The organism is Pseudomonas sp. FR229a (assembly GCF_030209115.1).
Lineage (GTDB): Bacteria > Pseudomonadota > Gammaproteobacteria > Pseudomonadales > Pseudomonadaceae > Aquipseudomonas > Aquipseudomonas moraviensis_A.
This window is the reverse complement of the sequence record NZ_JARVSP010000005.1, coordinates 1-57,671: the sequence shown is the minus strand read 5'-3', so window position 1 is coordinate 57,671 and position 57,671 is coordinate 1. Positions and strand designations below refer to the sequence as shown.

The window sequence follows — 57,671 nt, the reverse complement described above, 5'->3', positions numbered from 1 at the left end:
AAAACGATGCCGACTTCGCCTATCACAACGGCAACACCGACCCGCGCGGCTTCGGCCACATCTGCATTTCGGTGCCGGATATCGTCGCGGCATGTGCACGTTTTGAAGAACTGGGTTGCGATTTCCAGAAGCGCTTGACCGATGGCCGCATGAAGAGCCTGGCGTTCATCAAGGATCCGGATGGTTACTGGGTTGAAATCATTCAGCCTGCGCCGCTGTAAAAGCTGAAAGCCCCTCACCCTATCGCTCTCCCAGAGGGAGAGGGGACAGATTGGGGGATGCTGGAGAATTACACCGACCTGAACGATTGGCGGTGAACCCATAATCGACTGGATCTTTCCGGTTGACAGAAAACGCCAGACCGCTCGGTCGGCTCCCTCTCCCTCGGGAGAGGGCTGGGGTGAGGGGCAGCTTTACGCGCGCATAAAAAAACCCATGATCACTCATGGGTTTTTTCGTTTTCGAGGTGGCAATTACGCCGGTGCCGAAGTCCGGATCAAGTGATCGAACGCACTCAGCGAAGCCTTGGCGCCCTCGCCTACCGCAATCACGATCTGTTTGTAAGGCACAGTCGTCACATCACCGGCTGCAAAGATTCCCGGGATTGAAGTCTCGCCACGGTTATCGACAATAATCTCGCCACGCGGCGACAGCTCAATGGTGCCCTTCAGCCAATCGGTGTTGGGCAGCAGACCGATCTGCACGAAGATGCCTTCCAGTTCGACCGTGCGCAGCTCATCAGTGCTGCGATCCTTGTAGCGCAGGCCGTTGACCTTCTCGCCGTTGCCAGTAACTTCAGTGGTTTGCGCACTGGTGATCACGGTGACGTTCGGCAGGCTGTGCAGTTTGCGTTGCAATACGGCGTCGGCGCGCAGTTGCACGTCGAACTCCAGCAGCGTGACGTGCGAGACGATACCGGCCAGATCGATGGCTGCTTCAACGCCGGAGTTACCGCCGCCGATCACCGCCACACGCTTGCCCTTGAACAGCGGGCCGTCGCAGTGCGGGCAGTACGCCACACCTTTGTTGCGGTATTCCTGCTCGCCCGGGACGTTCATTTCGCGCCAGCGTGCGCCGGTCGCGAGGATTACGCTCTTGGCTTTGAGGGTGGCACCGCTGGCGAAGCGGACTTCGTGCAGCTCGCCATTCTTGCCCGGGATCAGCTTGTCGGCACGTTGCAGGTTCATGATGTCGACGTCGTACTGCTTGACGTGTTCTTCCAGCGCCGTGGCCAGTTTCGGGCCTTCGGTTTCCTGTACGGAAATGAAGTTTTCGATGGCCATGGTGTCCAGCACCTGACCGCCGAAGCGCTCAGCGGCGACACCGGTGCGGATGCCTTTGCGTGCGGCATAGATCGCGGCCGAAGCGCCGGCCGGGCCACCGCCGACGACCAGTACGTCAAACGCTTCCTTAGCGCTGATCTTCTCGGCTTGACGGACAATGGCGCCGGTGTCGAGTTTGGCGAGGATTTCTTCCAGACCCATGCGGCCCTGGCCGAAGTTTTCGCCGTTCAGGTAGATGCTCGGCACAGCCATGATCTTGCGATCGTTGACTTCGTCCTGGAACAACGCGCCGTCGATGGCGACGTGGCGGATGTTCGGGTTGAGCACGGCCATCAGGTTCAACGCCTGGACGACGTCCGGGCAATTCTGGCAAGACAGCGAGAAATACGTCTCGAAGCTGAACTCGCCTTTGAGCGAGCGGATCTGCTCGATCACTTCAACGCTGGCCTTCGACGGGTGGCCGCCGACTTGCAGCAGGGCCAACACCAGGGAAGTGAATTCGTGGCCCATCGGGATACCGGCAAAACGCAGGCTGATGTCGGCTCCCGGGCGGTTGATCGAAAACGATGGCTTGCGCGCGTCGTCACCGCTGTCGATCAAGGTAATCTGGCTCGAAAGACTGGCAACGTCTTTCAGCAGGTCAAGCATTTCACGGGATTTCGCACCGTCGTCGAGGGATGCAACGATCTCGATCGGTTGGGTGACCCGTTCCAGGTACGATTTCAACTGGGCTTTAAGATTGGCGTCCAACATACGGGCGATTTCCTTTATTTGAGGCAAAAAAAAGCCCGAGCGAATCTCGCCCGGGCATTTTTATTGGGCGGTGCAGCTAACTTAAGAAGGTGCGGCGTACCGCCCTGCGTTGCATGTCACAGACTCAGATCTTGCCAACCAGGTCCAGGGACGGAGCCAGAGTGGCCTCGCCTTCTTTCCACTTGGCCGGGCAAACTTCGCCTGGGTGTGCAGCGACGTACTGAGCAGCCTTGATCTTGCGCAGCAGCTCGGAAGCGTCACGGCCAACGCCGCCATCGTTCAGTTCGACGATTTTGATCTGGCCTTCAGGGTTGATCACGAAGGTGCCACGGTCAGCCAGGCCAGCTTCTTCGATCAGCACGTCGAAGTTGCGGGAGATGACGTGGGTCGGGTCGCCGATCATGGTGTATTCGATTTTGCCGATGGCTGGCGAAGTGTTGTGCCAGGCAGCGTGAGCAAAGTGGGTGTCGGTCGAAACGCTGTAGATTTCCACGCCCAGCTTCTTGAACTCAGCGTAGTTGTCGGCCAGGTCTTCCAGCTCGGTCGGGCACACGAAGGTGAAGTCGGCTGGGTAGAAGAACACTACGGACCACTTGCCTTTCAAGTCAGCATCCGAGACTTGAACGAAGTCGCCGTTTTTGAACGCGGTAGCTTTGAACGGTTTTACTTGGCTGTTGATGATAGGCATCGATGACTCTCCGTCAGGGGTTATGAAGTTGATGGGTGAATCCTACCCACTCACTCGACGGAAGGCTCATTGGCAAACCTGATACTGCTGATTTGTTTTCGCTATTAGCTGACTGTATTAATAGAAGAAAACGATCTCTACGGTTGATCCGGCTTATCCATAATCCGAGCCATTCCCTGGAATGGGCTGACCTCAACATAGCGCATGGCGGATTTCATGTCCTTCCAGCCAACGTAACTCATCAGCGATTTCAGATCCCAACCGCTTTGATGCGCCCAAGTTGCAAAGCCGCGTCGCAACGAATGACTGGTATAACCGGCGGCGGCAATCCCGGCGCGCTGCAAGGCCTGACGCAGCAGAGGAATGATGCTGTTGGCGTGCAGGCCCTCTTCGCTCAGATTGCCCCAGCGATCAATACTGCGGAATACCGCGCCGCGCACCAGTGCTGCCTCTGTGATCCAGTCGATATAGGCCTGCACCGGGCACAGCTTCAACAACGCCGGGGCCTGATAGGTCTGTCCGAGATTTTCCCGATCACCCTTACTGCGCGGCAGATACAACGTGATTCCCTTGCCGGCACTCGCCTGCACATGCTCGACCTGCAAGCGGCACAACTCGTCGCTGCGGAAGCCCCGCCAGAAACCCAGCAGAATCAGCGCACGATCACGATGGGCCTTGAGCAATGTCGGGCGGTCCTGCTCTTGCCGGGCGGTCTGCGCTTCGTGCTCCAGCCAATCGATCACTCGCTGCAGATCCTGCAGCTGCAACGGCTCGGCCTGTTTTTCCTGCGCTGGATGCAAGGCGCGAATCCCCTTGAACACCTTGCGCACCACTGGCGCCTTGGTCGGGTCGGCAAAACCCTGACTGCTGTGCCACTGCGCCAGCGCCGACAGACGCAGTTTCAGCGTATTGATCGACAACACGCCGGCGTGCTCCACCAGATAACGCGCAACGCTGTCGGCGGTGGCCGGCAGGAAACCGCCCCACGACACCTCGAAATGCTCGATGGCCATGCGATAGCTGCGGCGGGTGTTGTCTCGGGTGGCGGCTTGCAGATAGCGATCGATGTCACTCATGGGCAGTTTTCTCGCTGGCGTACTGGATCAGGTATGCAGATGCGCATTTTGCCGTCTGACATTGGGTAATACCAGTATATCCCGCCTGTTTTATTTCAATTATTTACCTACATTTTTAGCGTGGTACACTGCATACTTTAGTGGCATGTACCACAGTACGTAACCGTAGGAGTTCACATGGCCCGTGGCGGCATTACTAAAGCATTGGTGCAAATCGCTCGCACAGCGATCCTGGCTCGCGGCGAACACCCGAGCATCGATGCAGTACGCATCGAAATGGGCAACACCGGCTCGAAAACCACGATCCATCGCTATCTGAAAGAATTGGACGATGGTGCCCAGCCCACAGAAGCCTCGGCAGAACCGATAGATGATGAGTTGACCGCCCTCGTCTCGCGCCTTGCCCAACGCCTGAAAGAACAGGCGCAGGAGCCCATCGAGCAAGCCCGCGAGCAGTTCGAAGAGCAACGCGAAGCACTGGGAGCCGAGCTGAAACAGGCTCGCCAGGCGCTGGAAAAACTCGAACACGACCACGATATTCAGGGCGCCGCGCTGCAACGCGAATCCGAAGCGCTGAGCAACACCCGCTCGATGCTGCAAACCGAACAGACGCGCAACGCCGGCCTGAATCAGGCATTGGCCGACTTTGAATTGCGCTTGCAGGACAAGGACGAGCAGATTCGCTCACTGGAAGAAAAGCACCTGCACGCCCGCGATGCGCTGGAGCATTACCGCAATGCGACCAAGGAACAGCGCGAGCAGGAACAAGCCCGCCATGAAGGGCAAATCCAGCAGATCCAGGCCGAACTGCGCCAGGCTCAGCAGAGCGCGCTGGTGCGTCAGGATGAGATCACTCAGCTGCACCGCGATAACGAACGCCTGCTCACCGAGAACCGTGGCACCCAGCGTGAGCTGAACCTGCTGCAGGACCAGCTCAAGCAGAGCAATCAGCGTCAGGATCAATTGCTCGAGCAGGCCACGCGCATGGAAAGCGAGCGCACCCTGCTCCAGGAACGTCTACGCGTGGCGACACTGGAAAGCCAGGCGCTCAAACAGAGCGTCGACGAGCAGACGCAGCTCAATCAGGCACTGGAAAAGGAATTGCTCAAGGCTCAGGCAAGCCTGGAAGACAGCCAGCGTCTGGCGGCTGCCGTTGCAGCAGCGCCAGATTCGGCCAAAGCGAAGGATGTTTAAGCGCTGACCGGTGTGCGCATGGTGACGAACTCTTCGGCGGCCGTCGGGTGCACCCCGATGGTGTCGTCGAAGTCGCGCTTGGTCGCGCCGGCCTTCAAGGCAATCGCCAGGCCCTGCACGATCTCGCCAGCGTCCGGGCCGACCATATGGCAGCCAAGCACCTTGTCAGTCCTGGCGTCGACCACCAGTTTCATCAGGGTTTTCTCCTGACAGTCAGTCAGGGTCAGCTTCATCGGCCGGAAGCGGCTTTCGAAAATCACCACCTCATGGCCGCATTCGCGCGCTTCCTCTTCGCTCAGACCGACCGTGCCGATGTTCGGCAGGCTGAACACCGCCGTCGGGATCATCTTGTAATCCACCGGGCGATATTGCTCTGGCTTGAACAAGCGTCGAGCCACGGCCATGCCTTCAGCCAGTGCGACCGGGGTCAATTGCACGCGACCGATGACATCGCCCAGCGCGAGAATTGACGGCTCGGTGGTTTGATACTCGTCGTCGACTTTGATGAAGCCCTTGTCGTCGAGCTGCACATCGGTGTTTTCCAGGCCAAGGTTGTCCAGCATCGGACGTCGGCCGGTGGCGTAGAACACGCAATCGGCTTCGAGTACACGACCATCCTTGAGCGTTGCTTTCAAGCTACCGTCGGCCTGCTTGTCAATGCGTGCGATGTCGGCATTGAATTGCAGATCGAGACCGCGCTTGGTCAACTCTTCCTGCAGATGCTTGCGTACCGAGCCGTCGAAACCACGCAGGAACAGATCGCCGCGATACAGCAGCGTCGTGTTGGCACCGAGGCCGTGGAAGATCCCGGCGAACTCGACGGCGATATAACCGCCACCCACCACCAGCACCCGCTTGGGCAGCTCTTTGAGGAAGAACGCCTCGTTCGAACCGATCGCATGTTCATGCCCCGGGATCTCAGGGATCTGCGGCCAGCCGCCGGTGGCGATCAGAATGTTTTTCGCGGTGAAGCGCTCACCATTGACCTCGACCTCGTGCGGCCCGACGATTTTGGCGTGCGCTTCGTGCAGGGTCACGCCACTGTTGACCAGAAGATTGCGGTAAATGCCGTTGAGGCGATTGATCTCGCGATCCTTGTTGGCGATCAGCGTGGCCCAGTCGAAGTTCGCTTCGCCCAGGCTCCAGCCAAAACCGGACGCCTGCTCGAAGTCCTCGGCAAAGTGCGCGCCGTAGACCAGGAGTTTTTTCGGCACGCAGCCGACGTTGACACAGGTCCCGCCCAGATAACGACTCTCGGCCACCGCCACTTTCGCCCCGAAACCGGCGGCAAACCGCGCAGCCCGCACACCGCCGGAACCGGCACCAATCACATAAAGGTCAAAATCGTAGGCCATTTCTATCTCCTCGGCAGGCCATCAGCATACCCGCAGTCATCCATTGGGCAAGCACTGCCGTTTATATAAGGACGGAAAATGAAAAAGCCACCCGAAGGTGGCTTTATCTTGCAGACGGGGCAAATGCTCTTAGTAAGCCTTGCCAGTCTTGTAGAAGTTTTCGAAGCAGAAGTTGGTCGCGTCGATGTAGCCTTCAGCGCCACCGCAGTCGAAACGCTTGCCCTTGAACTTGTAGGCCATGACGCAGCCGTTCTGGGCCTGTTTCATCAGGGCATCGGTGATCTGGATTTCACCGCCCTTGCCTGGCTCGGTCTGTTCGATCAAGTCGAAGATGTCCGGGGTCAGGATGTAACGACCGATGATCGCCAGGTTCGACGGCGCGTCTTCCGGCTTCGGCTTCTCGACCATGCTGTGCACGCGATAGATGTCATCGCGGATCATTTCGCCAGCAATCACACCGTACTTGTTGGTTTCTTGCGGATCGACTTCCTGGATGGCGACGATCGAGCAGCGGAACTGTTTGTACAGCTTGACCATCTGGGTCAGCACGCCGTCGCCGTCGATGTTGACGCACAGGTCGTCCGCCAGTACCACGGCGAACGGTTCGTCACCGATCAGCGGGCGGCCAGTCAGGATCGCGTGGCCCAAACCCTTCATTTCGGTCTGACGGGTGTAGGAGAACGAGCACTCGTCCAGCAGCTTGCGGATGCCGACCAGGTATTTTTCCTTGTCGGTGCCCTTGATCTGGTTTTCCAGCTCGTAGCTGATGTCGAAGTGGTCTTCCAGAGCACGCTTGCCACGACCGGTGACGATGGAGATTTCAGTCAGGCCCGCGTCCAGTGCTTCTTCAACGCCGTACTGGATCAGTGGCTTGTTTACCACCGGCAGCATTTCTTTAGGCATGGCTTTGGTCGCTGGGAGGAAGCGAGTGCCGTAACCGGCTGCTGGAAACAAGCATTTCTTGATCATATAAGTCCTTGAAAAGGCTGTGTGTACGAGTTTCGAGGCAGTCTAATCAGGCGGCGTGCGCCTTACAATGCCCCGCGCTGGCTAACCGATGCCAACATAGAGAAATATTCGCGCGGATAGTTCCGTCGAGGTTTTTCAGCGGCGAATTCAGCGTAGCCCAGGATCGTGAGCATCGGGGTCACCATACGCTTATCAGCTCCCAATGCGAGCATTTGCCGCTATCATGGCGCCTTTGAACCAGCGAATGAGACAGACTAGATGGCCGCGGTAAAAATCATCAACGGGTATGTGATCGACAAGAAAGACGGCAAGTGGACGCTGACCACCACCAATGGCGAACACATCGCCGGGCCTTTCGACAGTGAACAGATGGCGACGGATGTGGCCTCGGTATTCACCGATACGCCTGCATCATCCAAGCGTCGTGGCAAAGATCAGGACTGATCCCGTTGCCGCACGTCCCAGGCCCTGCCAGCACGCAGGGCTTTTTTGTGCCTTGTTGGCAAACAAGTGGCCAATCGCTATAACCTTTTCATCGCGGCGCTGTCAGAGCCTCCAGTCCCCCACTTGAAGACCACGCAACCATGAACCTGAACAAACTGCAGCCGCTCTTCGCGGCATTAGTACTGAGCGGCTGTGCCACCTCGCAGCCGACCTATCTGAACAATGGCGAACAGGGCCTGAGCATCGATTGCTCCGGCGAAGCCAACTCCTGGGCAATGTGCTACGAGAAAGCCGACGCTTCTTGCGCAGGCACCGGCTATCGCATCGTCGGCACCGACGGCACACCGGCGCCAAAGGAAGATGATAAAACCCTCGGCGTCGACGTCGGCAATTACAAGACCCGCAACGTCGTGGTCGTGTGCAAATAGTCGCTACATGTGGATTTCGGCGAACTTGATCCCGAGGCCACGGACGACCTCGATCAACTCGTCGAGCCGACTGAAAGACTCGACTTCATCATTGTCGTCCACCAGGAAGTAGCTGCGCCCTGCACTCTTCTTGAAAAACACGATCCATTCACCGGGATTCGCCGGGTTCTGGATGATATGGGTGGCAGAGACAAGGCCCTCTGCATGACGCTCGCGCACGTGCTCTCGCTTCATCGCAACTCCAAAAATGACAATGCCGTCACAGCAGGACTGTGACGGCATCGGATGCTGATGTTCAGTAGTCTATCAGCCGGAAATACAGGCGTTCGCGGCTTTCTGCACATCGTGGGGGCGAACCGGCACATTGGACATTCGCTCATGCAGTTTGATGCTGCTGCCGCCAGCACGATCTTCGATATCAAACACCGCTGCCGGGCCTGAAGACAGTTTGCCCGGGACGATCACCCGAACCCCATCCTTCTGCGGCTGGACCTGCAGCGCACCACGGCTGTCAGCAAGCTTGTCGGTCAGGCACTGCGCGTACTCCTGAGGCTTTTTGCCGGAGATCACGCTCATGGTTGGCAGCGTTTCATTGATTTCGGAAACATTTGCACAACCGGCCATCGCCAGAATCAACGGCACACACGCCACACCCCACTTCATATAAATCCTCCGTTAAAGACCGTCCGACAGCATGAAAGCCGCTTTTCTCCGGGGCCTTGCGCATTTAACCCGCATGCCATTGCGAATATCTGTTCAAAATTTGTCAAAGCATCGCCCGACGGCCAGATAATAACCCGTGCGGGCTGATAAACTGCGTCCATCGACAAGCTATCGTTTTGATTTAGTAGAAAAAGCCCTTCTGGAGGCGCCCATGAAATTCATTCACCAGCGCGAGCACCTCAACGAAGACGACATCGTCGTCATTCAATGCTCGCAGATGTGCAACATCCGTTTGATGAACGACGCCAACTTCCGCAGCTTCAAAAACGGCGGCCGTCATACCTATCACGGCGGCGCGTTCGACACCTTCCCGGCGCGCATAACCGCGCCGAGCACCGGCTTCTGGAACATCACTATCGACACCGTCAATCGCCGCGCAATCAGCGTGACGCGCAAGCCGACGCTGACCCATTCGATCAAGATCATCCGTCGCTCCAGCACCAAACTGAGCTGAGACGCGCAGCCTATTCTGAAAGGAAACCACCACCGTGGCGCAAACAACCAAATATGTGATCAAGTACAAACTGGACGGCGAGCAGCGTTTCGACTTCGCAGAACTCGAAAACGGCACTGACGAGGAAGCGAAAGCGGCGCTGAAAAAAATGCACACTGATGAAGAGCTCAGTGACATCAAGGTCAGCAAGGCGCTGTAACAAACACCATGCAACCGACCACCTTTGACCTGTTCGCCGACAACGAACCCGTACAGGAACCGCGCGCCGAGCAGATCGGCGAGCAATCGTGGGTGCTGCGCGGGTTCGCCTTGCCTCGGGTCGAGCAACTGCTGACGGCGCTCAAGGCCATTCTTGCTGCCGCCCCGCTCCGCCACATGGTGACGCCGGGTGGGTTCAGCATGTCGGTCGGCACCAGCAGTTGCGGGCAACTGGGCTGGATCACCGATCGCAGCGGTTACCGCTATTCCAGCGTCGATCCACTCAGCGGCTTGCCCTGGCCGTCGATGCCGGCGGTGTTTGCCAATCTGGCGCACGAGGCGGCAGCGCAAGCCGGCTTCAAGGATTTCCATGCCGACTCCTGCCTAATCAACCAGTATGTGCCCGGCGCCAAGATGTCATTGCATCAGGACAAAGACGAAAAGGGCTTTGCTGCGCCCATCGTTTCATTGTCGCTGGGTCTGCCGGCGATGTTTTTGTTTGGCGGCTTCGAGCGCAGCGATAAAAGCCAGCGTATCCCGCTGTTGCATGGCGACATGGTGGTCTGGGGCGGCGCGGATCGCCTGCGCTATCACGGGGTGCTGCCGGTCAAACCCGGCCATCACCCGCGCTTGGGCGAACGACGTATCAACATCACCTTCCGCGTCGCCGGGGATCAGTAAAAGTTTGACCGCAAGGCGCGGAGTGTTGCGAGCTACGATGCTGGTTAACCTGAGCCAAACAGGTCAACGGATTACTCGTCATGGAAACGCTTTCGAACACCATCAACATTGAAGACGATCCACGCTGGGCCGCCGTGGTTGCCCGCGACCCGAGTGCTGACGGGCAATTTGTCTACGCGGTAAAGACCACCGGCGTCTATTGCCGTCCGAGCAGCCTTGCGCGCTTGCCCAAACCGCAGAACGTCGAGTTTTTCGATACCCCTGAACTGGCCGAAGCTGCCGGGTATCGTCCAAGCAAACGCGCCAGCAAGGTCCAGAATGACGCGCAGCAAGCAGCGATCATTGCTGCGGCCTGTCGGCAGATCGAGGCGTCCGAGACGTTGCCGGCGCTCGACGACCTAGCGGCCAGCGCCGGGCTCAGCCCTTTTCATTTCCATCGAGTGTTCAAAGCTGCGACAGGCCTGACGCCCAAGGCTTACGCCACGGCGCAACGCTCGCGCAAGCTGCGTGCACGACTGGCGGACGGCGGTTCGGTGACCGATGCGCTGTATGACGCGGGCTTCAATTCCAACAGCCGTTTCTACGCAGCAGCCGATCAACTGCTGGGCATGAAGCCGACTGACTACCGCGCCGCCGGACAGAACAACGACATTCGCTTTGCCGTCGGCCAATGTTCGCTTGGGGCGATTCTGGTGGCGCAGAGTGAACGGGGGATTTGCGCGATTCTGCTGGGCGACGATCCACATCAGTTGGTCTGCGACCTGCAGGATCAATTTCGCAACGCCAACCTGATCGGTGCCGACCGTGATTTCGAACAGTTGATCGCCAGCGTCGTCGGCTTTGTCGAAGCACCGGCGACGGGCCTGACCTTGCCGCTGGATATACGCGGCACCGCGTTTCAGGAGCGCGTCTGGCAGGCACTGCGCGAGATCCCCGCAGGCAGCACCGCCAGTTACGCCCAGATCGCGCAACGCATCGGCGCACCGACGTCGATGCGCGCCGTGGCCCAGGCTTGCGGGGCCAACCGCTTGGCGGTGGCGATTCCCTGCCATCGCGTGGTGCGCAGCGACGGCAATCTTTCCGGCTACCGCTGGGGCGTCGAGCGCAAGCGTCAGTTACTGGCGCGCGAACTCAACGATTGACGTCGACCACCACCCTGCCCCGCAGCTGCCCGGCAAGCAGTCTGGGCGCGGCCTCAAGTGCCTCGCGCAAACTGATTTCGTGACTGATCAGCTTTAGCAAGGAGAAATCCAGATCCCTGGCCAGTCGATCCCAGGCCTCGATACGGCGCGCCTTGGGCTGAGTCACGCTGTTGATCCCCGCCAGCGTCACACCGCGCAGAATGAACGGCGCTACCGAGGCCGGAAAATCCATGCCCTGAGCCAGTCCGCACGCCGCGACCACACCTTCCGAGCGTGTGCTGGCGCAAGCATTCGCCAGCGTGTGACTACCGACCGAATCGACCACCGCCGCCCAGCGCTCCTTGGCCAACGGCTTGCCCGGCTCGGACAAGGTGGCCCGATCGATGATGTCTGCAGCGCCCAGTTGCTGCAGATATTCATGCTCGGACACCCGCCCTGTAGAGGCCACCACCCGGTATCCCAACGTGCTGAGCAAGGCAATGGCAAAGCTGCCGACCCCGCCATTGGCGCCAGTGACCAGCACTTCGCCTTGATCCGGTTTTACCCCATGACGCTCCAGCGCCAGAATGCACAGCATCGCCGTATAACCTGCCGTGCCAACGGCCATCGCTTGCGCCGGCGTAAAGGCCTTGGGCAGCGGAATAAGCCAGTCGCCATTGAGGCGGGCTTTCTGCGCCAGCCCGCCCCAGTGGTTTTCACCGACGCCCCAACCGTTGAGCAGCACCTGATCGCCGGCCTTGAAATCCGGGTGCGAACTGGACTCGACCGTTCCTGCCAGATCGATCCCCGGCACCATGGGAAACTTGCGCACCACCGGACTGCTGCCGGTGATCGCCAGCCCATCCTTGAAATTCAGGGTGCTGTACGCCACGTTCACGCTGACGTTGCCTTCGGGTAACTGTTGCTCATCGATTTGCTGCAGGTTGGCGCGATAACCGTTGTCGTCTTTGTCGATCAGAATGGCGTTGAACATGACGGCCTCTCGAAGATGATTTGAAAGAAAGCATGCCTTGAAATAGCACATCGCAACACATTGCCACACTCGACTTTGCGCTAACCGCTCAATCAGCCGGGTGAATCCATGGCGGGCGGCTATGCTTTTTCGACGGTTGTGTTTTTCCGGTTTCGCCTTGCAAACCGGCCTGTCGATGGAGCTGACGATGCTTTTCCTGCGCGCTTTACCCACGTTGCTGATGTTGTGTCTGCTGACGCTTGGCAATGCCTGGGCAGCCGCCCCGGCAGCAAAGCCGGATGCGGCGCCAAGCGAGCCGACCTGGCCGCAAGTGATCACCAGCGGCAAGAGCAAGCTGACGGTGTATCAGCCGCAGCTCGACAACTGGGACGGCTACACACTCAATGCCCGCGCGGCCGTCGAAGCCACGGCCGCCGACGGCAAATCCACCTATGGCATCGTCGAGTTCAGCGCTCACACTCTCGTAGACAAGGCCACCCGCTGGGTCGCGCTCGATCAGTACCAGATCCTCAAAGCCGAGTTTCCCGCCGATGCCAAACAGGCCGACACATGGCTCGCCATCCTGAAAAAAGATGCCGAGAGCCGCAAGAAAACCATCTCCCTCGATCAACTGGAAGCGGCAGTCGGCGTGCTGAACGCCGAACGGAAAGCCGACGGCGCACCACTGGAAAACACTCCGCCGACCATCGTCAGCTCCGACAGCCCGGCAATCCTCGTGTATATCGACGGTGAGTCGGCTTATCGGCCAGTGGAAGGTACCGAGCTGCAACGGGTGATCAACACGCGTCCATTGCTGCTCAAGGATGCGCAAGGCAAACACTACCTGCATGTATTCGACGGCTGGATGGTTGCAGATAAATTGAACTGCGATTACACGCGCCTTGCTGCGCCGCCGGCCAATCTGGAAAAAGCCAGACAGGCGGCGATCAACAGTCGCCAGGTGGACCTGCTCACCGGGCAAAGCGATCCGAAGGACAAGGTCCCCAGCCTTGCCAAGCCGCCACAGCCGAAAATCTTCATCGCCACTACGCCAACGGAACTGCTGGTCACCGACGGCGCCGCGCAATGGCAACCGATTCAAGGCACCAGCCTGTTGTACGTGAGCAACACCACCGGGCACATCTTCAAGGAAATCGGCGATCAGAACAGTTACGTGCTGATTTCCGGGCGCTGGTTTCGCGCCAGCGACATGAACGGACCATGGACCTTTGTCCCGGCAGACAAACTGCCGGCCGACTTTGCCAATATTCCTGACGACAGCGCGAAAGAGAACGTCAAGGCTTCGGTCGCCGGTACGCCACAGGCTCAGGAGGCTGCGATTGCCGCCACCATCCCGCAGACCTCGGCGATCAGGAAAAGCGCGGTGAAGATGACCACACCGCAATTTGACGGCGAGCCGCAGCTCAAAGCGATCAGCAATACGCCACTGCAATACGTGATCAACAGCGCCACGCCGATTATTCGTGTCGACAACGACAGTTGGTGGGCCGTGGAGAATGGCATCTGGTTCAGCGCCGCCTCAGTGAACGGCCCCTGGAGCGTGGCCACTTCAGTCCCAGCGGTGATTTATTCGATCCCGCCCGGTTCACCGATGCATTACCTCACCTACGTGAAGGTTTACGAGTCCAGTGGCGATACCGTGGTGGTCGGCTACACCCCAGGTTATCAAGGCTCGACGCTGGACCCGGCGACCGGCGTCGTGGTGTATGGCACCGGTTATCCGTACACGCCGTGGGTCGGCAGTGTCTGGTACGGGCCACCGGTGACCTATGGTTTCGGCGTCGCGATCCGCTACACGCCGTGGACCGGCTGGACCTTCGGCTTCGGTTTCGGCTGGAGCTGGGGCGGCAGCACGAACGCGATGGGCTGGGGTTGGGGCGCGTATCCGTGGTGGGGAAATTACGGCTGGGGTTACGCATGGGGTCCGCGTCTGTACCCGGCGCCGCTGGCCTGGGGCGGCGCGGCCTACGGTTATCGCGGCGGTGCCGTGGCATGGGGCCCGGGTGGCTGGGCCGGGACCACCGGCAATCTTTATCATCAGTGGGGCGACCGCGCGACCGTCAGCCGTCACGGCGCCGGCTACAACGCCTGGACCGGCAATCGCTGGGCCGGTGAGGTCGGTGCCTCGTACAACTCGCGCACCGGTATTGCCGCCGCTGGCCAGCGTGGCGCGGTGCACAACGCCTATACCGGGAATTACGCCGGCGGACGCAGCGGCGTAGCGGCTGGACCGAACGGCGGCGCGATCGTTGGCGAACGGGTGACGGCCGGCAACGTCCGCACCGGAACTAAAGTCAGCGCCAATCGCGGCGCGGTCTACAACCCCAATACTGGCAACACCACGCAATACGGCGGCATTCACGGCCGCAACGGCGGCGCCGCCCGGGTCGGTGACAACGTTTATGCCGGGCGCGACGGCAACGTTTACAAGAAAACCGACAATGGCTGGCAGTCCGTGGCCGGCGGCGGTGCCAACCGAACCCAACCCGCGAACAACAATGCGCAGCTACAAAATCTCAATCGCGAATCCGCCGCGCGCAATCTCGGCAACCAGCGCACGCACAACTACAACCGGTCCTCGCAAATGATGAACCGTTCGTTTGGCGGCGCTGGAGGTGGCGGACTGCATCGACGCTGAAAAACTGCACGTGATGTTCAGAATTTCAGACTGGCCCCGCAGCCGGTTTTGCTGCTAAAACCGGTTGCCGTCCCTGCCCGTTTCATCGTTCGGAGAATTGCTATATGAGTCAGTGGCCAGACACCCGCATCCTTGATCTTGTCGGTATCGAACTGCCGATCATCCAGGGCCCGATGGCCGGCGCGACCAACTCTTCGATGGTGATTGCCGTGTGCAACGCTGGCGGCCTCGGTTCAATGCCGGCGGCGATGCTGAGCATCGAGCAACTGCGCGAAGAACTGAAAACCATCCGCCAGCACACCAGCAAGCCGTTCAACGTCAATTTCTTCTGCCATCAACCACCGACGCCCGATGACCAGCGAGCGCGTGACTGGAAAAACCTCCTCGAACCCTACTACCGCGAACTGGGCGCCGATTTCGAGGCCCCGACGCCGGTGTCCAACCGTGCACCTTTCGATGACGCCGCGTGCGCTGTGCTCGAAGAATTCCGGCCCGAGGTGGTGAGTTTTCATTTCGGTCTGCCGGAGAAAAACCTGCTCGATCGGGTCAAGGCCACCGGGGCGAAGATCCTCTCGTCTGCCACCACGGTCGAAGAAGCAATCTGGCTGGAGCAGCACGGCTGCGACGCGATCATCGCCATGGGTTATGAGGCGGGTGGGCATCGGGGGATGTTCCTCAGCGATGATCTGAGCACGCAGGTCGGCACTTTTGCGCTGGTGCCGCAGGTGGTCGACGCGGTGAAAGTGCCGGTGATAGCGGCTGGCGCAATCAGCGATGCCCGGGGCGTTGCAGCAGCGTTCATGCTCGGCGCCTCGGCAGTGCAAGTCGGCACGGCGTACCTGTTTACCCCGGAAGCGAAAGTCAGCGCCTCGCATCACAAGGCTCTGCGGACTGCAAAAGAAAGCGAGACCGCCATCACCAATATTTTCACCGGGCGTCCGGCACGGGGCATTGTCAATCGAGCGATGCGCGAACTCGGCCCGATGTCCGCGCAGGCGCCAGCCTTTCCGTTGGCCGGCGGTGCACTCATGCCACTGCGAGCCAAGGATGACGCGGACTTCGCCAATCTTTGGGCCGGTCAGGCGCTCACGCTGGGCAAGGACATCGGCAGCGCTGAATTGACCCGGCAACTCGCCGAAGGCGCATTGGCGAAACTCAACCGTCAATGAATTCATGCGGCAAGCGGACTTAATCCCTCGCCACCTGGCGGCGTCTCGCTATATATTTCTTTATATAGCGATAGCGCCCGTGTATCGGCGCCATCACAAACAGAGCACTAATCGCCGATCACGGAGCTTTCTACATGACCCTGGCTGCCACACGCGTTGCCCCTGCCTGCCTCGCTTCACTCCTCGCACTCTTCAGCATCGGCGCCGTGCAGGCTGACGAAGTGCAAGTGGCAGTTGCCGCCAATTTCACCGCGCCTATCCAGGCCATTGCTGCCGACTTCGAAAAAGGCACTGGCCACAAACTGGTTGCTGCTTATGGCGCGACCGGGCAGTTCTACACCCAGATCAAGAACGGCGCGCCCTTCCAGGTGTTCCTCGCCGCTGACGACACGACTCCGGCAAAACTTGAACAGGAAGGCGAAACCGTCAAAGGTTCACGCTTCACCTACGCCATCGGCACGCTGGCGCTGTGGTCGGCGAAGGAAGGTTATGTGGACTCGAAAGGCGAGGTGCTGAAAACCAGCCAATACCAGCACCTGTCCATCGCCAATCCGAAAGCCGCGCCTTACGGCCTGGCCGCCACACAGGTGCTGGAGAAACTCAAACTGACCGACGCTACCAAAGCAAAAATCGTCGAAGGTCAGAACATCACTCAGGCGTATCAGTTCGTCTCCACCGGCAACGCCGAACTGGGCTTTGTCGCCCTGTCGCAAATCTACAAGGACGGCAAAGTCAGCAGCGGTTCGGCGTGGATAGTCCCGGCCGCCCTGCATGATCCGATCAAACAGGACGCGGTGATCTTGAACAAAGGCAAGGACAGCGTCGCCGCCAAGGCCCTGGTGGATTATCTCAAGGGCCCGAAAGCCGCTGCGGTGATCAAGTCCTACGGATATCAACTGTAAATGTCATTGACCAGTGCCGATTTCGCCGCCATCTGGCTGACCCTGAAACTGGCGTCGCTGACCACCGTGATCCTGCTGGTAATTGGCACGCCGATCGCCTTATGGCTGTCGCGCACATCGTCATGGTTGCGCGGCCCGATTGGCGCCATCGTCGCCCTGCCGCTGGTGCTGCCGCCGACGGTGATCGGCTTTTATCTGTTGCTGGCGCTGGGGCCACACGGTTTTCTCGGTCAGTTCACCCAATGGCTGGGGCTGGGTACGCTGACGTTCAGTTTCACCGGGCTGGTAATCGGCTCGGTGATGTACTCCCTGCCGTTCGTGGTGCAGCCGTTGCAGAATGCCTTTTCGGCGATCGGCACTCGCCCGCTGGAAGTGGCCGCAACGTTGCGCGCCAATCCTTGGGACACGTTCTTCAGCGTGATCCTGCCACTGGCGCGTCCCGGCTTCATCACCGCAGCGATTCTCGGCTTCGCCCACACCGTCGGTGAATTCGGTGTGGTGCTGATGATCGGCGGCAACATTCCCGACAAGACCCGCGTGGTCTCGGTGCAGATCTACGACCACGTTGAAGCGCTGGAATATGCTCAGGCGCACTGGCTGTCCGGGGCGATGCTGGTGTTCTCGTTCCTGGTGTTGCTGGCGCTGTATTCCAGCCGCAAGACCCGCGCAGGCTGGAGCTGATCGATGATTGACGTACGTCTGAAACGCGCTTATTCCGGCTTCGAGCTGGATGTCGATCTGCAGGTGCCGGGCCGCGGTGTCACCGCGCTGTTTGGTGATTCCGGCTCCGGCAAAACCACTTGCCTGCGCTGCATTGCCGGGCTGGAACGCGCAGAACAGGGCTTCGTGCAGATCAACGGCGAGGTCTGGCAGGACAGCGCCAAGGGCATTTTCGTAGCGCCGCATAAACGGGCGCTCGGCTACGTGTTTCAGGAAGCCAGCCTGTTTCCGCACTTGTCGGTACTGGCCAATCTGGAGTTTGGCCGCAAACGCATTGCCAGGTCGCAACGCCGGGTCGACATGAACCAGGCCACCGAACTGCTCGGCATCGGCCATTTGCTCGAGCGTCATCCGCAGCATCTGTCCGGTGGCGAGCGGCAACGCGTCGGCATCGCCCGCGCTCTGCTGACCAGCCCGAAACTGCTGTTGATGGACGAACCACTGGCGGCTCTCGACAGCCGGCGCAAAAGCGAAATCCTGCCGTACCTGCAACGCCTGCATGACGAACTGGATATTCCGCTGCTGTACGTCAGCCATGCGCAGGATGAAGTCGCGCGGCTGGCCGATCATCTGGTGTTGCTCAGCGATGGCAAAGCCCTCGCCAGCGGCCCGATCGGCGAAACCCTCGCGCGTCTGGACCTGCCCTTGGCGATGGGCGATGACGCCGGGGTCATCATCGAAGGCCAGGTCAGCGCCTACGATGCCACCTATCAATTGCTCAGCCTGCAATTGCCGGCCACGGAAATGAACATTCGCGTCACCCATGCGCCGATGGCCGTGGGTCAGGCCTTGCGCTGCAAGGTGCACGCCCGCGACATCAGTCTGGCGCTGCACAACGATGCCGGCAGCAGCATTCTTAATCGTCTGCCGGTGACGGTGGTCAGTGAACAGGCGGCTGACAACAGTGCCCATGTGCTGATCCGACTGGACGCTGGAGGCACGCCGTTGCTGGCGCGGATCACGCGGTTTTCCAAGGATCAATTGAACGTGCATGCGGGCCAGCGGCTATGGGCGCAGATCAAGGCGGTGGCGGTGCTCGCGTAAATCATTCGGCACGACGGCCAGCGCCTGCGGTCAATCCTGTTACAGACTGCCGTATGACCGAAGGAAACCGCCATGCCCGATACCGTGCTGACAGATGCCCTGCCCGCCGATCTGCATTACGTCGATGACACTCAGCCTGGTATCACCCGGAAAAAACTGCGCGGCAAGTTCGTCTATTTCGAACCGTCGGGACAGCGCATCACCGACCCGGACGAAATCAAACGCATCAACGCCCTCGCGGTGCCGCCGGCGTATACCGATGTGTGGATCTGCGCCGATCCCTGCGGGCATTTGCAAGCCACCGGGCGCGATGCGCGCGGGCGCAAGCAGTACCGTTACCACACACGCTGGCGCGAAGTACGCGACGCCGACAAATACTCGCGTTTGCGCGACTTCGGCCTGGCCCTGCCCAAACTGCGGCGCCAGCTTGAGGCGCTGCTCGATGCGCCGGGCTTCAGCCGTGACAAGGTCATGGCAACAGTGATCACCTTGCTTGACGCCACGCTGATCCGCGTCGGCAATACCCAATATGCGCGGGACAATCGCTCCTATGGCCTGACCACGTTGCGCAGCCGCCACGTCGAGGTCAACGGCAGCGCGATCCTGTTCCAGTTCCGTGGCAAGAGCGGCATCGAGCACCAGATCACGGTCAAGGATCGCCGCCTGGCGCGAATCATCAAGCGCTGTCTGGAAATTCCCGGGCAGAACCTTTTTCAGTACCTCGATGAACACGGCGAACGGCATACCGTTACCTCGTCCGACGTCAACGCCTATCTGCAGAAACTGACCGGCGCTGCGTTCACCGCCAAGGACTACCGCACATGGGCGGGCAGCGCCCTGGCCTTGTCGGTGCTGCGCGAGTTGCAGCATGAGTCAGAAACCGAAGCCAAGCGCCACGTGGTCGAAGCCGTAAAGAACGTCGCCAAACAGTTGGGCAACACCCCCGCGGTGTGCCGCAAGTGCTACATCCACCCCGCCGTGGTCGAGCATTTCATGCTCGGCGCCCTTGCCGAACTGCCCCGCCCACGGGTACGCAAAGGCTTGCGCGCCGAGGAAGTGGCTTTGGCGATGTTTCTCGAACGCATGTGCGAAGTAACCGAGGCGTCCTGAGTCGCACGCACCCCCTGTAGGAGTGAGCCTGCTCGCGATAGCGGTCTATCAGTTGATGACGATGTCGACTGACACACCGCTATCGCGAGCAGGCTCACTCCTACAATGAGTTTCGCCGTCGAGCTTAGCCGGGTATTTTTTGCACGATCGCGCAGGTCTTCTATAGTTGATCTGAAGGTTTGCGACACGCGGGCTTTGTGTTGCAACTCAGCCGTTTCAGCGAACGGAGGTGTTCCATGTCCGAGAAAGAGTCCATCACCACCCTCCTCACCCTGCTCGACGCCCGCCAGGCGCGCCTCGCAGCCGCCTGCAAAGAGATTGCCGACTGGGTTGATCATCAAGGCGGGCATCCGACGGCCCTGCGCATCCGCGATCGACTGCACGATATTGAAAAGGATGCGCCGCTGATCCGCGACACGCTGTCGACACTCAAGCCGATCGACCGGCCGTTGCCGCGGTTCAGGTAGTTTCGGTTCAAGCAACTTCAACTAACTGCTTAACCAATTGCGCGGCATCGGTGTAATTACAATTCTTTATTATTCATTGCGATTGAACATAGCTGCTTTAGTTATATCGCTATAAGTGACTAGATCAAGTTCACGCAGCGAAATGCCGCTCATCGGATCAGTTAAAAATAATCAAAACACCGTGAACCGATACGTAATCGAAGTAAGTGTCCATCGCGACAACGGACATCACTAGCGAAACGTTAAGATATATCGGAGAGCTATCATGACCACCGGAAATAAAAATACAGGCAAGGCCGGCAACGATCGTGACAAGACGCAAGAGTCCGGGAAAAAAGGCGGACAGTCTGGCGGTAACTTCGCCAACGATCGTGAAAAAGCATCCGAGGCTGGTCGCAAAGGCGGACAATCCAGCCACAGTGGAGGTCGCAAGTCGTAAATGAGCGGTACAAGGGCAGCTTTGCTGCCCTTTGTAATATCCGATGGAGCGCAATGATGACGACTGCCACTGATAGTGTTCCAGGCGAGTTACACCGACACGAAGGCGCTGAAGGTGTTCCAGAGGCAACGCGCAGTTCCTCCGAGAAATTACCGGACCCGTCGGTGTCACCGTGCATTGAAAGAAAACCTGGCCACCCGCAGCACGGCGATCGTGCCCAACATGCGTGTTATGAGCGCAGGCAGTTGATCGTTAACGCTGAAAACTCTCGAGAAACGGAAACGGCGCCAACCTATGAACGCTGCTCCTGACTGAGCTTACGAGTCCTGCGCAAGGAGCCCGTTCGCAGCGCAGCCGGCCCGTCGAGGAAATCGCCATGCCTGTCCACGTCATCAACTTTACCGGTCCGATCAATGCATCAACCTGTGGTCAACTGATTGACAAAGCCTCGTTGGCGGTGAAGGAAGATGCTCCCAGATTGATTCTGAACATCGCCACCATGGGTGGCGAATGCAGTTACGGCTTCACGATGTACAACTTTCTGATAGCGCTACCCGTCCCGGTACACACCCATAACCTGGGCACGGTCGAGTCGATGGGCAATATCGTTTTCCTTGCTGGCCAACGCCGAACCGCCTGTACTCATAGCAAGTTTCTGTTTCACCCTTTTCATTGGCACCTGCAGGGAGCGGTCGATCATTCACGCATGTCGGAATATGCCATGAGCCTGGATTATGACTTGCACCTGTACGCGCAAATTGTCGCCGAGCGCACAAGTAACGGAAAAAACGCGCTGGAGACGGAGAAGTATCTGACGGCAGCGCCGCGCATCATCAATCCTGAAGAAGCCTTGGATGCAGGTCTGATCACGGCGGTTGAAGACACCGAGGTTCATGCGGACTTCGTCTGTTCGTGTATTTATTCGTAAGTTTGCAACTTACTGACGCGCCGTGGCAGTCGCGTTTGCCTCGTCCTGCAAGACGAATTTGTACTCCGCACACTCGCCATACAAACTCCAATCCCAACTAACAACCGATCGTCCCGGCAGCGTGCATTTTCTCTGAATTATTCATTTCGTCAGATATCCCTGTTCATAAGCATGGGGAGGAAATGTATGAGCGGAGCAGATCTGTACGTGATCGATTACCTGCTGCACGGTAAGCCCAGGTCATTCGTCATTCGCACAAAAAACATGAACAATGCCGAAGCCTGGCAGTGGGCAAGTTGTGACGCGGGTATCGCGCCCATTCCCCGCCCCGGTCGGCCTCCGTTGAAACGTTTTTCCAAACCGATGGCGGAACGCTTTGGCGTGACCGAAGTGCAATGGCGAGAATCGGTGCCTCTGGTCTGGGAGGAGGATCACGTGAAATGACAGAACACACTTTGAAATTCGATTTCGGCCGCTCTTGGGACGACGAGATGGCCGACAATGCCGCGATGTTCCGTGAGGCCGATCTGCTGGAAGAAGCGGCGTACAGAATCATCGAGCATGACACCGATAGCCCTGAGGCCTGGGCTCGCTTCAGCGAAGCAAAGGCCTGGGCCGACGCCAAGCGAACGGCGGCCTATCAGGACTGGATGCGCATCAAGCGCGCGATGAGCAAGCCGCGCTCGAAATAGCGGACTTGCTCATCATGGTTTGAGGATCAGCAAAGGTTCGCCTTTCGGGACGACGTAAGTGGCCAGTTCTACGCCTTTCTCATTGCCAATGTTCTTCGCCACATGCGCCACGCCCGCCGGGATAAACAGCGAGTCGCCGGCCTTGAGTGTCACTGGCGCTTGCCCTTCGAGCTGATACTCGAACGTGCCGCTGATGACATAGGCGACTTCAACGCCAGGGTGCGCATGCCGAGGCGCGCTGACGCCGGCATCGAAATCGATTCGCGCCTGAATCACTTCGCGATTGTCAGCGCCGAGATCCTGGCGAACCAGATCGGTGCGGCTCAAACCTTTCTGCCAGCTCGTCGCCGGCGCATCCGCCGCATGAGCGAAACCGGTAAGGGAGGCGAAGACAACGGCAGAAGCCAGAAACAGTGGACGGTACATGGTGGTGCCCTCTCAAACGTAGTGTTGGTGTGAGGGCTACTTTGGGCTCGGCATGTAAGGCGGATGTGTCTCGAAAGCCCGGTTTGGTGTTGTCGTGTGTATCCGCTGAGGGTTGATACACGCTTATACAAACGTGTCGCGGGCTACAGCCACAAGCCACTGTCTGAACGCGCTGATCTTTGTCGAGTCAGCGGTTTCATGGGGTGTGACCAGATAGAAGCCGAGATCATCCTGCAGGCGCATGTCGAACGGTGCGACCAATCGTCCTGCACGCAGATCGTCGTTCACGTAAGTCGAACGCCCGATGCACACGCCCTGCCCGTCAATTGCCGCCTGCACCGCCATCATCGCCAGATCGAAGGTCAGCTTCGCGCCAGCGGCCAACTGCGCAGGCTGGCCGGCGGCGCTGAGCCAGGCGCGCCAGTCATCGGCGGTGAGGCCACTGACTTGTACAAGGGTGTGATTGGCAAGATCCGCCGGCGTGTTCAATGCCTTTGCCATCGCCGGACTGCACACGGGGAAAATCTCATCGGCCATAAGAAAGTCCGCACGCAGGCCTTTCCAGTCGCCACGCCCATAGCGAATCGCCGCGTCTATGCCCCCTCGGCGAAAATCCACCAGATCGGTTGCAGCGCTGATGCGCACATCGATGTCCGGGAACGCCTGCTGGAATGCCGGCAGGCGCGGCAATAGCCATTTCGACGCAACCGAGACCAGCGTGCTGATGGTCAGCACGCTGGACCCGCGCGATTCGAGCAACTGTTGCGTCGAATCACGCAGCGCATGAAACGCCGAACGCACGCCCGGCAGGTAGGCCTGGCCGTCTTCGCTGAGCGCCAAACCAGTCTTGAGTCGCAGGAATAACGTGACACCCAGCTCGGCTTCGAGGCGTCGTATCTGGTGGCTGATTGCTGTCTGCGTGACATTCAACTCAGTGGCGGCCAAGGTAAAACTCATATGCCGCGCGGCCGCTTCGAATGCACGCAAACCATTGAGGGAAGGAAGTCTGGAGGTCATAAGATCAGAAGTGCGCATGAGAATTTGTCATACGCTAGCACCGCAAATGACCTTTGCGGAAGTTTCGCCCGCAGAGGATCGTGGCGCCTCAAACTTCCGGGGACACCCCATGAAACTCTACTTTGCACCGATGACCTGTTCGCTCTCACCGCACATCGTTCTGCGGGAACTCGGCTTGCCGTTCGAGCTGATCCGCGTCAACAACCAGACCAAGCGCACGGCTGACGGCCGTGACTTTCGCGATATCAACCCGAAAGGCTACGTGGCCGCGCTACAACTGGATAACGGCGAAGTGCTGACCGAAGGCCCGGCGATCGTGCAATTTCTCGTCGACCAGATCCCGGGAAACACCTTGGCGCCCGCGGTCGGTACATGGGAGCGCATACGACTGCAGGAGCATCTGAATTTCATCGGCTCGGAGATCCACGGCACCAGCGCGCCATTGTTCAGCGCCGAAATCCCGGAAGCGGTCAAAGCGATTTTTCGGCAGAAACTGTGCAAGCGGCTGGATTACCTTGAGCGCATTCTGGCGGATCGGAACTATCTGATGGCTAGCTTTGGCGTTGCCGATGCCTACCTGTTCACGGTGCTGACCTGGTTGCCGACGTTTGATATCGACATCGCAAAGTGGCCCGCTCTGGCCACATATATGCAGCGCATTGGCGCGCGACCCAGCGTGCATGCGGCAATCGCGGCGGAAGCGGCAACGCAGCCAGTCTGAACGCGCACGGGCCATCGCCGGAGGGAATCTGTAAACTGGCGCGACCTTCATTCACTCGAACAAGAGATGCCCATGGCCAATCAAGACATCATCTTCACGCCCGATCCGGACACCGATTCGATTTCGTCCGACGTCGCCACCTTCGGCGGGATCATGGTCTCGACGCAGATCCCCACCCGCGCCGATGGCAGTCTGGAACTGGGCGGCATCACCGAGCAAAGCGAGTGCACGCTGCAAGCGCTGAAAGCCGCACTGGAACGTGCCGGCAGTTCGATGGACCGCGTAATGCACCTGACCATCTACCTCACCGACATGGCTGATCGCGCGGCGTTCAACGAAGTCTATAAACGCTTTTTCGCCAAGCCATGGCCAGTGCGGGCAGCGGTTGGCGTTGCGTCGCTGGCGGTTGAAGGGATGCGTGTGGAAGTGACGGCGATGGCGGCCCAGGGCTGATTGAAATTGCACAGCGTCATTTCAATTACTCTGGAATGACACAACCCCCTGTAGGAGTGAGCCTGCTCGCGATAGCGGTGTGTCAGTCGACACCTTCATTAACTGACCCACCGCTATCGCGAGCAGGCTCACTCCTACAATGGTTTGTGTGTAGCCGCGATTCCGAGTACACCGCGAAAAAACCCTGTGGGAGCGGGCTTGCCCGCGAAGAGCCCGGAACATTCAACACAATAGTCAACCGAACTGACCCGATCGCCAGCCACCATCGGGCAGCACACACGTGCCCGCCGCGCGTTTCACGGGTAGAATGCGCCCCTTGCCCGTGACCGCCTGACTAAAAAAACTATGTCCTTGCCCAAGCATCACCTGGAATTGCTCAGCCCTGCTCGCGATGTCGCTATCGCCCGCGAGGCCATCCTGCATGGCGCCGACGCCGTGTATATCGGCGGCCCGAGCTTCGGCGCGCGCCACAACGCCTGCAACGAAGTCAGCGAAATCGCCGAACTGGTCGAATTCGCCCGCCGTTACCACGCGCGCATTTTCACCACCATCAATACCATCCTGCACGACAACGAACTGGAGCCGGCGCGCAAGCTGATCCATCAGTTGTACGACGCTGGTGTCGATGCGCTGATCGTCCAGGACCTGGGCGTGATGGAGCTGGACATTCCGCCGATCGAGCTGCACGCCTCGACCCAGACCGACATCCGCACCCTGGAGCGAGCGAAGTTCCTCGATCAGGCCGGGTTCTCGCAGTTGGTACTGGCCCGTGAGCTGAACCTGAAAGAAATCCGCGCGATCGCCGATGAAACCGATGCCGCCATCGAGTTCTTCATTCACGGCGCGTTGTGCGTGGCCTTCTCAGGCCAGTGCAATATCTCCCACGCGCAAACCGGCCGCAGCGCCAACCGTGGCGACTGCTCCCAGGCGTGCCGCTTGCCGTACACCCTCAAAGATGAAAAGGGTGGCGTGATCGCCTACGAAAAGCACCTGCTGTCGATGAAAGACAACAACCAGAGCGCCAACATCCGCGCGCTGGTCGAGGCCGGCGTGCGTTCGTTCAAGATCGAAGGTCGCTACAAGGACATGGGCTATGTGAAGAACATCACTGCCTATTACCGCCAGCGTCTGGACGATGTGCTGGAAGACCGCCCGGACCTGGCCCGCGCTTCCAGCGGCCGCACGGTGCATTTCTTCCTGCCCGATCCGGAAAAAACCTTCCACCGTGGCAGCACCGATTATTTCGTCACCGATCGCAAGATCGACATCGGCGCCTTCGATTCGCCGACCTTCACCGGCCTGCCGGTCGGTACCGTGGAAAAAGTCGGCAAGCGTGACATGCAGGTCATCACCCATGAGCCGCTGTCAAACGGCGACGGCCTGAACGTGCTGGTCAAACGCGAAGTGGTCGGTTTCCGCGCCAACATCGCCGAAGCAAAAGGTGAGTTCGAAGAAGACGGCGAGAAGCGCTATCGCTACCGCGTCGAGCCGAACGAAATGCCTGAAGGTCTGTTCAAGCTGCGTCCAAGCCACCCGTTGAATCGCAACCTCGATCACAACTGGCAGCAGGCGTTGCAGAAAACCTCTTCGGAACGTCGCGTGGCCCTGAGCTGGTTCGCCCGTCTGCGCGAAGAACAGCTGGAAGTGACCGCGACCAGTGAGGAAGGCATCAGCGCCAGTGTCACGCTTAACGGTCCGTTCGGTGTGGCCAACAAGCCTGAGCAGGCACTGGAACAGTTGCGCGATCTGCTCGGCCAGCTCGGCACCACGCAGTACCACGCCACCGACATCAAACTGGATGCGCCACAGGCGTTCTTCATCCCGAATTCGCAGCTCAAGTCGCTGCGCCGCGAAGTCATCGAAGCGCTGACCGCCGCCCGCGTCGCCGCGCATCCGCGTGGCGGCCGCAAAGCCGAGACCACGCCACCGCCGGTGTACCCGGATTCGCACCTGACCTTCCTCGCCAACGTCTATAACCAGAAGGCCCGCGACTTCTACCACCGTCACGGCGTCAAGCTGATCGACGCGGCGTACGAAGCCCACGAAGAGCCGGGCGAAGTGCCGGTGATGATCACCAAGCACTGCCTGCGTTTCTCCTTCAACCTGTGCCCGAAACAGGCCAAAGGCGTGACCGGCGTGCGCACCAAGGTCGCGCCGATGCAGTTGATTCACGGCGATGAAGTATTGACGCTGAAATTCGATTGCAAGCCGTGCGAGATGCACATCATCGGCAAGATGAAAGGCCACATCCTCAATCTGCCGCAGCCGGGCAGCGTGGTTGGCCACATCAGCCCTGAAGACCTGATGAAAACCATCCCGCGCGCTCCACACTGAGTGGGCGGCGTGCGCGGTGCTTCGGCATCGCGCACGCCTGCTTGGCTGACTGGCTCTAGCGCAGCAAATCGCAGGCATAAAAAAACGCCAACTTCTTGCGAAGTTGGCGTTTTTTCGTAGATGGCAGGGGCGGCTGGATTCGAACCAACGCATGGCAGGATCAAAACCTGCTGCCTTACCGCTTGGCGACGCCCCTGTAGCTCTGGTCAGCGGCTCCGTGAGGATCGCTGTGAGAACGGGGCGCAATTTATCAACATTCGTTTCGTTTGGGAAGCCCGAGACGAAATATTTTTTGTTTTAAAACAGCCACTTATTATTTTCCCGCGAAAACACTCGGTTTCGTTGCCGTGTATCACAGTGTGTACGCGTCCCGCTGCCATACACGCCCTTGCAAAAACCTCCTTTGCCGACACAGAGCGGATACCTCGACACGCTCCAATGCACCCAAGGTTTCAAGGGTTCATCCAGCCCCTTGGCCACAGGCTCGCAAAGGAGACGTCAGCATGAAACAGGCTCTGCACACCTCTAAAATCACCCACGCGCTCGGCTTGTCAGTCCTGGCGCTGTCAATGTTCGGCGCCGTCGGCAGCGCTCAGGCGCAAACCACAGAACCCGCCGCCGTCAGCTATTCAGCGCCCTCGCCTTTCGGCGCGCTGAAGCACATCAAGGCTGGCGTACTCGACGTGGCCTACGCCGAAACTGGTCCTGCCGATGGTCCGGTGGTGATTCTGCTGCACGGTTGGCCTTACGACATTCACAGCTATGACGAAGTCGCGCCCCTGCTCGCGGCCAAGGGTTATCGCGTGCTGATGCCGTACGCAAGGGGTTATGGCGATACGCAGTTCCTGTCCAAAGACACCCTGCGCAATGGGCAACCGGCGGCGCTGGCCAGCGACGTGATCGACTTCATGGACGCGTTGAAAATTAAACAAGCGGTGCTGGGTGGTTATGACTGGGGCGCGCGCTCGGCGGACATCGTCGCGGCATTGTGGCCTGAGCGCGTAAAGGCACTGGTGGCGGTCAGCGGCTATCTGATCGGCAACCAGGCCGCCGGCCAGAATCCATTGCCGCCCAAAGCCGAATTGCAGTGGTGGTACCAGTTCTACTTCGCCACCGAGCGCGGCCGCGCCGGCTATGCCAAGAACACCCACGACTTCGCCAAACTGATCTGGCAACTCGCCTCACCGCAGTGGAAGTTTGATGACGCGACTTTTGATCGCAGTGCCAAGGCGTTGCAGAATCCCGATCACGTCGAGATCACTGTGTTCAACTACCGCTGGCGTCTGGGCCTGGTACAGGGCGAAGAGAAATATGCCGCGCAGGAACAGAAACTTGCGACTGCACCGTCGATCAGCGTGCCGACGATTACTTTAGAGGGCGATGCCAACGGCGCACCGCACCCGGCACCGGAGGATTATGCCAAGCGCTTTACCGGGAAATATCAGTTCCGGTTGATCGAGGGTGGGGTTGGGCACAATTTGCCCCAGGAAAGCCCGGCGGCGTTTGCGCAGGCTGTGATCGATGCTGACCGTCTCTGACAGACCTGCCCCCAAAAGCCCCTCACCCTAGCCCTCTCCCGGAGGGAGAGGGAACTGATTGGGGGATGCTCAAGATTTACGCCGACCTGAAAGCGCTGTATTGAACCCATAATCGACATCCATCTTTCAGGTCGATGTACAGCGCAAGATGACAGCCCCGCCCTCAAAAGCCCCTCACCCTAGCCCTCTCCCAGAGGGAGAGGGAACTGATTGGGGGATGCTCAAGGGTTACGCCGACCTGAAAGTGCTGCATTGAATCCATAACCGACCTCCATCTTTCAGGTCGATGTACAGCGCAAGATACCTCGGTCGGCTCCCTCTCCCTCTGGGAGAGGGCTGGGGTGAGGGTTTTTGGGGATTGCACCGGTCGATCTATTTAACCAGCCGCTTCTCCTTCGAAGGCCGATAACCGAAGTACGAGCTGTAGCACTTGCTGAAATGGCTCGGTGAGACAAAACCGCAAGCCACCAGCACTTCCACCTGCGACAGTTCGGTGTGTTGCAGCAGGCGTCGTGCTTCGGTGATGCGCAGTTCCAGGTAATAGCGTTGCGGCGTGGTGCCCAGTTGTTCCTTGAACAAGCGCTCCAGCTGACGCCGTGAGCGGCCGGCGTAGACCGCCAATTGCTCCAGCTCCAACGGTTCTTCGAGGTTGGCGTCCATCAGCTTGATCACTTCACGCAACGGCGCGCTGACGCAGATGTTTTCATCGGGTTTGATACGCCGGTAGCGCGACTCTTCGAAGGCGAGGATATCTTCAATGCCTTCGACCAACGCCTTGCCGTGCAAACCCTTGATCCAGTCCAGCGCCATGTGGAAGGCCCCGGACGGGCTCGACGCGGTGAGCCGATCACGATCGATCACGTAAGGCTCGCTGCTGACATGGGTGCTCTTGGCGATCTCAGTGAGTGCCGGGCGATGTTCCGGGTGGATCGAGCATCGATAGCCATCGAGCAAACCGGCGCGGCCGAGAAACCACGAGCCATTCCACAATCCGGCCAGGCTCACGCCCCGCTCCGCCGCAGCCTTGAGCAAGCCGATGAATTCCTCGCTGGCGCGCAATTCAGTGCGATAGCCACCGCATATCACCAGCAGATCCAGCTCGTGAAGTGCAGCAGAATCCAGGCGCGCATCGGGGCGGATGACCAGGCCCAGATCGCTGATCACCTCGCCATCGCCAAGGCCGAAAGTGCGCGACGAGAACAGTCCCGGGCGCAACAGGTTGGTGGTGACTACCGTGTCCAGCGCCTGGGTGAAGGCCGGAAGCGAAAAGTGTTCGAGCAACAAGAAACCGGTGCGGGTCACGCCGGTGTTATCGGGGTTCTGCTCATTCAGATAGCGAAGGTTCTTGCCCTTCATGCCACCGCTGAATTGACGTCGTTCAATCAAGGTCGGGTCCATCGGTCGTTGTTATGCGAGCGATAGTTGGCTTGATCAGACAAAGAGTCAACTACGCCTGCGCAGCGCGTGGTTGACTGCCACCCCAATGCCGCTTCAGATCACCGAAAACGCACCGGCGCCGAGTCGTCCTTCCAGACGCCCACACAGCAGGTAGTGCTGGTAGCCACTGTTGAAAGCACCTTGGGACACCGCCACCCTTACATCGTCATTGAGTCGAAGATACTGGGCTTCATCGAAATTCTCGGCGCTGACTTCGCCGGCGCGCCCCAGTTGCTGGCTGTCCACCGCAAGCCCCTCGCTGGCAAGTCGTTCGAAGTCGAGAATGCGGTTTACCGCGTGCCGCTCCAGAACCCCCTGATTGGGGTATGTCGAGTAGATGTGCAGCCCTTTCGATGCGCAACGGTCGCACATGTCGACGCAGTTTTTCTGTGTGGATTTGCGCCGTGTCAGTTCCTCGAGCGGCATGTCGAGATATTTGCCAACCTGATATTCGGTCTGGTTGAAAATCGTGCAGCACAAGACTGTATTGCCGTTGCAGTCGATCACCAGCCAGTCATCTTTGAGTGTGCAAGCCTGCTTGGGGTAATGCTGCAGGACATTGATCAGATCATCGTAAGGCGGGAGCGCCAGACGTGTGAGTGTTTCGTGGTCAGTGGCTGAAACAGACGGATCGCGCTCGACAATCGCCAGCGCTTTCTCCAGCGGCATCATCACCGAATAACCAGTGGTGAACACAAAGCCGAGACGCTCACTGAACTCGCGCATCAGCGCCTCTTCTTCAATATTGTCCAGGTAGCGGTGGTAATAAACATCCACTCGCGTCTTCAAGCCGAGCCGTTGCTTGATTTCATGCAGCGCAATCATGTTCTGCTTTACGACTTCGATATCACCGCCGACGTGGCCCTTTTGGTAAGTTTCCTGATGAAAGCCTGATAACGAAATCCGGAAATAACCTGGCTCGGCCAACAGCGCCTTTTCCATATTCTTCGCCAGGTTGAGGTTGGTGCTGATACCGCTCATCATGCCGGCGGCGTTGATGATCTCGATAAACTCGCCGATCTTCGGATGCACCAAAGGCTCGGTCCAGTTGTAGAGGAAGATCGTACGAACGCCCTCGGTTTTAGCCTTTTCAACGATCTGCCTGAACATGTCCAGCTGCATGGATTTCTTGAAATTGAGATTTTCCGAGTTGCCCATCGGACACGAAGGGCAGCTCAGATTGCAGGCGCCAACAATATCGATATACATGTTCATTGCAGGTGAAGCTCCTTGAAGGGAACGCCATGCATCTCATCATTGCATGGGTTTCGGTCGCCGCTTGTGTTGGTATTTTGACGGCTGTGCGACACCCGCAAGCAATAACTGCACCATCGGCACGCTACGCCATCAACTGCACCACCCAATCAATAAACACCCGCAACTTCACGCTCACATGCCGGTTCGGCGGATAGGCCATATAAAGCGGCATCGACTCAAGCTGCCAGCCTTCAAACAATTGCACCAACTCGCCCCGTGCCACATGCGCATCAGACATATACGTCGGCAGCCACAACACACCCATGCCGGCCAGGCCCGCCGCCAGATAGGCATTGCCATCATCCACCGCAAGCACATGCCGGCCCTTGATCTGCAGGCGTTCGGCGCCATTGTGCAAGGTGTACGGAAGAGGTTTACCGGTGCGAGCCCAAAGAAACGCGACCACCCGATGATGGGAGTCTTCCAGTTCGCGCGGATGGTCGGGCGTACCTTCGCGGGCCAGATAAGCCGGTGCGGCAAAAACGCCCAATGGCAGATCGGCGATCTTGCGCGCCATTAACGATTGATCGAGCAACTCACCACCGCGCACTACGCAATCGACATTCTCATCGATGATGTCGACGATGCGGTCGCTGACGCCCATGTCGATCTGGATGTCCGGGTAGCGCGCGTGAAAATCCGGCAAGGCCGGCACCAGAATGTGCCGCGCGAACGGACTCGGCACGTCGATGCGCAAGCGCCCGCGTGGCCGGGCGGCGGCGCCGGGCAGGCTGGTTTCGGCGTCGTCCATGTCGGCGAGCAGCTTGATCACCCGTTCGTAATACGCCGCACCGTCGGCGGTAACGTTGACCTTGCGCGTGGTGCGGTTGAGCAGCTTGACCCGCAGCCGCGCCTCCAGTTGCTGCACCAGTTGCGTCACCGTGGTCTTGCTCATGTGCAAGGTTTCGGCAGCCTTGGTGAAACTGCCCGCCTCGACCACCCGGGCAAAGGCCTGCATCGCATCGAACCGGTCCATCCGCGCCCCTCGATTGTTTGGTTTTTGCAAACAGTGAACGCCAAGCTTGCGCGTTTATCGCGGCTCTGCAAATACCTAAAGTCAGCCCATCAACCACTGATGGAGTCAGCACCATGTCCAAGCGCGATGTAGTTTTCCCACCCGCCCGCCACGCCCTGTACGAGCGTCACCGTTACTCGCCGGCGATTCGCTCCAACGGTTTCCTGTTTGTCTCAGGACAAGTCGGCAGTCGCGAGGACGGTTCGCCCGAAGCGGATCTGCGCGATCAGGTGCGCACGGCTTTCAACAACCTCAACGCGATCCTCGCCGCGGCCGGTTGCAGCTTCGATGATGCGGTGGATGTCACCGTGTTCATGGTCGACCCGCATTCGACGTTCGAAACCATCTGGAGCGTGGTGCCGGAGTTCTGGGGCGAAGCGCCGTTTCCGACGGTGACGGCTGTCGGCGTGACCTGGCTGGCGGGTTTCGATTTCGAGATCAAGGTGATTGCCAAACTGCCGGAAGCGGCTTGACCGGTACAGCACACAAACAGACACAACGCGCCGGCAGGGAGGCTGGCCAATCTCCTCGCGAATGCGTATAACCTCGCCGTTTCGTCTACCCTGACGTGGCGCGCCGCTCTGTAGCGGCAGCCCTTCGAATGTTGACGCTTACGAAACGGAGAATTCTATGTTCAAGCGTACCCTCGCCCTCACCGCCGGCCTGGCCCTGTCCTTTTCTGCCCTGATGACGCAAGCCGCTGATGTCCTGCGCGTCAGCGCGATTCCCGACGAAGCGCCGACCGAACTGCTGCGCAAGTTCGAACCGCTGGGCGCCTATCTTGAACAGCAGTTGGGCATGAAGGTGCAGTTCGTCCCGGTCGCCGACTACCCGGCAGTGGTTGAAGCCCTGGCCACCGATCGCCTCGACATGGCCTGGCTCGGCGGTTTCACGTTCGTGCAGGCCCGCTTGAAGACCGACGCCACCACCCCAGTGATCCCGCTGGTGCAGCGTGAACAGGATGCGCAGTTCACCAGCAAATTCATCACCGCCGACCCGAACGTGAAAAGCCTCGCCGACCTGAAGAGCAAGACCTTCGCCTTCGGTTCGGTGTCGTCCACCTCGGGCAGCCTGATGCCGCGTTACTTCATGCTGAAGAACGACGGCATCAAGCCTGAAGGCTATTTCAGCCGTGTCGCCTACTCCGGCGCGCATGACGCCACCGTTGCCTGGGTGCAGGCCGGCAAGGTCGATGCCGGTGTGTTGAACGCCAGCGTCTGGCAGAAACTGGTCGATGCCGGCAAGGTCGACACCACCAAGGTCAAGGTCTTCGCCACCACTCCGACCTACTTCGATTACAACTGGACCGTGCGCGGCACCCTCGACAAGGCGCTGGCAGCGAAGATCAAGAAAGCCTTCCTCGATCTGGACCCAGCCAATCCTGAGCAGAAGAAGATCCTTGATCTGCAAGCCGCCAGTCGCTTCATCGAGACCAAGCCCGAGAACTACAAGGGCATCGAGGAAGCCGCCCGCGCCGCCGAACTGCTGAAATGACCCTACGCCTCACCCAGGGCAGCCTGCGCCATGCCAATGGCGTCGATGCCCTTCGCAACATCGACGTGCAGATTGGTGTCGGCGAACAGGTCGCGATCATCGGCCCGTCCGGCGCCGGCAAATCGAGCCTGCTCAATCTGTTGGCGACGGCGCTAAAACCCAGCAGCGGTGACATCGAAGTGCTCGGCGAACGCGCCTGGCACTTGTCGGCGCGCCAGCGTCAGCGCCTGCGTGCGCGCATCGGCCTGGTGCATCAGGCGCCGCCGATTCCACCACGTCAGCGGGTGATCACGGCGGTGCTGGCCGGCAAGCTTGGCCAGTGGAGTCTGGGTAAAAGTCTGTTGAATCTGCTGCATCCGCTGGACGTGGCAGGCGCCCGCGCGGCGTTGGCGCGGCTGGATCTGGGCGACAAACTGTTCGCCCATTGCCAGCAGTTGTCCGGCGGGCAGTTGCAGCGCGTCGGCATTGCGCGAGTGCTGTATCAGGCGCCGGAAATACTGCTCGCCGACGAACCGGTGTCAGCGATGGACCCGGTGCTCGCCGGCCACACGTTGTCGATCCTGTCGCGCCACGCCCGTGAGCACAACGTCACGCTGGTGGCGAGCCTGCACGCGGTGGATCTGGCATTGGCGCACTTTCCACGGATCATCGGCTTGCGCGACGGGCAGATTCTGTTCGATTGCCCTTCTGATCAGGTCAGCCGCGACAAGCTCGATGCGCTGTACGCCAATGAACAACTGCAATCGCCAGTACCGGCGATCGCGCCTTTGATTGTGCAGATTCCGCGATGCTGAAAGCCGATTCACGGGACCCGGCGGCGTGGCCGCGATTGGTGCTGACGCTGCTGGCGCTGGCCCTGTTGTGGCCGGGTATTCAGCTCAGCGAACTGGACCTGGGCGTGTTGTTTCAGGCCGATAGCCAGGACGAAATGGGCCGTTTCGTTTCGGCATTCTGGCCGCCGGCGCACGATCAAGCGTTCCTGCAATTACTTTTCAAAGCGACCCTGCAAACCCTGGCAATTGCCACGGCGGGCATGGCCCTGGCCCTGCTGCTGGCGGTGCCGGCGAGCCTGATCGCCAGCCGCGCGCTGTCCCTCTCGGCGGCGTCACGGGGCGGCGTGCCGAGCCTGCCCGGGCGCTTGCTGCGCTGGCCGGTTCGCGGCTTGCTGATTTTTCTGCGCAGCGTGCCGGAAATCGTCTGGGCGCTGTTGTTTGTGCGCGCGGTCGGCCTCGGCCCGGCAGCGGGCGTGCTGGCCATCGCCATCACTTACAGCGGCATGCTCGGCAAAGTCTACGCGGAGATTTTCGAATCCACCGACCAGCGCCCGGCGCACGCGTTGTTGCAGGCCGGCAGCGGGCGATTGGCGGCGTTTGCCTACGGCACGCTGCCGAATGTCGCCGCCGAACTGCTCTCGTACACGGTGTATCGCTGGGAGTGCGCGATCCGTGCCTCGGTGGTGATGGGTTTTGTCGGTGCCGGTGGGCTGGGGCAACAGATCGACCTGTCGATCCGCATGTTTGCCGGCGGTGAAGTCGCCAGCATGTTGCTGACGTTCCTGCTGCTGGTGCTGTGCGCCGACCAACTCAGCCGCTTGCTGCGCTGGAGGCTGACATGAGGCGTCTGATCAACCTGCTGCTGATCGTCGCCATCGCGCTCTCGGTAGTCGCATCTTTCGCCTATCTGGAACTGGACCTCGCCGAACTGGGCAGCGCCAACAGCCTCAAGCAAATGGGGAGTTATGTGCAGCGCTTTCTCAGCCCTGACTTAAGCGCCGGCTACCTGAAAGCCATCGCCCACGGCTCACTGGAAACCCTGGCCATGTCCGCGCTGGGCACCTTGCTCGCGGCATTGTTCGGCATCGTCCTCGCGCTGCCCGCTGCAGGGCGTTTCGGCTGGCCGCTGCAAAGTGCGGCGCGTCTGCTGCTCAACGGCTTGCGGGCGATTCCGGAGCTGGTCTGGGCGGCGCTGATGGTGCTCGCGGCCGGGCTCGGCCCCAACGCCGGCACCCTCGCCCTCGCCTTGCACACCACCGGCGTGCTCGGTCGGCTGTTCGCCGAAGCCTTGGAAAACACTCCGCCACAACCCGCCGAGGCGATTCGCTTGCAGGGCGGCAATCCGATTCTGGCGTTCTGCTACGGCACCTTGCCGAACCTCGCCCCGCAACTGCTCGCCTACTGCCTGTATCGCTGGGAAAACAACATCCGCATGGCCAGCGTGCTGGGTTTCGTCGGCGCTGGCGGCCTGGGCCAGATGCTGTATGTCAGCCTGAGTCTGTTCCAGGAAGCGCAGGCCAGCACGGTGATTCTGGCGATGCTGTTGCTGGTGTTTCTGGTCGACTGGCTGAGTGCCTGGAGCCGGCAGCGTTGGGTCAAAGCGTAGGCCCAGTGGATATTCGCCAAAAGCTGATTATGCTTCAGGAAACCTTGCAACCCTGCGAGGCGGTCAGACTGTGCAAGCTTCACGCTAGAGCAACGGCGGCAGATGCCAACGGGCCAGAGTGCGACAGGCAGTAACGGGGGACTCCGGCCTACAACAATAAGCACGACGGAGAACACCCATGGCCACAATCGACACAGCATCCACCGGCACACCGCCCCGCAGCGGCGGCATCACCAGGGAGGAGCGCAAGGTCATCTTCGCTTCCTCGCTGGGCACGGTTTTCGAGTGGTACGACTTTTACCTCTACGGCTCACTGGCGGCAATCATCGCCAAGCACTTCTTCGCCGGTGTCAACGAAACCACTGCATTCATCTTTGCCCTGCTGGCGTTCGCCGCCGGGTTCGCAGTGCGGCCGTTCGGCGCCATCGTCTTCGGGCGACTCGGCGACATGATCGGGCGCAAGCACACATTCTTGATCACCATCGTGATCATGGGGGTGTCGACGGCGATTGTCGGTCTGCTGCCCGGCTATGCGACCATCGGCGTTGCCGCACCGGTCATCCTGATCACCCTGCGTCTGCTGCAAGGCCTGGCGCTGGGCGGGGAATACGGCGGGGCCGCGACCTACGTGGCCGAGCATGCACCACGCAACCGGCGCGGCTTTTTCACTTCGTGGATTCAAACCACCGCCACCCTCGGTCTGTTCATGTCGCTGCTGGTGATTCTCGCCTGCCGCACGGCGCTGGGCACCGAAGCGTTCGAGGCGTGGGGCTGGCGGATTCCGTTTCTGCTGTCGATCATTCTGCTGGCCGTGTCGGTGTACATCCGCCTGCAACTGAGCGAGTCGCCGGTGTTCCAGAAAATGAAGGACGAAGGCAAGGCCTCGAAGGCGCCGCTGACCGAATCCTTTGCGCGTTGGGACAACCTCAAAGTGGTGATCATGTCGCTGCTTGGCGGTACCGCCGGGCAAGCGGTGGTCTGGTACACCGGGCAGTTCTATGCGCTGTTCTTCCTGTTGCAAACCCTGAAGATCGACGCGCAGACCGCCAACCTGCTGATCGCCGGTTCGCTGTTGATCGGCACACCGTTCTTCGTGATTTTCGGCAGCCTGTCCGATCGCATCGGGCGCAAGCCGATCATCATGGCCGGATGCCTACTGGCGGCACTGACCTACTTTCCGATCTTTCATGCGCTGACCCAGTACGGCAACCCGGACGTGTTCGTCGCCCAGGAGAAAAATCCGGTCAAGGTGATCGCCAACCCTGATCAGTGTTCGTTCCAGTTCGATCCGGTGGGCAAGGCCAAGTTCACCAGTTCCTGCGACCTGGCGAAAACCCTGCTGGCGAAACGCGCGATCCCGTACGAGAACGTCGCCGCCGAACCGAACACCGTCGCGCAGGTGCGCATCGGTGACCGCGTCGTCGAGAGCTTCGAAGGCAGCGCCCTCACCGCCGCCGACTTCAAGACCCGCAACGACGCCTTCACCGCCAACCTCGCCGCGGCGCTGAAAGACGCCGGTTACCCGGAAAAAGCCGACCCGGCGAAAATCAACTACCCGATGATGCTCCTCCTGCTGACCGTGCTGGTGATCTACGTGACCATGGTGTATGGCCCGATCGCCGCGTGGCTGGTCGAACTGTTCCCGACGCGCATCCGCTACACCTCGATGTCGCTGCCCTACCACATCGGCAACGGCTGGTTCGGTGGCTTCCTGCCGACCGTGGCCTTCGCCATGGTCGCGGCCACCGGCGATATCTACTACGGGCTGTGGTACCCGATCGTAATTGCAGTCGCGACGGCGATACTCGGCACCTTCTTCCTCCCGGAAACCAAGGACCGCGACATTCTCAAGGACTGAAAATCGCCACTGTGCCCTCTCCTGCTGGAGAGGGCCGTGGCCCTGAAAAAATTCGAACGTCTGCCGCCGCGCTGTCTCCAATGTGAACACCCACAGGAGGCCAGCGCCATGAATCCCAACGACGACAAAACCCCCAACGCCCCGCCCACCGATGCCAGCGGCAAACCGGTGAACGTGGTCGAACGCGACCTGCAGGACCGCGACGGCAAAACCGAAGGCGTGGACAAGGTCATTACGCCTTCCTCCACTCGGGTCAAAGAACAGGAGGCCGAAGAATTGCAGCGTAAGGTCGACGAGATCGAGCGCAAGGTGGCGGACGGCAACTGAGTGCAGCGTGGCTGTGGCCGCTGCTTTGAGCGGCGGCTGTCAGTCCAATGACCGAAAGCTGATTTCCTACAGAATCGAACTACACCCCTGATCGACTTCACGTGCATCAGAAGCGAAGCGTCTGACAGATTTGAATCGTCTGTTTGGAGATGATGAGTCCCTCGTCCTGCCAGTGACGACAACGAGCCCACATCCCCTTAGACTGCTTCACATTGATCATGGAGGTCATGATGAGCGCTGAACTTTCACTTATCGTTTCAGACTTCGAAACTGAAGAAGAGGCTGCGGATTACGACCTTTGGTTTCGTGCGCAGGTCCAGGAAGCACTTGATGATCCGCATCCGGGCGTTCCCCATGCGGAAGCCATGGTGATGCTCGACCAGATGATTGAAAAAAACCGCAGGAAGCGCCGCGCTGCAGGTTAAATGGAGCTACAAGGCTATTCGTCAACTGGCTGACATCTTTGAGTACATCGACCAATACAATTCCGGTGCATCGGTTTCATTGCGACGCAAAGCGGGAGCCGCAGCGCAAAAACTTTCTTCCATCCCCTACGGCTACCGATCCGGTCGGGTGCCTGGCACTCGCGAAATGGTGATCCATCCTAACTATCTTCTGGTTTATGGGGTGAACGGGGGTATCCAAATTCTGAGGGTACTTCACGCTCGACAAAAATATCCCCGAAGCCATTCACTCTAAAAAAGGCGGCCAACCGGCCGCCCTCGGGGTAGGAGCCGAGAATCGAGCCGCCGAAGACAACATGAGGACATGGGTTGGCGCCGAGCCATATTTGGAAGCTGTCAGCCCGATCGCCAAAACTGATTTCCTACAGAATCGAACTACACCCCTGATCGACTTCACGTGCATCACAAGCGAAGCGTCTGACAGATTTGAATCGTCTGTTTGGAGATGATGAGTCCCTCGTCCTGCCAGTGACGACAACGAGCCACATCCCCCTTAGACTGCTTCACATTGATCATGGAGGTCATGATGAGCGCTGAACTTTCACTTATCGTTTCAGACTTCGAAACCGAAGAAGAGGCTGCGAGCTATGACCGTTGGTATCGGGCCAAGGTACAAGCCGCACTTGATGATCCACACCCGCCTGTTCCCCACGACGAGGCAATGGTGCTGCTAGGCCAGATGCTGGAAGAGAGGCGCAAGAATCGACGCGCTGCCGGTTAACTGGAGCAAACCGTCTCCTGGAGATCTGGCTGACATCATCGAATACGTTGAACAACGCAACACTGTCGCTTCAGTTGCACTGCACCAAAAGCTCAGCGCGGCAGCGCGAAGGCTTTCCTGGATACCGCATGGTTTCCGCTCCGGCCGAATACCGGGCACTCGCGAAATGGTCATTAACTCGAATTTTTTACTGGTCTATCGGGTGACAGACCAGATCAATATTCTGACCGTATTGCACGCCCGTAAAAAATATCCATAACCACTCATAAAAAAAGGCGGCCAACCGGCCGCCCAAACGTACTGCACGAGAGTCCTTTTACAACGTCAGCTGCCCACGCTCCTCCTCGGTCAGCTGCTGCTTCGCCTGTTCATCCAGCGCCCCGGCGCCGAGTACCTGCACCGGGCTGTCCGGGTTGTAGCCCGTCGTCGGCGCTCGGCTGGCACCATCGCGCGTTGGTGCCAGTTGCTCATTGCCGAAGCTGAGCACCTGCACAGTGAACACCGAGGCCTGGTTCTGCCGCGCCGCTGCCTGTTGCTGACGGGCGACGTCTTCCGCAGCCTGGGTCGCCGAGGTAGCCGCCGAACTGGCCGAGGTAATTGCGCCGGTGTTGACCGCCGACACCACTGGCACGCCGGTCGCTTTGCCTTGCACGGAAATGTTCGCGGCGTTGACCACCGTCAGCGCGGCGATGTTGACGTTGCCGGAGACGCGAATCCCCGCCTCGCCGGCATCGATGGTACCCAGTGGCGCGATCAGGTCGATGTTGCCCGGTGCCACCTCGGCGATCGGGTTGAGCGTGGCGATACCGGCGCCAGTGCTCGGCACCGACGGCGACAGCGTGACGTTGCCCCAGGTGTCGTACACACGTTTTGGCGGTGTGTAGACCACGGTGGTTTTCGAGCCGCGACCGGCGTTGATGTCGCCCTCGGCGGACCAGCCGAGAATCGAGCCGCCGAAGGTGGTCATGATCCGGCTCTGGCCGAGCAGAATGCTGCCCTGCGAGTACAACTGAATGTCGCCCGAGCCCTGGGTGATGATCCCCGCTGTCGACGGCGGCGCCGCGCCTTCGATGCCGAACACCTGGCCACCGCCCGGCGTGAGCATCTGGATATCGCCGCCAAACAGCGTCTTGACCCCGGCGCCGCCGTACAGGGTGATATCGCCGTCGTAGCGAATCGGATTGCCGGCCACATCGGTGGTCGGGAACAGCGCCGCAATGGCGTTGCGACCGCGCAGGTAACTGCCGGTGCGCGGGCCATCGGCATCGGTGTATTCCAGGCCGCCGGCGCGCAGTTCGGCGAAGTACACCTGGCGGGCGAAGATCGCCTGCTCGGTACTCGGCAGTGTGGCGTAGAAGGCTTGCGCCTGTTCGTCGCTACCCTTGAAGCCATAACCCAGGCTCAGCCAGCTCTGCAGTTCTTCGACGTAGGTCTTGACCACTTTGCCCGGTTGCGCGCTGAGGGCCACAGCGGAGTCCGCGACGTTTTGCGGATTCAGGTACCGCGCGATGAAGCGTGAATAATCCGGCCCCTGCACGTCCGCGCCTGCTTGCAGCACAACACTGGCGCCCGGTCGGTTATCGCCTGCGGCAATCGGCCCGAGGCTGGTCACACTGGCGCGGTCCTCCATGAGAATGTTGCGCCCGGCATTGATGTCCAGCAGGCCGGGACCGGCGATGTCAAAGCTGCTGTAAAGAATGTCCCGCCCCGCTGAGACCCGTGACACATCCCGGGGATCGTTATGGATGAACAGATTACCGGTAGACGTCGCCGCATTGGCGCCGCTGCCAATGTCATCGGCCACGGTCGATGGCTGGCCGAGGAAAGTGCCGGAGGCGACAATGTCGCGCCCTGCCAGCATCCACACCGGGCCGGCGGCTTCGTACCAGGTCTGGTTCGACGGTGAAAAGCTCAGCGTCTCGCCACTGCGAACACCCACCAGATCACCACTCAACGCATAGAAACGCGCCGGCGCCTGCACTGCGCTGGCGGAGGAATACGTGTCTGCACCGAAGGCAAACAGCGGGTAACGCAGATTTTTATTGGCCTGCGTGCCATCGCTGCTGTAGTTGCTCACAAGTGGCCTGCCGGAGGTACTGCTGGCAAAACCGTTGAAGGCTGGAGCAAACGGTGTAGCAATGGCCGACAAGTTCGCCCCGGACTGATTGATGGCATAGCCGCCGGCATAGATCGAGTCACCGGCCAGCAGCTCCAGCTGCCCTCGGTTGGACGGCGCCAACAGCAGCGAATATGCGAGCAATGGATAGGCGCTCGCCTGATTGTAGGCGGCGGACGGGCCGGCATAGATCGAACCCTGTGCCGCGACTGCGCGCAGGATCGACGGATAGACAAAGCGGCCATCCGTCGGCGCCGTGTTGCTGCCGGTGACCAATTGGCCGTTGTAGAACTCGGCCATCTGGGTACTTGGCGCGAGATTGCCGCCAGCGGAAAACAGCTCAATGGCGGTGTGATCGGTCCACAGCGAAAAACTGCTCAAGCCGCCGCCGGCATGCTCGACGCCGTCACGATCGGTGAACGGCGTGGAGTTCTGCAAGCGCACCCGACCTGGATCCGCCGCGCCGCCCAGCACCAGATCGCCGCGTGTGCTCAAACGCATCCCCGAGTCGCCAGGGATCAGCGCCAGGCCTCCGCCGGCATTGCCAACCGTTGCCGTGAACGGATCGTAGGCACGTACTTCGCGCGGGTCCTGCAGGGCGGCTGACGCGCCGTACTGCAAGTTGATGCCGCCCAGCGCGGCACTGTTCATCTCGGCCGCACCGCGCAGGTTGATCAATGCGCCTTGCAGGTCATGGCGCGGTACCGAAATGCCGTTCTGCCCTGCCCGAGCCTGCAACGATGGGTTGAGCGTACCGCCGATGCGAATGTCCATGTCGCCGCCGCCGGTCAGTTGCAGGCTGCCGTCGCTGGCGACTCGCCCGGTACTGCCCACCGCAATGATCAAGCCCTGACTGCGCGGATTGAACTGCGTGTCGCCGAGCGTCTTGAGCATGCCGGCATCGCCACCGGCGCGCAGGCTGATATTGCCGCCACCCAGCGTGCCAAATCCGGTGAAGCCCACCAGATAAGGCCCGGTATCGACACTTTGATCCGGCAGCGGTTGGGTCGCATAGCTGCCGAAATTGATCCACCACGCGGTGGGCATGTCAGCGTTGCCACTGCCCTGGCGCCACAGCCAGTTGCCCACCGAGACACTGGCGACCTGTTCGCGAAGGTCGGCTTGCGAGTTGACGGCGCGACGGCCAACCGTATCGCCGGAAAGCGACCCGCCGGCATGGACAGTGAGATTGCCGCCAAGCGTCGGATACCAGGCCTGGTAGAGACTGTCGGCACCGCCATCCACCCACTTTTCATAGTCGGCGCCGCCGCTGCCCAATACGCTGCCGTTGTCGGTCAGGCGGCCGCGCGGCTGATTGAAACGCGGATCGACATCGCTGGCCTGGGTGCCGGCGGTGTACACACCGAACGGCGAGTCCATGCTCAGATTGCCGGCCGCCAGCAGGTCGAGATCACCAGTGCCGGTGCGCAGCACGCTGAACATCTGCGTGTGCGGAGAAACCGTGATGCCGCCCTTGTTTGGCGCGCAGGACGCAGGATCGGCGTCGCACCAGAACATCTCGTCATCGGTGACCGGCGTACCCGCCGGCATGCCGGCGATGTTGTCCGGGGCCCAGAGGAACTTGGCCGGTGCGATGCAGGCGCCCGGCAGGATATCGCACAGGTACAGGTCGTCGGCGCTGACCACATCGCCCGCCGGGTAACCCATAGGGTTGCCCTCAGCCCAGACGGTATCGAGTTGTTTCTCGACGACTTTCAAACCGTAATGGGTGTCGGCCAGACGCAGATCACCGTCGCTGGTCAACGGTTTCACCGCGCGGGTATCGGCCGCCGCCAGATCGGCGCCGGCCACCACGCGCATCGACCACGAGGCACTGCCCGATGGCAGCAGGCTCGCCACCGCCCAGTTGCTGCCCTGCTGGGTGGCGTTACTGTAACCACGCAGCTCGATAAACGCAGTGCCGTCGGCCAGGACCACGTCGGTCATCGACGGAATCAGCGACCCGCGCAACAGCGCCAGTGCGCCGCTCAACCTGACGCCGACGGTGGTGTTGTCGGCACCCAGCGCGCCGGGCAGTGGCACACCCTTGGGCCAGAGCATCGCTTGCAGCGCCGTGGCGTTGCTCAAGCGAGTGCCAGCGCCCAAGCGGCTGCCGGCAGGCAGACTGACGCTGTCGCGCAGCAAGGTGCCGGCGGCGTACAACAAATTGCCCGACGCATCGTGGATCGCACCCGCCAGCACGGTTCCGGCGCTGATTGTGTAAGCCTCGGCCAGCGTCCCGTCAGTGGGCAGCACTGTGCCGCTGGCTAACGTGCTGGCCTGAATCGGCAGGTCGTAGTTCAGTGTCGTGCCCGAGGGAAATTGCGTACCTTCGGCCAGAGTCACGCCGCTGCCGGGCACGATCAGGTCGCCGCCAAACGGCTGTACCCCCGGCAGCAGTTTCCAGCCGGCGTCATCGACCGTTTCCGGCGGCGGCGCGAAACCGTCGTTGAGACTGCCATGGATAACGAGATTGCCACCGGCGCGCATGACCAGGCTGCCGGATTCGCCGGAGCCGTAAGCCGCGGTCTTCTGCGTGTGCGGATTGAGGCTCGCATAGCGATAACGTGACAGGTCGATATCACCCTCAACCAGCAGATCGCCATCGCTGCGGTTGCTGACGATCTCGACCCCCGGACGCAGATGGAACGCATCGGCATAGGTGGAATTGTTCAGGCCCGCGAGTTTGCGTTGCAGCAGATCGGTGTTGGCCAGCGCGGCATCAATGAAGTAGGTGCTGTCGACATCGATGCGATCGAACAGCGCCTGATCGATCACTTGATACGGCCGGCCACTGGCGGCCTGATCAACGCCGTCGCGGGCATCGCTGTAGCGGCGCACACCGTTGAGACCGATGGAGCGTGCGCCTTGCACGGTTAGCGTACCGCTGGCGTCGATGGCGATGTCGTTGCTGCCCAGACGCGGCGCATTGAGCTCAAGCGTGCCGCGCGGCAGACCATCGTTCTGCCCTGGCAGATTGCCGACCGGCGCATCGGTGCCGTGGCGCAGATCGATACGGGCACCGGAAGCGAGAGTCAGCGTGCCGTCCCCGGCGTTGAGTTCGACCATGGCGCGGTTCGGTGCGTCGATGATCTTGCCGTAGCTGTCGACCCGCAGCACCCGGCCGTGAGCATCGAGCAGCGCATTGCCGGCCACTGTCAGACCGTTTTTCGCCGACAGACGAATGTTGCCGACCCGCTCGCCACTGGCGTCAATCACGCCGGCCACGGTGAGGCTGCCATTGTCCACCGAGACATTGACCTCACCGGCCCTGAGTCCATCGCCAATGAGCAGATCACCCTGCTTGAGCTGGAAGCTGCGGCTGCCGAACACTTTGCCGGCGTTCAAGCGCTGGTTGAGCGCGGCGAATTGCTCGCTCAGCTCGCCGCCCAGGCTTTGCGCCCGGATATCCACGCCGCCGGCCTTGTACGGCACCAGCGTGCCGCCGGCGTCGTAATAACCGCCGCTGGCGCCAAGGATCTCGCCTTGCAGGTCGACTACCCCGGCGTCGGCCGCCAGCGCCACTGCGCTGAGGCTGCCCGCCTGATGGTTCTGCGCCGACAGATCGATTCGCGAGCCAGCGGCCTGGCGGATATTGCCGTTGTGGCTGAACAACGCCACATCACCGCCCCAGCTGTATTTGTTGACATCGTTGAAGACCAACGTGCGACCGGCCAGATCCAGCCCTGCGTTGCTGGTCAGCGTCAGGTCGTCCTCTGCCTTGACTGTCAATTTGCCGCTGGCCAAAGCGATGCGCCCATCGATCACGACATTGCGCGCCGCGAGCGTCAGCTCGGCGCCCAGCGCATCGGCCGATGCCTGGCCGCCGCTACCGGTCAGGAGCAGATCGTTGCCGGCCCTGAAGGCGTTGACCGAAGCCGCTTCGCCCGTGAGCAAAGGCGTGCGCAGGGTCAGATTGCCGCCGCTGTAGGCGTAGCCGTTGACCGGGTCGTACGCGCCCTGTTGCTGATACACCGCGAGGCTGCCCTTATGGTTGGCGGTGATGCGCTCGCTGGCGCTCAGGTTGACGTTGGCAAACCCCAGCGCAAGGCGATCGTTCTGATCCAGGCCGCTGGCTTGCGGGTTCGGGCCGTAACCGAATTCGATGCGCTGCGCCTGGATGTCCAGTGTGCCCGCCCCGGTGCCAGCCCCCAGGCTGACGACACTGCCGGGGCGCTGCGGGGCGCCGTTCCAGGTGAGCCGCGCAGTACGGAGGGTGGCCACGTCAGTAGCCTCGCCCTGACCGTAAATGGCCGGCGTGGTCAGAATCAGATTCTGCAATCGGCTCTGGCCGGTCTGCCGGTCCAGCGTATCGAGGGACAGACTGCCGAAGAAATTGAAAGCGTCGCGGGCGGTCAGGCTCAGGGTTTCCAGTGCGGGAGCGCCGTACTGCGTGTCGCCCTGCAGCAGCCGGTCGAGCACGTTCTGACTGAGGGTCAGCCCCGCCGGCACGCGCTCGCCCGCTGCGGCTAGCGCCTGGGCACTGCCGGCATTCACATTGCCCACGGCCAGGGTCAGGTGGCGGGTGCCGAAGCGTACCGACTCGCCGAGTTCGAACTGTTTGTCAGTGGCGGCGGTGATGCTACCGGCCGAATACAGCAGCGCCGGCGCCTTGCACACCTGCGCCAGGCAAGTGCCGATGCGAATTGTCCCGGCCGCCGTGCTGTCGTTCACTTCCGGCGCAAGGACATTGGTCCAGCCGTTGGACGCGAGCAACAGGCTCGCCGCGCCCGGCTGATAGATATAGCCGGCCGAAGAGTCGTACGACACCTCACCACGGCCGAGCGTGTTGATCCCGGCGCCGGCTTCCACCGTGATGCCACCGCGCGCTGTGTTGGTCCGCAAGACCACCTCGGGGGCCGACAGAATCGCCCCTTCGCGCAAGGTGATCGCCGACATGGCGCCCTCGAACGAGATGATATTGCCAGCCGTGGCGTACTGCACGGTTGGCTGTGCACCGAGGGTCAAGCGCCCGGCGTTGAGCCTGTTCAGGGTCTCGGCATACAACGAAACGCCGCTGAAACCGGCGCTGCGCTGGTGTCCGGCACCGAGCACTTCAATCTCGTCGGCGCCGCCGCGAACCACCGCGCCACCGGTCATGCCGCCTGCGGTCGGCTTGAACAGGACCTGGCCATTGAAATCCACGGCACTGTCGCGCTCGCCGCCCTGAAGCAATAGCAGGTTGAGGGTTTTGCCGTCCATCGGCGCCAGCGCTCGCGGCACGCCACGCCGCGCGGCGTCACTGCGCACGAAGTCGGTGAAGCTGGTTTCGTTGTACTGCGAATAACGGCGCAGCACGTCGGCCGAAGTGATGATGAGCTGGCTGGCGATACTGTCGCGCACGCCGGTGTTGGCGATCGACATCTGCCCGGCACTGCTCCATGAGCCGTTGCGCATTTGCTGCGCGGCGCCCGTGAGACTTTGCGCAACCTGACCATTGACCTCGACCCGAAACGCGCCGGGCAGCAAGGCAAAGGTCGAGGGCAGCAGCGTGTAGGTGCCAGCCGCCAGGCCCGGCACGCCGACGCCAATCGTCACCTGCTGACCAATACGCGGATCGACCGCACCCGCCTCCCCCAGCATCGGCGCGTAGGCGCTCTGGTTGCCCGGCACGATCGCATAGACCGGGTTGCTGGCCAGCCCCGGCAGACTGAAAGTGCCGTCGGCGGCATTGCGCACCAGTGGGTTGAAACGGGCATCGGTGGAACCGCCGCGTCCCGAGACAAACCCGGCGCCGCGCAGATCACCACCACCGGACAGATCGATAACCGCGCCGCTCTGCACATCGACATATTGCGATTTCAGCGTGACGCCTGCGGGCCCACCGGCGATGCCCTGCAACACCACCGACGCGCCGTCATAGCGATAGTCGATGCCATCGGTGGTGCCGCCATAAGGCATGAGCAGACCGGCGCCGCTGACCGATGTAACACTGCCCGGTAGCAGGTTCAGCTCGCGGGTCTTGGTGAAAATATCATCGCCCAGGCTGATCGCGCCAAGTGGTGCGCGCAGCGTGCCGCCCTGCTCGATGTGGCCGGCGATCAGCGACAGGCTGCCAAACACCGAGTAAGGCAGCGCGACCGGTGCCGGCCCGTTCTGAGCGACGCGCAGGGTGTGCACCGGGTCGTCAGTGCCGTCCTGATAGCCGACGCGCACTTCGGCGGTAACGCCGCTGGCGGGATAGATCTGCGCTGCCGTGAGATTCAAGTCGCCCGCCGTCCACAACTGCGTTTTGCTTTTGTCGGCCGGCGCGAGGAAACGCAGGTCGCCACGGCTGTCCAGCGCCACCTGTTCGAAGCCGCGTCGGCTGACCTCGCTGGCCGGCGCATTCAATTGCGCGATCGAGCCCTTGGCGCCGAAAGACAGGCTGTTGGCCACATCGAGCAAATCCGCCGACGCTGTGAATTGCGCGGACGACAACGCCGGGGTCGGGCTGTTGAGCACTTGCGGACGAATCGAACCGGGGATGGAAAAATACGTGCCGATGCCGGACAGGCGAATGTACGGCGCCGTCAGATTGATACGTGAGGCGTCCGGCGAATTTTCTGCCAGCGACAACGCACCGGCATACACATTCAGGCTCTGCTTCATGTGCAGATCGACATCGCCATCGAATGACAACAGGCCGTTGCTGAACAGACTCAGATTGTCGAAACCGCCGGACATCAAGCGGTCGGCGCTCAGACGTGCCTGGCCATAATGCAAGCCGTCATCGGCAGCGCCTGGCTGCAAATCATCCGGCAGCAACGCGGCCTGCGCTTGCTGACCGATGACGATTTCACGCGGACGGCGCGCCGTGTTCTGCGCTGCCGACAGCAGGTACAGCGGCGTATCCAGCGCAATCTCCAACTGCCCGCCTGCAGCCGTTGCACCACCCGCCGCAGCCTGAAGCTGCCCATCGATGTACAGACCGTTGTAGGAACTCAGACTGATCCGGCCACCGTCGCTGGCGACTCGGGTCTGACCTTGCCCCACGACATCGATCACCGCCTCGGTGCCGCTGGCCTCCAGCCGCGCGCCCTCGCGCAGGATGATGTAGGCATCCGCCGCCGTCGCCGTGGCCTGTTGCGCATTGATCTCGCCGCCAATGACGATGCTGCCGCCCTTGTCGACCTTGCCGTAGGTACGCCCCAGCACATCGCTGGCCGTAGCCGATCGACCGGCAACATCGAGCACTGCCTGTTCACCGATCCAGATCGAGCGATCATGAGCCTGCGGGCCAAGGTTGTCGCCGAAGGTTGCCGGGTTGATCGCGGCAAACTGCTGCTGGCGAATGTCGATGGAACCGCCCCAGGCATTCAGTTCGCCGTTGACGGTGATTTGCCCGCCGCCGCGCAGGTCGATGCGCTGGCCGGGGTCGACAGTGATCCGCGAGCGCTGGCCCAGCGTCAGGGCGCTGGTAGTCGGGTCGATCAAGCCGATCCGGCTGGCGCCGGCCTGCAACGCAAGACTGGCGCCCGCGCGCTGGGTCAGCACGCCCTCGAGCGGATCCTGCTGGTACAAGTCCGGGGTCCACAATTGCAGTGCCGAGCGCGGATCGGCACCGCTGGCCTGGCTGGCAGCCGCCTCGGCAAAGCGGTACACCGGCATCGTTACATCGAGCGCCGCACCGTCGGCAAGGTCCAGCCCCTTCAGGCCGATGACGCTGTAAGCGGCGAAACCTTTATTGAACAGATTCGAATTCAATTGCAGCGTGTCATCGGCCAGCGCCTGGTCGGTCTGGCCGATCAGCACTTTGCCGGCCTGAATCGTCAAGGTGCCGCCGCCCGTCACGCCATAACCACGAATGTCGCCGTCGAGACGCAGATGCGTGGCGCCCGGCGCGGTGATGGCGTTGGACTCCAGCGTCACATCCCCGCCCTTGCCGCCACGTGTCTTGCCGTTGACCAACACCGCACCGCCGGAAGACGCGTCGAGCAGGCTGCCACTGCCGATCTCGATATCACCACTGCTGCGAATCGCGACGCGGCCAGCGTTCACATAGGCCAGGCTGGCGCTGTCATCCGGGTTGGTGCGCAGGTTGCTCCACAGCCCGCGGGTGTCGAGGCGCACGCCGTCGCCGAGCGAAACTTGCGTCGGCTTGCCCGCTTGCGCGGTGATCAGCGTGTCGGTGCGGGTGGTCGACAACAGTTGATTGAGCACGTTGCCCAGTTGCAGGCTGCCGCCGCGTGCGGTCAGGTCGGCGTTGACCTGCACATCCGGCGCGTACAGGGTGATGTCGCCACCGGCATCCACGCTGAGTGCATCGTTGACCTCAATGCGGTCTCTCGCAGCAATTTTCACTGCCCCCGGAAGCCAGCTGTCGAGCTGCGCGGTGTCGAGATACAACTTGCCCTGGCGCGCCTCGGCAACTGCCCCGGCAAGTCCGGTATCACCGGCATCGACCGGGCGCTCGCCGCCGAGCTGCACCTGATCGAGCAACGGGTTGAGGCTGTACAACAAGCCCCCGGCCGACGCGATATACGCCGGGTCATAACTGCCGACGATCAATTGCCCACGCCGGGCCAGCGCGGTCTGGCTCTGCGCGTAGCCATCGACGACCGCACGCGGTGCCTGGGTCTGCCGCTCGCCCTGATAGACCTCACCGAGCATCTGCCCCTCAAGTACGGCATTACCGGTGGCAATCACCAACTGACCGGCATCGCGGCCCACGGTGTAGCCGGATTCCCGACGACTGCCCGGCGCGATCAACGGGCTGTAGTAATAGTGGCTTTGGCCCCAGCGTGCGCTGCTGTCCTCGTAGCCTTTGTACAACCCTGTGTAGAGCAGGTCTCCCGGTGCGCGGGACACCTCGTACAACTTGCCATCCGCGCCGCGCAGCCAGCTCTGGCGAATCTCGCCGCTTTGCACATCGAGCGTGCCGCCCGACAGATTGATCAGCGAACCTTTCTCGGTGACCACATCATTGCCAGCGAAGCTCAGCGTGCCGCCCTGCGCCATCCACTCGCCGATGCCGTGACCCTGGGTGCCAAGGTAGCCGCCCACTTCGAGCAATCCGCCCGCCGTGTACCAGCGATCCGTCGCATAACCATTGGTGCCGGCCGGCACATGCACCAGTTCACGCACGTCGACCCAGATATCGTTGCTGTTGAGCGCACCTTTTTCCCGATTGACCGACGCATCACGCTGCTCGTTGCCTTGCACGTTGATCTTGATGCTGTTGTTTTCCATCGCGACTTTCACGCCAATGGCCCCCGACACATCGATCATCGCGCCGTCGCGCACCACGCTGCGACGCCCCGCTGTCAACGCGACCTGACCACCGGTCGCGAGGGTGATCGAACCCTGCTGGAACTCGACGCTGCCGCCACTCTGAATGTCGATGCGCGACTGATCGCTGCGGATTCTGTTGTTGGCGTTGACCCCGGTCAGCGCCGCCAGGTGCTGGCTGTCGAGCGCCGTCAGGTCGCTGCTGTCGAGCAGAATGGCCGTGGCACTGCCCTGCCCCAGCGTGACACTGCCGGTGCTGTCACTTGCCGGGTTGAGCAAATGCACGGTGCCGCGCGTGGCCACCGAAGTGCTGGCCAGCGCCACGCCGTTTTGCTGCACGTCATGCCCGGTCAGGGTGATGTCGCCGGTTGCTGCCTGAATCAAGCCCTGGTTACTGACTTTGCCGGCGGCGGAATCGGCGTTGAAGCCAGGAACCACCTCGTTACCGAACGTCGTGGAAAAACCGTTGCCCTCGGTACCCGAGCCTTTGCGGATATAAAAACGATCGCCCGCGCCAAGCACGGTCTGGCCTTTGGCGGTGCTGATGCTGCCGTCGTTCTGCACTTCGTTGCCGAGCAGCAAGGCATAGCCGCCGGCATCGGTGGACTTGCCGGGCTTGTGGGTTGCAATCGTGGCGCCGCGCTCCACCAGTACCTTGCCAGCGGCGTCGGTGAAGGTCGGTTGACTGGCGCTGCTGTCGACATACAGCCCACGCTCGCTAAATTGAATGTCGGTGATATTGGCAGCGGCGGCGACCAGATTGCGTACGTTGACCTGGCTGCTGCCGCTGAAAACGATGCCGTTGCGGTTGATCAGCATCACCGTGCCGTCGCCCTTGATCTGGCCCTGAATCTGACTCGCCCGCGCCGTCGGATCGTTGACCCGGTTCAGAACCGCCCAATTCGCCTGCTGGGCAAATTCGACGGTGGTGTTACGGCCGACGTTGAAGGTTTCCCAATTGAGAATCGCCTTGTCCGCCGTCTGCTCGATACGCACCTGGGTCTTGCCATCAGCCTGGGTCTGCTGCGGGCCTTTGGCGTTCTGCCAACCCTGCGTCAGGCTGTTGTCGACCTTCAGACCGCCCTCGCCGAGACCGTCCGGGACGAACTGCACCGAACCCAACGCAGTCGCCCGACCGGCCGCCTGCGCAGCCTGTTGCGCGGCGATCGCGGCCACCGTGTTGTTCAACGTCTGAATCGAGCGTTGCAACTGCTGAGTTGCTTTCTGCTGCTGTGCCAGCGGCGGCGCCATGCCCGGCAACCCGCCCGCATTCGGTCGCGCCGCTGCGCTTTGCTGGGCGGCACCCTTGGCGGCAAACCAGCCCGAGCTGAATGCCGTTTGTGCGTGCGCGCTGCCAGCCACCAGACACAACGCCACAGCCTGCGCCAGCGGCTTGAGCAGCCACAGCGCCGGGTCAGCGGTTTCTCGTTGGGACGAGGGGGCGTTGTTACGACGACGGGACGGGCGAACAAGCATCACGACAAGATCCTTTTCTGATAAGCCGCAGATCGGCAACAACCTGCTGTCAGGACGTAGGCGGTTGTCGCCGGCCACGACCGAACAGATGTCACACAAACTTCATGAATGAGGAGTAACGGCGCCCCAAGGCAAAAAAAATGGCAGCCCGAAAACGGGCTGCCATTCGTGTTACCGGGTGAAACTGCAGGCTTATGGGCGGCCGATGGCGTTGCACACGCTGGCGTTGTTGATGTCCAGCTTGTTGCCCGAAGTGTTGCTGACGAAGTTGGCGGTAATCGCGTTCTTCCAGTTGGTTGGCACGATGCTGAAGCCGTGCGCGAGGGTTGCGGCGGCGTTGCCCGGCACGCTGTAGTGGGTAGTCAGGAACGCTTTGACGTCAGCGGCCACAGTCGCATCCTTGTAGCACTGGCCCAGGATCAGGTTGGTGTAGGCGGAGATCGGGTAACCGCTGGCCGGGTTGGCGACCACCGGAGCCCACTGCTCAGGTTTGGTCGGATCAGTCGGCAGAGCGGCGGTCGACAGCGCCGCCGTTACGTTGGCCTGAGTTGGCTGCACGCCGTTGACGCGAGCGACCACCGCGTTGTTGGCGGCGGCAACACCGTCCGGACCGACATAACCGAGCGAACCGTCAACCAGGTTTACGGTTGGCGCTACGTTGGCGGTATCGGCAACGCCTACCCAGTTCGAAGGCAATGCAGAACCGGCTGGCAGGCGCGCATTGGTGAACGTCGAGTTGGTGGCGAACTTGGTTGGGCAGATCGACGCCAGGTGACGGCTGAAGATTTCCGTGGTGCCGCTGGAAGTGCTGCGGTAAACGATGCGGATCGGCGTGGTGTCAGCGGTGCCGAGCAATTGACCCCAGGTGGTCTTGGTGCCGGAGAACGCGTCGCACAGTTGCGCGCTGGTCAGGTTCAAAGCGGTCTGACCGGACTTTTTGTATGGCACGGCAACCGAAGTGGCTACCGATGGCAGCTGGATCAGCGGGCCGTACGCAGTGCCGAAGTTGCTGGTGTAAGTGCTCAGCTCAGCGGTGCTCAGTACCGAATCGCTACCGGCGAAGTGTACGGTGCCGGTGGTGTTGAACAGTGCCGAGTTGTTGGTCAGGAAAGCGCTCTTGCCAGTGCCGCTACCGGTGCCCAGGTAGCTGAAGTTGGCTGGCAGGATGCTGTTGGCAGAACCTTTGTACAGCGCGGCGGGCAGCGTCGCGCCACCACCGGTAACGTTGGCGGCCATGGCCTGGGCGGAAGCCAGAGCGGCGACGGTCAGTGAGGCGGCGATCAGAGTGCGCTTGAACATGAAGAATCTCCTTTTCAACTTGGTTTGGAACACAGGTTTCGGAAGGCTTGCATGACACCGGGAGGGTCCACCGTGGTGGAGCCGCAGGGAGAAATTCGCAGCTTCCGGTGACAGATAAAGGAAAAAACCTCGGGAGCTGCGCGGGGATTCTTGTGTGGATTTCTCGGGTGTTCGCGGGGTATCGCGGGGCGTCTGGATCGTGGGTTTGGCTGAATCGGGCTGGAGGCGGTGGCGGGTCGTTGCAGATGACAGAATGGAGAACCCGAGGATGGTCGGATTGGCGCTCGGGTGGTGCTGAGGCTGGTGAAAAATATTTGAGTTTTTTCGTGTCGCTACTGGCGCTTTCGCGAGCAGGCTCGCTCCTACAGGGGAACGCTTTCCAAATTGTAGGAGTGAGCCTGCTCGCGATAGGGCCAGTCCAGCCACAACCGATTCTGCCTATTGCACAAGTTGGTTGATCTCAATAATCGGCAACAACACCGCCATCACAATCACCAGCACCACCCCGCCCATCACCACAATCATCAGCGGCTCGAGCAACGCGGTCATGCCCATCGCCCGTCGTTCGATATCCCGCGATAGGGTCTGCGCCGCGCGCTCAAGCATCGGCGGCAGCGAGCCGGTTTTCTCGCCGCTGGCGATCAGGTGAATCAGCACCGGCGGGAACACATTCTCCACCCGCAACGCGGCGGCGAGGTTGACGCCTTCGCGCACTTTCGCCGTGGCCTCGCTGACGCTCAGGCTCAAGCGGTCGTTGGACAGGGTCTGCCGTGCCGCTTCCAGTGCACGCAACAGCGGCACCCCGGCGCCGCCGAGAATTGCCAGCGTAGATGCGAATCGCGCGGTGTTCAGGCCGAGAATGAAACGCCCGAACAGCGGCAATTTCAGCACCCGGTGATGCCAGCTCAACCGCGCTGTCGGATTGCGCAAGTACAAACGCCAACTCCAGAACGCCCCGGCCATGATCGCTGCGCACAACCAGCCCCAGGCGCGAATGAAATCACTCGCTGTGAGCATCGCCAGCGTCAAACCGGGTAAATCCTGCCGCGCCTGGGAAAAAGCACTGACCACCTGCGGCACCACGTAGCTGAGGAGGAAAATCACAATGCCGATCGACACCAGCCCGACCACGCCCGGATAGATGAACGCAGTAAGAATCTTGCCGCGCAGGTTGTTGCGTTCCTCGATGTAATCGGCCAGCCGTTCCATCACCTGCGCCAGATCGCCGGACTCTTCGCCGGCGGCAATCAGCGCGCGGTAGATCTCGGGGAAATCCCGTGGCCGCGACGCCAGCGATTCAGCCAGACGCATGCCGCTGCGCACATCGGCGCGTACGGCGCTGAGGGTCTGGGCTATGTGCTTTTTTTCGGCCTGCTCGACCGTGGCACTCAGCGCTGCTTCCAGCGGCAGACTGGCACCGAGCAGGCTCGCCAGTTGCCGCGTGGCCCAGGCGAGGTCGTTGTCGGAGAGTTTGGCGCTGAACAAACCACCGCCACCGTGTCGGGCAACGTTGCTTTCTTCGTGCACCGACAATGCCGTCAAACCGCGCCCGCGCAAGGCACTGAACGCAGCACTCTGGCTGTCCGCCTCAAGGTGCCCGGACTCGATTTTTCCCGTGGCATCCGCCGCTTCAAAACGATAGCGATTCATCAGGCGTCCCGTGTCACACGAAGGATTTCTTCCGGCGCGGTGGCACCGCTGCGAATCCAGCGTTCACCGTCCTCGCGCAGGCTGAACATCCCCGCTTTCGACGCCGCCGCGCGCAAGGCCTGCTCCCCTGCCCCTTGGTGAATCAGCGTGCGGATGTCATCGTCGATGCAGAACAATTCGTGGATGCCGGTGCGGCCGCTGTAACCGGTGTGGTTGCACGCCGCGCAGCCGACCGGGCGCCAGGTGCCGGGGGTGGCCGGGTCTTCCTGTTTGCACTGATTGCACAGGCGTCGGACCAAACGTTGCGCAAGGACGCCAAGCATTGATGACGCGAGCAAGAACGGTTCGACACCCATGTCGATCAGACGATTGACCGCCGACACCGCGTCGTTGGTGTGCAGCGTCGCCAGCACCAGATGCCCGGTGAGCGAGGCCTGCACGGCGATTTGTGCGGTTTCGAGGTCGCGGATCTCGCCGATCATGATGATGTCCGGGTCTTGGCGCAGAATCGCCCGCAGCGCGAGGGCAAAGGTCATGTCGATCTTGGCGTTGACCTGAATCTGGCTGATCCCCGGCAGGTCGTATTCCACCGGATCTTCTACGGTGAGGATGTTGCTGGTGCTCGCATCCAGACGCGCCAGCGCCGCGTAGAGGCTGGTGGTCTTGCCGCTGCCGGTCGGCCCGGTGACCAGCACGATGCCGTGGGGCTGGCGGATCAGGTGGTCGAGTCTGGCCAGCACCTGTGCGTCCATGCCGAGGGTTTCCAGCTGCAGGCGCCCGGCCTGTTTGTCGAGCAGGCGCATCACCACACGTTCGCCGTGGCCGGTGGGCACCGTTGAAACGCGAATATCGATCGGCCGCCCCGCTACGCGCAAAGCGATCCGCCCGTCCTGCGGCAGGCGTTTTTCGGCGATGTCGAGCTGGGCCATGATCTTGATCCGCGACACCAGCGCACCGTGCAACGCCTTGCGCGGCGAGACCACGTCACGCAGGGTGCCGTCGACGCGGTAGCGCACCACCGAATGGGTCTCGAACGGCTCGATATGAATGTCGCTGGCCTCGTCGCGCGCGGCCTGAGTGAGCAAGGCGTTGATCATGCGAATTACCGGCGCGCCGTCCTGGGTGTCGAGCAGGTCGGTGATTTCCGGCATGTCCTGCATCAGCCGATCGAGATCGACCTCGTTCTCGGCCGCGCCGACCACCGCCGCCGCACTGCCGGTGTCGGCGTAAGCGCTGGCGAGCAAACCGTCGAGCTCATCATCGCGCACCCGCTCGACCTGCGTCGCACCGAACTGCCGGCGCACTTCACTGATCGACCAACCGGGCGTCGACGGGCACACCGTCAGCACATCGTCACGCAGCAGAATCCGCTGCGCCTTGGCCCAGGCATAAGGCAATCTACTCACGAAACACTTCTCCCAAGGACCCACAGCTGCACCTCATCCGTGTGGCTAGGGAGCCCGAGCACTGAATTGCTAGACCGAAGCAGAGCCCACCACTCCCAAAAGCGCACATCCCCCCTGTGGCGAGGGAGCTTGCTCCCGCTGGGCTGCGCAGCAGACCCAAACCCGGCAAACCGGTTTTTTCAGATACACCGAGCACAGCGGACTTGCGGCGGCTGCGCCCCCGAGCGGGAGCAAGCTCCCTCGCCACAGTCAGCATTCGGCTCAGAGGCGTGGGCACTGTTGAACAGCGAAGACCGAAGCAGAGCCCATCCCTCCCAAACGCCCACATCCCCCCAGTGGCGAGGGAGCTTGCTCCCGCTGGGCTGCGCAGCAGACCCCAACCCGGCAAACCGGTTTTTTCAGATGTACCGAGCACAGCGGACTTGCGGCGGCTTCGCCCCCGAGCGGGAGCAAGCTCCCTCGCCACAGTCATCATTGGGCTCAGGGGGGTGGGCACTGTTGAACAGCGAAGACCGAAGCAGAGACCACCCGTCCCAGATGCCCACACCCCCCCTGTGGCGAGGGAGCTTGCTCCCGCTGGGCTGCGCAGCAGCCCCAAACCCG

At 61.0% G+C, this 57,671-nt stretch carries 50 protein-coding genes, 1 tRNA gene and 1 pseudogene (1 of these 52 running past the window's edge); 34 read left to right on the top strand and 18 right to left on the bottom strand.

Translation table 11 applies throughout. The features are described 5' to 3' along the window. Window positions 1–221, top strand: partial view of a lactoylglutathione lyase gene (gene gloA / locus QRN33_RS03880; RefSeq protein ID WP_285407212.1) — the 3' end only. It extends 301 nt beyond the left edge of the window; only the last 221 of its 522 coding nucleotides appear in the window; its start codon lies beyond the left edge, outside the window; the stop codon is at window positions 219–221. 252 nt (window positions 222–473) lie between these two features. Here the strand turns inward: gloA and ahpF are convergent, their stop codons facing one another. From ahpF to QRN33_RS03865, 3 genes are all read right to left on the bottom strand, one after another. Then, window positions 474–2,036 (bottom strand): alkyl hydroperoxide reductase subunit F, encoded by a 1,563-nt coding sequence (ahpF, locus tag QRN33_RS03875; RefSeq protein ID WP_116658052.1) that lies wholly within the window; start codon window positions 2,034–2,036, stop codon window positions 474–476. A gap of 124 nt (window positions 2,037–2,160) precedes the next feature. Beyond that, window positions 2,161–2,724: an alkyl hydroperoxide reductase subunit C gene (ahpC, locus tag QRN33_RS03870; protein ID WP_016774916.1), complete on the bottom strand. Its 564-nt coding sequence runs from the start codon at window positions 2,722–2,724 to the stop codon at window positions 2,161–2,163. A gap of 137 nt (window positions 2,725–2,861) precedes the next feature. Continuing rightward, window positions 2,862–3,800, bottom strand: coding sequence for a site-specific integrase (locus tag QRN33_RS03865; RefSeq protein ID WP_285407208.1), 939 nt, complete (start codon window positions 3,798–3,800; stop codon window positions 2,862–2,864). 177 nt (window positions 3,801–3,977) lie between these two features. Between QRN33_RS03865 and QRN33_RS03860 the strand changes: the two genes are divergently transcribed. Continuing rightward, complete coding sequence (locus QRN33_RS03860) at window positions 3,978–4,994, top strand: DNA-binding protein (protein WP_285407206.1); 1,017 nt, start codon at window positions 3,978–3,980, stop codon at window positions 4,992–4,994. Here the strand turns inward: QRN33_RS03860 and gorA are convergent. Together gorA and galU are read right to left on the bottom strand one after the other, a co-directional pair. Beyond that, window positions 4,991–6,349: a glutathione-disulfide reductase gene (gorA, locus tag QRN33_RS03855; RefSeq protein ID WP_083352665.1), complete on the bottom strand. Its 1,359-nt coding sequence runs from the start codon at window positions 6,347–6,349 to the stop codon at window positions 4,991–4,993. The two genes, QRN33_RS03860 and gorA, sit on opposite strands and share 4 nt — an antisense overlap. A 129-nt stretch (window positions 6,350–6,478) precedes the next feature. Then, window positions 6,479–7,318, bottom strand: a complete 840-nt coding sequence (gene galU, locus QRN33_RS03850) for a UTP--glucose-1-phosphate uridylyltransferase GalU (protein WP_024013124.1) — start codon at window positions 7,316–7,318, stop codon at window positions 6,479–6,481. Window positions 7,319–7,576: 258 nt separating this feature from the next. On the opposite strand from galU, the gene QRN33_RS03845 reads away from it, so the two are divergent. Together QRN33_RS03845 and QRN33_RS03840 are read left to right on the top strand one after the other, a co-directional pair. Beyond that, on the top strand, window positions 7,577–7,762 hold the full coding sequence (locus QRN33_RS03845; protein WP_016774922.1) for a hypothetical protein: 186 nt from the start codon (window positions 7,577–7,579) through the stop codon (window positions 7,760–7,762). Between the two features lie 140 nt (window positions 7,763–7,902). Then, window positions 7,903–8,190: a hypothetical protein gene (locus QRN33_RS03840; protein WP_042606852.1), complete on the top strand. Its 288-nt coding sequence runs from the start codon at window positions 7,903–7,905 to the stop codon at window positions 8,188–8,190. A 3-nt stretch (window positions 8,191–8,193) separates the two neighbouring features. Here QRN33_RS03840 and QRN33_RS03835 read toward each other — a convergent pair whose 3' ends face one another. Both QRN33_RS03835 and QRN33_RS03830 read right to left on the bottom strand, forming a co-directional pair. Further along, window positions 8,194–8,424 carry a hypothetical protein gene (locus QRN33_RS03835; protein ID WP_042606851.1) on the bottom strand — a complete coding sequence of 77 codons (231 nt, stop codon included), beginning with the start codon at window positions 8,422–8,424 and terminating at the stop codon, window positions 8,194–8,196. Window positions 8,425–8,496: 72 nt separating this feature from the next. Next, window positions 8,497–8,853 carry a hypothetical protein gene (locus QRN33_RS03830; RefSeq protein ID WP_042606850.1) on the bottom strand — a complete coding sequence of 119 codons (357 nt, stop codon included), beginning with the start codon at window positions 8,851–8,853 and terminating at the stop codon, window positions 8,497–8,499. Window positions 8,854–9,064: 211 nt separating this feature from the next. Between QRN33_RS03830 and QRN33_RS03825 the strand changes: the two genes are divergently transcribed. From QRN33_RS03825 to ada, 4 genes are all read left to right on the top strand, one after another. Further along, window positions 9,065–9,367 carry a DUF1883 domain-containing protein gene (locus QRN33_RS03825; RefSeq protein WP_007912251.1) on the top strand — a complete coding sequence of 101 codons (303 nt, stop codon included), beginning with the start codon at window positions 9,065–9,067 and terminating at the stop codon, window positions 9,365–9,367. Window positions 9,368–9,401: 34 nt separating this feature from the next. Further along, window positions 9,402–9,566: a hypothetical protein gene (locus tag QRN33_RS03820; protein ID WP_227972439.1), complete on the top strand. Its 165-nt coding sequence runs from the start codon at window positions 9,402–9,404 to the stop codon at window positions 9,564–9,566. An 8-nt stretch (window positions 9,567–9,574) separates the two neighbouring features. Next, window positions 9,575–10,246 (top strand): DNA oxidative demethylase AlkB, encoded by a 672-nt coding sequence (gene alkB, locus QRN33_RS03815; protein ID WP_227972440.1) that lies wholly within the window; start codon window positions 9,575–9,577, stop codon window positions 10,244–10,246. An 80-nt stretch (window positions 10,247–10,326) separates the two neighbouring features. Then, window positions 10,327–11,388, top strand: a complete 1,062-nt coding sequence (gene ada, locus QRN33_RS03810; protein WP_285407185.1) for a bifunctional DNA-binding transcriptional regulator/O6-methylguanine-DNA methyltransferase Ada — start codon at window positions 10,327–10,329, stop codon at window positions 11,386–11,388. Here the strand turns inward: ada and acuI are convergent. Then, window positions 11,378–12,361, bottom strand: coding sequence for an acrylyl-CoA reductase (NADPH) (gene acuI / locus QRN33_RS03805; protein ID WP_285407183.1), 984 nt, complete (start codon window positions 12,359–12,361; stop codon window positions 11,378–11,380). The genes ada and acuI overlap by 11 nt on opposite strands. Window positions 12,362–12,548: 187 nt before the next feature. Between acuI and QRN33_RS03800 the strand changes: the two genes are divergently transcribed. The 11 genes and pseudogenes from QRN33_RS03800 (at window position 12,549) to QRN33_RS03750 (ending at window position 22,470) form a co-directional block, all read left to right on the top strand. After that, a complete protein-coding gene (locus tag QRN33_RS03800; RefSeq protein ID WP_350310277.1) occupies window positions 12,549–14,999 on the top strand; it encodes an autotransporter in 2,451 nt (816 codons plus the stop codon). Between the two features lie 104 nt (window positions 15,000–15,103). After that, entirely contained in the window at window positions 15,104–16,168 is a 1,065-nt protein-coding gene (locus QRN33_RS03795; protein WP_285407180.1) for an NAD(P)H-dependent flavin oxidoreductase, read from the top strand. 134 nt (window positions 16,169–16,302) lie between these two features. Beyond that, window positions 16,303–17,070, top strand: a complete 768-nt coding sequence (gene modA / locus QRN33_RS03790) for a molybdate ABC transporter substrate-binding protein (protein ID WP_285407179.1) — start codon at window positions 16,303–16,305, stop codon at window positions 17,068–17,070. Next, complete coding sequence (gene modB, locus QRN33_RS03785) at window positions 17,071–17,751, top strand: molybdate ABC transporter permease subunit (protein WP_285407178.1); 681 nt, start codon at window positions 17,071–17,073, stop codon at window positions 17,749–17,751. 3 nt (window positions 17,752–17,754) lie between these two features. Next, entirely contained in the window at window positions 17,755–18,834 is a 1,080-nt protein-coding gene (gene modC / locus QRN33_RS03780; protein WP_281921687.1) for a molybdenum ABC transporter ATP-binding protein, read from the top strand. A gap of 72 nt (window positions 18,835–18,906) precedes the next feature. Then, entirely contained in the window at window positions 18,907–19,944 is a 1,038-nt protein-coding gene (locus QRN33_RS03775; RefSeq protein WP_285407176.1) for a DNA topoisomerase IB, read from the top strand. Between the two features lie 236 nt (window positions 19,945–20,180). After that, window positions 20,181–20,411, top strand: coding sequence for a hypothetical protein (locus tag QRN33_RS03770; protein WP_016774936.1), 231 nt, complete (start codon window positions 20,181–20,183; stop codon window positions 20,409–20,411). Window positions 20,412–20,733: 322 nt separating this feature from the next. Then, window positions 20,734–20,850 (top strand): annotated as a pseudogene (locus tag QRN33_RS03765) (con-10 family general stress protein); the annotation flags it as partial. 376 nt (window positions 20,851–21,226) lie between these two features. Then, complete coding sequence (locus tag QRN33_RS03760; RefSeq protein ID WP_123419460.1) at window positions 21,227–21,778, top strand: ATP-dependent Clp protease proteolytic subunit; 552 nt, start codon at window positions 21,227–21,229, stop codon at window positions 21,776–21,778. Between the two features lie 186 nt (window positions 21,779–21,964). Beyond that, window positions 21,965–22,222 (top strand): DUF6555 family protein, encoded by a 258-nt coding sequence (locus QRN33_RS03755; protein WP_042606839.1) that lies wholly within the window; start codon window positions 21,965–21,967, stop codon window positions 22,220–22,222. Further along, window positions 22,219–22,470 carry a hypothetical protein gene (locus QRN33_RS03750; protein ID WP_285407164.1) on the top strand — a complete coding sequence of 84 codons (252 nt, stop codon included), beginning with the start codon at window positions 22,219–22,221 and terminating at the stop codon, window positions 22,468–22,470. The genes QRN33_RS03755 and QRN33_RS03750 overlap by 4 nt, the downstream gene beginning before the upstream one ends. A 12-nt stretch (window positions 22,471–22,482) precedes the next feature. Here QRN33_RS03750 and QRN33_RS03745 read toward each other — a convergent pair whose 3' ends face one another. After that, window positions 22,483–22,896, bottom strand: coding sequence for a cupin domain-containing protein (locus QRN33_RS03745; protein WP_042606837.1), 414 nt, complete (start codon window positions 22,894–22,896; stop codon window positions 22,483–22,485). A 123-nt stretch (window positions 22,897–23,019) separates the two neighbouring features. Beyond that, window positions 23,020–23,913 (bottom strand): transcriptional regulator GcvA, encoded by an 894-nt coding sequence (locus tag QRN33_RS03740; RefSeq protein ID WP_285407350.1) that lies wholly within the window; start codon window positions 23,911–23,913, stop codon window positions 23,020–23,022. Between the two features lie 109 nt (window positions 23,914–24,022). On the opposite strand from QRN33_RS03740, the gene gstA reads away from it, so the two are divergent. The 3 genes from gstA to QRN33_RS03725 all read left to right on the top strand — a co-directional run bounded on the left by gstA (window position 24,023) and on the right by QRN33_RS03725 (window position 27,421). Continuing rightward, entirely contained in the window at window positions 24,023–24,634 is a 612-nt protein-coding gene (gstA, locus tag QRN33_RS03735; RefSeq protein WP_285407161.1) for a glutathione transferase GstA, read from the top strand. 72 nt (window positions 24,635–24,706) lie between these two features. Then, window positions 24,707–25,087, top strand: coding sequence for a RidA family protein (locus tag QRN33_RS03730; protein ID WP_285407159.1), 381 nt, complete (start codon window positions 24,707–24,709; stop codon window positions 25,085–25,087). A gap of 345 nt (window positions 25,088–25,432) precedes the next feature. Beyond that, window positions 25,433–27,421 (top strand): peptidase U32 family protein, encoded by a 1,989-nt coding sequence (locus tag QRN33_RS03725; protein WP_252880319.1) that lies wholly within the window; start codon window positions 25,433–25,435, stop codon window positions 27,419–27,421. A 121-nt stretch (window positions 27,422–27,542) separates the two neighbouring features. Here QRN33_RS03725 and QRN33_RS03720 read toward each other — a convergent pair. Continuing rightward, window positions 27,543–27,617 (bottom strand) — tRNA-Gln (locus tag QRN33_RS03720). Between the two features lie 307 nt (window positions 27,618–27,924). Here QRN33_RS03720 and QRN33_RS03715 point away from each other — a divergent pair. Beyond that, on the top strand, window positions 27,925–28,959 hold the full coding sequence (locus QRN33_RS03715) for an alpha/beta fold hydrolase (RefSeq protein ID WP_285407156.1): 1,035 nt from the start codon (window positions 27,925–27,927) through the stop codon (window positions 28,957–28,959). Window positions 28,960–29,331: 372 nt separating this feature from the next. On the opposite strand, the gene souR is transcribed toward QRN33_RS03715, so the two are convergent. From souR to QRN33_RS03700, 3 genes are all read right to left on the bottom strand, one after another. Continuing rightward, window positions 29,332–30,357, bottom strand: coding sequence for a transcriptional regulator SouR (souR, locus tag QRN33_RS03710; RefSeq protein ID WP_285407154.1), 1,026 nt, complete (start codon window positions 30,355–30,357; stop codon window positions 29,332–29,334). A 93-nt stretch (window positions 30,358–30,450) separates the two neighbouring features. Next, the gene (locus QRN33_RS03705; protein ID WP_065616236.1) at window positions 30,451–31,611 is read right to left on the bottom strand and encodes a radical SAM/SPASM domain-containing protein; all 1,161 of its coding nucleotides are present in this window, start codon (window positions 31,609–31,611) and stop codon (window positions 30,451–30,453) included. A gap of 124 nt (window positions 31,612–31,735) precedes the next feature. Further along, window positions 31,736–32,629: a LysR family transcriptional regulator gene (locus tag QRN33_RS03700; RefSeq protein WP_285407151.1), complete on the bottom strand. Its 894-nt coding sequence runs from the start codon at window positions 32,627–32,629 to the stop codon at window positions 31,736–31,738. 113 nt (window positions 32,630–32,742) lie between these two features. Here QRN33_RS03700 and QRN33_RS03695 point away from each other — a divergent pair, with 113 nt between their 5' ends. From QRN33_RS03695 to QRN33_RS03645, 11 genes are all read left to right on the top strand, one after another. Then, entirely contained in the window at window positions 32,743–33,141 is a 399-nt protein-coding gene (locus tag QRN33_RS03695; RefSeq protein ID WP_123419430.1) for a RidA family protein, read from the top strand. 157 nt (window positions 33,142–33,298) lie between these two features. Then, the gene (locus QRN33_RS03690) at window positions 33,299–34,162 is read left to right on the top strand and encodes a putative selenate ABC transporter substrate-binding protein (RefSeq protein ID WP_285407147.1); all 864 of its coding nucleotides are present in this window, start codon (window positions 33,299–33,301) and stop codon (window positions 34,160–34,162) included. Next, entirely contained in the window at window positions 34,159–34,956 is a 798-nt protein-coding gene (locus QRN33_RS03685; RefSeq protein ID WP_285407145.1) for a phosphonate ABC transporter ATP-binding protein, read from the top strand. The genes QRN33_RS03690 and QRN33_RS03685 overlap by 4 nt, the downstream gene beginning before the upstream one ends. Further along, a complete protein-coding gene (locus QRN33_RS03680; protein WP_285407143.1) occupies window positions 34,950–35,777 on the top strand; it encodes a PhnE/PtxC family ABC transporter permease in 828 nt (275 codons plus the stop codon). The genes QRN33_RS03685 and QRN33_RS03680 overlap by 7 nt, the downstream gene beginning before the upstream one ends. Next, window positions 35,774–36,541 carry a phosphonate ABC transporter, permease protein PhnE gene (gene phnE, locus QRN33_RS03675; protein WP_065616234.1) on the top strand — a complete coding sequence of 256 codons (768 nt, stop codon included), beginning with the start codon at window positions 35,774–35,776 and terminating at the stop codon, window positions 36,539–36,541. Before QRN33_RS03680 ends, phnE begins: the two co-directional genes overlap by 4 nt. Before the next feature lie 178 nt (window positions 36,542–36,719). After that, window positions 36,720–38,399: an MFS transporter gene (locus tag QRN33_RS03670; protein WP_285407139.1), complete on the top strand. Its 1,680-nt coding sequence runs from the start codon at window positions 36,720–36,722 to the stop codon at window positions 38,397–38,399. A gap of 108 nt (window positions 38,400–38,507) precedes the next feature. Further along, window positions 38,508–38,726, top strand: coding sequence for a hypothetical protein (locus QRN33_RS03665; RefSeq protein ID WP_042606898.1), 219 nt, complete (start codon window positions 38,508–38,510; stop codon window positions 38,724–38,726). A gap of 230 nt (window positions 38,727–38,956) precedes the next feature. Further along, complete coding sequence (relB, locus tag QRN33_RS03660; RefSeq protein WP_116657815.1) at window positions 38,957–39,151, top strand: type II toxin-antitoxin system RelB family antitoxin; 195 nt, start codon at window positions 38,957–38,959, stop codon at window positions 39,149–39,151. Then, on the top strand, window positions 39,114–39,425 hold the full coding sequence (locus tag QRN33_RS03655; RefSeq protein WP_285407132.1) for a type II toxin-antitoxin system RelE/ParE family toxin: 312 nt from the start codon (window positions 39,114–39,116) through the stop codon (window positions 39,423–39,425). The genes relB (QRN33_RS03660) and QRN33_RS03655 overlap by 38 nt, the downstream gene beginning before the upstream one ends. 291 nt (window positions 39,426–39,716) lie before the next feature. Then, on the top strand, window positions 39,717–39,911 hold the full coding sequence (relB, locus tag QRN33_RS03650; RefSeq protein ID WP_285407130.1) for a type II toxin-antitoxin system RelB family antitoxin: 195 nt from the start codon (window positions 39,717–39,719) through the stop codon (window positions 39,909–39,911). Beyond that, entirely contained in the window at window positions 39,892–40,170 is a 279-nt protein-coding gene (locus QRN33_RS03645) for a type II toxin-antitoxin system RelE/ParE family toxin (protein ID WP_350310276.1), read from the top strand. Before relB (QRN33_RS03650) ends, QRN33_RS03645 begins: the two co-directional genes overlap by 20 nt. Window positions 40,171–40,227: 57 nt before the next feature. On the opposite strand, the gene QRN33_RS03640 is transcribed toward QRN33_RS03645, so the two are convergent. The 4 genes from QRN33_RS03640 to gspE all read right to left on the bottom strand — a co-directional run bounded on the left by QRN33_RS03640 (window position 40,228) and on the right by gspE (window position 57,068). Next, entirely contained in the window at window positions 40,228–52,713 is a 12,486-nt protein-coding gene (locus tag QRN33_RS03640; protein ID WP_285407128.1) for a filamentous hemagglutinin family protein, read from the bottom strand. Window positions 52,714–52,905: 192 nt separating this feature from the next. Further along, window positions 52,906–54,012: a substrate-binding domain-containing protein gene (locus tag QRN33_RS03635; RefSeq protein ID WP_285407126.1), complete on the bottom strand. Its 1,107-nt coding sequence runs from the start codon at window positions 54,010–54,012 to the stop codon at window positions 52,906–52,908. Window positions 54,013–54,450: 438 nt separating this feature from the next. Next, entirely contained in the window at window positions 54,451–55,662 is a 1,212-nt protein-coding gene (gene gspF / locus QRN33_RS03630; RefSeq protein WP_285407124.1) for a type II secretion system inner membrane protein GspF, read from the bottom strand. Continuing rightward, window positions 55,662–57,068 carry a type II secretion system ATPase GspE gene (gene gspE / locus QRN33_RS03625; protein WP_285407122.1) on the bottom strand — a complete coding sequence of 469 codons (1,407 nt, stop codon included), beginning with the start codon at window positions 57,066–57,068 and terminating at the stop codon, window positions 55,662–55,664. The genes gspF and gspE overlap by 1 nt, the downstream gene beginning before the upstream one ends. Between the last annotated feature and the right edge of the window lie 603 nt (window positions 57,069–57,671).

Coding starts and splice junctions, on each gene's coding strand:
- ahpF (WP_116658052.1), bottom strand. CDS start 2,036: ATGTTGGACGCCAATCTTAAAGCCCAGTTGAAATCGTACCTGGAACGG.
- ahpC (WP_016774916.1), bottom strand. CDS start 2,724: ATGCCTATCATCAACAGCCAAGTAAAACCGTTCAAAGCTACCGCGTTC.
- QRN33_RS03865 (WP_285407208.1), bottom strand. CDS start 3,800: ATGAGTGACATCGATCGCTATCTGCAAGCCGCCACCCGAGACAACACC.
- QRN33_RS03860 (WP_285407206.1), top strand. CDS start 3,978: ATGGCCCGTGGCGGCATTACTAAAGCATTGGTGCAAATCGCTCGCACA.
- gorA (WP_083352665.1), bottom strand. CDS start 6,349: ATGGCCTACGATTTTGACCTTTATGTGATTGGTGCCGGTTCCGGCGGT.
- galU (WP_024013124.1), bottom strand. CDS start 7,318: ATGATCAAGAAATGCTTGTTTCCAGCAGCCGGTTACGGCACTCGCTTC.
- QRN33_RS03845 (WP_016774922.1), top strand. CDS start 7,577: ATGGCCGCGGTAAAAATCATCAACGGGTATGTGATCGACAAGAAAGAC.
- QRN33_RS03840 (WP_042606852.1), top strand. CDS start 7,903: ATGAACCTGAACAAACTGCAGCCGCTCTTCGCGGCATTAGTACTGAGC.
- QRN33_RS03835 (WP_042606851.1), bottom strand. CDS start 8,424: ATGAAGCGAGAGCACGTGCGCGAGCGTCATGCAGAGGGCCTTGTCTCT.
- QRN33_RS03830 (WP_042606850.1), bottom strand. CDS start 8,853: ATGAAGTGGGGTGTGGCGTGTGTGCCGTTGATTCTGGCGATGGCCGGT.
- QRN33_RS03825 (WP_007912251.1), top strand. CDS start 9,065: ATGAAATTCATTCACCAGCGCGAGCACCTCAACGAAGACGACATCGTC.
- alkB (WP_227972440.1), top strand. CDS start 9,575: ATGCAACCGACCACCTTTGACCTGTTCGCCGACAACGAACCCGTACAG.
- ada (WP_285407185.1), top strand. CDS start 10,327: ATGGAAACGCTTTCGAACACCATCAACATTGAAGACGATCCACGCTGG.
- acuI (WP_285407183.1), bottom strand. CDS start 12,361: ATGTTCAACGCCATTCTGATCGACAAAGACGACAACGGTTATCGCGCC.
- QRN33_RS03800 (WP_350310277.1), top strand. CDS start 12,549: ATGCTTTTCCTGCGCGCTTTACCCACGTTGCTGATGTTGTGTCTGCTG.
- QRN33_RS03795 (WP_285407180.1), top strand. CDS start 15,104: ATGAGTCAGTGGCCAGACACCCGCATCCTTGATCTTGTCGGTATCGAA.
- modA (WP_285407179.1), top strand. CDS start 16,303: ATGACCCTGGCTGCCACACGCGTTGCCCCTGCCTGCCTCGCTTCACTC.
- modB (WP_285407178.1), top strand. CDS start 17,071: ATGTCATTGACCAGTGCCGATTTCGCCGCCATCTGGCTGACCCTGAAA.
- modC (WP_281921687.1), top strand. CDS start 17,755: ATGATTGACGTACGTCTGAAACGCGCTTATTCCGGCTTCGAGCTGGAT.
- QRN33_RS03775 (WP_285407176.1), top strand. CDS start 18,907: ATGCCCGATACCGTGCTGACAGATGCCCTGCCCGCCGATCTGCATTAC.
- QRN33_RS03770 (WP_016774936.1), top strand. CDS start 20,181: ATGTCCGAGAAAGAGTCCATCACCACCCTCCTCACCCTGCTCGACGCC.
- QRN33_RS03760 (WP_123419460.1), top strand. CDS start 21,227: ATGCCTGTCCACGTCATCAACTTTACCGGTCCGATCAATGCATCAACC.
- QRN33_RS03755 (WP_042606839.1), top strand. CDS start 21,965: ATGAGCGGAGCAGATCTGTACGTGATCGATTACCTGCTGCACGGTAAG.
- QRN33_RS03750 (WP_285407164.1), top strand. CDS start 22,219: ATGACAGAACACACTTTGAAATTCGATTTCGGCCGCTCTTGGGACGAC.
- QRN33_RS03745 (WP_042606837.1), bottom strand. CDS start 22,896: ATGTACCGTCCACTGTTTCTGGCTTCTGCCGTTGTCTTCGCCTCCCTT.
- QRN33_RS03740 (WP_285407350.1), bottom strand. CDS start 23,913: ATGACCTCCAGACTTCCTTCCCTCAATGGTTTGCGTGCATTCGAAGCG.
- gstA (WP_285407161.1), top strand. CDS start 24,023: ATGAAACTCTACTTTGCACCGATGACCTGTTCGCTCTCACCGCACATC.
- QRN33_RS03730 (WP_285407159.1), top strand. CDS start 24,707: ATGGCCAATCAAGACATCATCTTCACGCCCGATCCGGACACCGATTCG.
- QRN33_RS03725 (WP_252880319.1), top strand. CDS start 25,433: ATGTCCTTGCCCAAGCATCACCTGGAATTGCTCAGCCCTGCTCGCGAT.
- QRN33_RS03715 (WP_285407156.1), top strand. CDS start 27,925: ATGAAACAGGCTCTGCACACCTCTAAAATCACCCACGCGCTCGGCTTG.
- souR (WP_285407154.1), bottom strand. CDS start 30,357: ATGGACCCGACCTTGATTGAACGACGTCAATTCAGCGGTGGCATGAAG.
- QRN33_RS03705 (WP_065616236.1), bottom strand. CDS start 31,611: ATGAACATGTATATCGATATTGTTGGCGCCTGCAATCTGAGCTGCCCT.
- QRN33_RS03700 (WP_285407151.1), bottom strand. CDS start 32,629: ATGGACCGGTTCGATGCGATGCAGGCCTTTGCCCGGGTGGTCGAGGCG.
- QRN33_RS03695 (WP_123419430.1), top strand. CDS start 32,743: ATGTCCAAGCGCGATGTAGTTTTCCCACCCGCCCGCCACGCCCTGTAC.
- QRN33_RS03690 (WP_285407147.1), top strand. CDS start 33,299: ATGTTCAAGCGTACCCTCGCCCTCACCGCCGGCCTGGCCCTGTCCTTT.
- QRN33_RS03685 (WP_285407145.1), top strand. CDS start 34,159: ATGACCCTACGCCTCACCCAGGGCAGCCTGCGCCATGCCAATGGCGTC.
- QRN33_RS03680 (WP_285407143.1), top strand. CDS start 34,950: ATGCTGAAAGCCGATTCACGGGACCCGGCGGCGTGGCCGCGATTGGTG.
- phnE (WP_065616234.1), top strand. CDS start 35,774: ATGAGGCGTCTGATCAACCTGCTGCTGATCGTCGCCATCGCGCTCTCG.
- QRN33_RS03670 (WP_285407139.1), top strand. CDS start 36,720: ATGGCCACAATCGACACAGCATCCACCGGCACACCGCCCCGCAGCGGC.
- QRN33_RS03665 (WP_042606898.1), top strand. CDS start 38,508: ATGAATCCCAACGACGACAAAACCCCCAACGCCCCGCCCACCGATGCC.
- relB (WP_116657815.1), top strand. CDS start 38,957: ATGAGCGCTGAACTTTCACTTATCGTTTCAGACTTCGAAACTGAAGAA.
- relB (WP_285407130.1), top strand. CDS start 39,717: ATGAGCGCTGAACTTTCACTTATCGTTTCAGACTTCGAAACCGAAGAA.
- QRN33_RS03640 (WP_285407128.1), bottom strand. CDS start 52,713: ATGCTTGTTCGCCCGTCCCGTCGTCGTAACAACGCCCCCTCGTCCCAA.
- QRN33_RS03635 (WP_285407126.1), bottom strand. CDS start 54,012: ATGTTCAAGCGCACTCTGATCGCCGCCTCACTGACCGTCGCCGCTCTG.
- gspF (WP_285407124.1), bottom strand. CDS start 55,662: ATGAATCGCTATCGTTTTGAAGCGGCGGATGCCACGGGAAAAATCGAG.